Annotated in this window: 51 protein-coding genes and 2 tRNA genes (1 of these 53 running past the window's edge); 18 read left to right on the forward strand and 35 right to left on the reverse strand. The window is 61.3% G+C overall.

Going from position 1 to position 57,671, the window contains the following annotated elements:
- Positions 1 to 163: 163 nt before the first annotated feature.
- The 9 genes from msrQ to mrcB all read right to left on the reverse strand — a co-directional run bounded on the left by msrQ (position 164) and on the right by mrcB (position 10,022).
- Entirely contained in the window at positions 164 to 775 is a 612-nt protein-coding gene (gene msrQ / locus ACF8EA_RS11105; RefSeq protein WP_392522032.1) for a protein-methionine-sulfoxide reductase heme-binding subunit MsrQ, read from the reverse strand.
- Positions 775 to 1,788, reverse strand: coding sequence for a protein-methionine-sulfoxide reductase catalytic subunit MsrP (gene msrP, locus ACF8EA_RS11110; RefSeq protein WP_392522034.1), 1,014 nt, complete (start codon positions 1,786 to 1,788; stop codon positions 775 to 777). Before msrP ends, msrQ begins: the two co-directional genes overlap by 1 nt.
- Before the next feature lie 79 nt (positions 1,789 to 1,867).
- Positions 1,868 to 2,719 carry a CDP-diacylglycerol--serine O-phosphatidyltransferase gene (gene pssA / locus ACF8EA_RS11115; RefSeq protein WP_021784770.1) on the reverse strand — a complete coding sequence of 284 codons (852 nt, stop codon included), beginning with the start codon at positions 2,717 to 2,719 and terminating at the stop codon, positions 1,868 to 1,870.
- A 150-nt stretch (positions 2,720 to 2,869) separates the two neighbouring features.
- Complete coding sequence (ilvC, locus tag ACF8EA_RS11120; RefSeq protein ID WP_021784771.1) at positions 2,870 to 3,886, reverse strand: ketol-acid reductoisomerase; 1,017 nt, start codon at positions 3,884 to 3,886, stop codon at positions 2,870 to 2,872.
- A 55-nt stretch (positions 3,887 to 3,941) separates the two neighbouring features.
- The gene (ilvN, locus tag ACF8EA_RS11125; protein WP_003250040.1) at positions 3,942 to 4,433 is read right to left on the reverse strand and encodes an acetolactate synthase small subunit; all 492 of its coding nucleotides are present in this window, start codon (positions 4,431 to 4,433) and stop codon (positions 3,942 to 3,944) included.
- A gap of 1 nt (position 4,434) precedes the next feature.
- Positions 4,435 to 6,159 carry an acetolactate synthase 3 large subunit gene (locus tag ACF8EA_RS11130; RefSeq protein ID WP_028697593.1) on the reverse strand — a complete coding sequence of 575 codons (1,725 nt, stop codon included), beginning with the start codon at positions 6,157 to 6,159 and terminating at the stop codon, positions 4,435 to 4,437.
- A 408-nt stretch (positions 6,160 to 6,567) separates the two neighbouring features.
- Positions 6,568 to 6,900 (reverse strand): YqcC family protein, encoded by a 333-nt coding sequence (locus ACF8EA_RS11135; RefSeq protein WP_021784773.1) that lies wholly within the window; start codon positions 6,898 to 6,900, stop codon positions 6,568 to 6,570.
- Positions 6,900 to 7,685 carry a M48 family metallopeptidase gene (locus ACF8EA_RS11140; RefSeq protein ID WP_021784774.1) on the reverse strand — a complete coding sequence of 262 codons (786 nt, stop codon included), beginning with the start codon at positions 7,683 to 7,685 and terminating at the stop codon, positions 6,900 to 6,902. The genes ACF8EA_RS11135 and ACF8EA_RS11140 overlap by 1 nt, the downstream gene beginning before the upstream one ends.
- A 15-nt stretch (positions 7,686 to 7,700) precedes the next feature.
- A complete protein-coding gene (gene mrcB / locus ACF8EA_RS11145; protein WP_392522036.1) occupies positions 7,701 to 10,022 on the reverse strand; it encodes a penicillin-binding protein 1B in 2,322 nt (773 codons plus the stop codon).
- 115 nt (positions 10,023 to 10,137) lie between these two features.
- On the opposite strand from mrcB, the gene ACF8EA_RS11150 reads away from it, so the two are divergent.
- Both ACF8EA_RS11150 and ACF8EA_RS11155 read left to right on the forward strand, forming a co-directional pair.
- Positions 10,138 to 11,700, forward strand: coding sequence for an AAA family ATPase (locus tag ACF8EA_RS11150; RefSeq protein WP_392522038.1), 1,563 nt, complete (start codon positions 10,138 to 10,140; stop codon positions 11,698 to 11,700).
- Between the two features lie 158 nt (positions 11,701 to 11,858).
- Positions 11,859 to 12,161: a TfoX/Sxy family protein gene (locus ACF8EA_RS11155; protein WP_021784777.1), complete on the forward strand. Its 303-nt coding sequence runs from the start codon at positions 11,859 to 11,861 to the stop codon at positions 12,159 to 12,161.
- A gap of 155 nt (positions 12,162 to 12,316) precedes the next feature.
- Here the strand turns inward: ACF8EA_RS11155 and ACF8EA_RS11160 are convergent, their stop codons facing one another.
- From ACF8EA_RS11160 to ACF8EA_RS11175, 4 genes are all read right to left on the reverse strand, one after another.
- Positions 12,317 to 13,201, reverse strand: coding sequence for a ChaN family lipoprotein (locus ACF8EA_RS11160; protein WP_392522040.1), 885 nt, complete (start codon positions 13,199 to 13,201; stop codon positions 12,317 to 12,319).
- A gap of 104 nt (positions 13,202 to 13,305) precedes the next feature.
- Positions 13,306 to 14,073, reverse strand: a complete 768-nt coding sequence (locus tag ACF8EA_RS11165; protein WP_392522042.1) for a heme ABC transporter ATP-binding protein — start codon at positions 14,071 to 14,073, stop codon at positions 13,306 to 13,308.
- Positions 14,073 to 15,056 carry an iron ABC transporter permease gene (locus tag ACF8EA_RS11170; RefSeq protein ID WP_172402780.1) on the reverse strand — a complete coding sequence of 328 codons (984 nt, stop codon included), beginning with the start codon at positions 15,054 to 15,056 and terminating at the stop codon, positions 14,073 to 14,075. Before ACF8EA_RS11170 ends, ACF8EA_RS11165 begins: the two co-directional genes overlap by 1 nt.
- A 50-nt stretch (positions 15,057 to 15,106) precedes the next feature.
- Entirely contained in the window at positions 15,107 to 15,991 is an 885-nt protein-coding gene (locus ACF8EA_RS11175) for a hemin ABC transporter substrate-binding protein (protein WP_392522044.1), read from the reverse strand.
- A 147-nt stretch (positions 15,992 to 16,138) separates the two neighbouring features.
- Here ACF8EA_RS11175 and ACF8EA_RS11180 point away from each other — a divergent pair, with 147 nt between their 5' ends.
- Positions 16,139 to 16,456 carry a Rieske (2Fe-2S) protein gene (locus tag ACF8EA_RS11180; protein WP_028697598.1) on the forward strand — a complete coding sequence of 106 codons (318 nt, stop codon included), beginning with the start codon at positions 16,139 to 16,141 and terminating at the stop codon, positions 16,454 to 16,456.
- Here ACF8EA_RS11180 and sfsA read toward each other — a convergent pair.
- Positions 16,446 to 17,159, reverse strand: coding sequence for a DNA/RNA nuclease SfsA (gene sfsA / locus ACF8EA_RS11185; protein WP_392522045.1), 714 nt, complete (start codon positions 17,157 to 17,159; stop codon positions 16,446 to 16,448). The genes ACF8EA_RS11180 and sfsA overlap by 11 nt on opposite strands.
- A complete protein-coding gene (locus ACF8EA_RS11190; RefSeq protein ID WP_021784784.1) occupies positions 17,159 to 18,331 on the reverse strand; it encodes a pyridoxal phosphate-dependent aminotransferase in 1,173 nt (390 codons plus the stop codon). Before ACF8EA_RS11190 ends, sfsA begins: the two co-directional genes overlap by 1 nt.
- Positions 18,332 to 18,541: 210 nt before the next feature.
- Here ACF8EA_RS11190 and dksA point away from each other — a divergent pair, with 210 nt between their 5' ends.
- The 13 genes from dksA to ACF8EA_RS11255 all read left to right on the forward strand — a co-directional run bounded on the left by dksA (position 18,542) and on the right by ACF8EA_RS11255 (position 37,392).
- Positions 18,542 to 18,988 (forward strand): RNA polymerase-binding protein DksA, encoded by a 447-nt coding sequence (dksA, locus tag ACF8EA_RS11195; RefSeq protein ID WP_003250009.1) that lies wholly within the window; start codon positions 18,542 to 18,544, stop codon positions 18,986 to 18,988.
- Between the two features lie 63 nt (positions 18,989 to 19,051).
- Complete coding sequence (gene gluQRS, locus ACF8EA_RS11200; RefSeq protein ID WP_033730627.1) at positions 19,052 to 19,939, forward strand: tRNA glutamyl-Q(34) synthetase GluQRS; 888 nt, start codon at positions 19,052 to 19,054, stop codon at positions 19,937 to 19,939.
- A gap of 245 nt (positions 19,940 to 20,184) precedes the next feature.
- Positions 20,185 to 20,361: a hypothetical protein gene (locus ACF8EA_RS11205; RefSeq protein WP_003250005.1), complete on the forward strand. Its 177-nt coding sequence runs from the start codon at positions 20,185 to 20,187 to the stop codon at positions 20,359 to 20,361.
- Positions 20,345 to 23,320 (forward strand): sensor histidine kinase, encoded by a 2,976-nt coding sequence (locus ACF8EA_RS11210; protein WP_252460777.1) that lies wholly within the window; start codon positions 20,345 to 20,347, stop codon positions 23,318 to 23,320. Before ACF8EA_RS11205 ends, ACF8EA_RS11210 begins: the two co-directional genes overlap by 17 nt.
- A 4-nt stretch (positions 23,321 to 23,324) precedes the next feature.
- Positions 23,325 to 24,767: a sigma-54-dependent transcriptional regulator gene (locus ACF8EA_RS11215; RefSeq protein WP_392522047.1), complete on the forward strand. Its 1,443-nt coding sequence runs from the start codon at positions 23,325 to 23,327 to the stop codon at positions 24,765 to 24,767.
- A gap of 914 nt (positions 24,768 to 25,681) precedes the next feature.
- On the forward strand, positions 25,682 to 27,064 hold the full coding sequence (locus tag ACF8EA_RS11220; RefSeq protein ID WP_021784787.1) for a polynucleotide adenylyltransferase PcnB: 1,383 nt from the start codon (positions 25,682 to 25,684) through the stop codon (positions 27,062 to 27,064).
- A complete protein-coding gene (gene folK, locus ACF8EA_RS11225; protein WP_104887044.1) occupies positions 27,061 to 27,540 on the forward strand; it encodes a 2-amino-4-hydroxy-6-hydroxymethyldihydropteridine diphosphokinase in 480 nt (159 codons plus the stop codon). Before ACF8EA_RS11220 ends, folK begins: the two co-directional genes overlap by 4 nt.
- A gap of 262 nt (positions 27,541 to 27,802) precedes the next feature.
- Positions 27,803 to 28,603, forward strand: a complete 801-nt coding sequence (gene panB, locus ACF8EA_RS11230) for a 3-methyl-2-oxobutanoate hydroxymethyltransferase (RefSeq protein ID WP_003249992.1) — start codon at positions 27,803 to 27,805, stop codon at positions 28,601 to 28,603.
- Complete coding sequence (gene panC, locus ACF8EA_RS11235) at positions 28,600 to 29,463, forward strand: pantoate--beta-alanine ligase (RefSeq protein ID WP_021784790.1); 864 nt, start codon at positions 28,600 to 28,602, stop codon at positions 29,461 to 29,463. Before panB ends, panC begins: the two co-directional genes overlap by 4 nt.
- A 204-nt stretch (positions 29,464 to 29,667) precedes the next feature.
- Positions 29,668 to 31,332 (forward strand): glucose-6-phosphate isomerase, encoded by a 1,665-nt coding sequence (gene pgi, locus ACF8EA_RS11240; RefSeq protein WP_021784791.1) that lies wholly within the window; start codon positions 29,668 to 29,670, stop codon positions 31,330 to 31,332.
- 198 nt (positions 31,333 to 31,530) lie between these two features.
- Complete coding sequence (acs, locus tag ACF8EA_RS11245) at positions 31,531 to 33,465, forward strand: acetate--CoA ligase (protein ID WP_392522049.1); 1,935 nt, start codon at positions 31,531 to 31,533, stop codon at positions 33,463 to 33,465.
- Positions 33,466 to 33,507: 42 nt separating this feature from the next.
- A complete protein-coding gene (locus tag ACF8EA_RS11250; RefSeq protein WP_392522051.1) occupies positions 33,508 to 34,377 on the forward strand; it encodes an oxygenase MpaB family protein in 870 nt (289 codons plus the stop codon).
- Between the two features lie 78 nt (positions 34,378 to 34,455).
- Entirely contained in the window at positions 34,456 to 37,392 is a 2,937-nt protein-coding gene (locus tag ACF8EA_RS11255; protein WP_392522052.1) for a DUF748 domain-containing protein, read from the forward strand.
- 121 nt (positions 37,393 to 37,513) lie between these two features.
- Here ACF8EA_RS11255 and ACF8EA_RS11260 read toward each other — a convergent pair whose 3' ends face one another.
- Complete coding sequence (locus tag ACF8EA_RS11260) at positions 37,514 to 37,927, reverse strand: VOC family protein (RefSeq protein ID WP_010955354.1); 414 nt, start codon at positions 37,925 to 37,927, stop codon at positions 37,514 to 37,516.
- A gap of 60 nt (positions 37,928 to 37,987) precedes the next feature.
- Between ACF8EA_RS11260 and ACF8EA_RS11265 the strand changes: the two genes are divergently transcribed.
- Complete coding sequence (locus tag ACF8EA_RS11265; RefSeq protein WP_084850163.1) at positions 37,988 to 38,290, forward strand: putative quinol monooxygenase; 303 nt, start codon at positions 37,988 to 37,990, stop codon at positions 38,288 to 38,290.
- Positions 38,291 to 38,365: 75 nt separating this feature from the next.
- Here ACF8EA_RS11265 and ACF8EA_RS11270 read toward each other — a convergent pair whose 3' ends face one another.
- From ACF8EA_RS11270 to rlmE, 16 genes are all read right to left on the reverse strand, one after another.
- Positions 38,366 to 38,716, reverse strand: a complete 351-nt coding sequence (locus tag ACF8EA_RS11270; protein WP_021784324.1) for a BON domain-containing protein — start codon at positions 38,714 to 38,716, stop codon at positions 38,366 to 38,368.
- 260 nt (positions 38,717 to 38,976) lie between these two features.
- Positions 38,977 to 41,082, reverse strand: coding sequence for a polyribonucleotide nucleotidyltransferase (pnp, locus tag ACF8EA_RS11275; protein WP_004575780.1), 2,106 nt, complete (start codon positions 41,080 to 41,082; stop codon positions 38,977 to 38,979).
- A gap of 250 nt (positions 41,083 to 41,332) precedes the next feature.
- On the reverse strand, positions 41,333 to 41,602 hold the full coding sequence (rpsO, locus tag ACF8EA_RS11280; RefSeq protein ID WP_003249971.1) for a 30S ribosomal protein S15: 270 nt from the start codon (positions 41,600 to 41,602) through the stop codon (positions 41,333 to 41,335).
- Between the two features lie 147 nt (positions 41,603 to 41,749).
- The gene (gene truB / locus ACF8EA_RS11285; RefSeq protein WP_003249968.1) at positions 41,750 to 42,667 is read right to left on the reverse strand and encodes a tRNA pseudouridine(55) synthase TruB; all 918 of its coding nucleotides are present in this window, start codon (positions 42,665 to 42,667) and stop codon (positions 41,750 to 41,752) included.
- 3 nt (positions 42,668 to 42,670) lie between these two features.
- On the reverse strand, positions 42,671 to 43,069 hold the full coding sequence (gene rbfA / locus ACF8EA_RS11290) for a 30S ribosome-binding factor RbfA (RefSeq protein WP_252460792.1): 399 nt from the start codon (positions 43,067 to 43,069) through the stop codon (positions 42,671 to 42,673).
- A 116-nt stretch (positions 43,070 to 43,185) separates the two neighbouring features.
- On the reverse strand, positions 43,186 to 45,714 hold the full coding sequence (infB, locus tag ACF8EA_RS11295) for a translation initiation factor IF-2 (protein WP_021784326.1): 2,529 nt from the start codon (positions 45,712 to 45,714) through the stop codon (positions 43,186 to 43,188).
- Positions 45,715 to 45,741: 27 nt separating this feature from the next.
- Positions 45,742 to 47,223, reverse strand: coding sequence for a transcription termination factor NusA (nusA, locus tag ACF8EA_RS11300; protein ID WP_003249963.1), 1,482 nt, complete (start codon positions 47,221 to 47,223; stop codon positions 45,742 to 45,744).
- Between the two features lie 59 nt (positions 47,224 to 47,282).
- Positions 47,283 to 47,741, reverse strand: coding sequence for a ribosome maturation factor RimP (gene rimP, locus ACF8EA_RS11305; protein ID WP_003249960.1), 459 nt, complete (start codon positions 47,739 to 47,741; stop codon positions 47,283 to 47,285).
- 129 nt (positions 47,742 to 47,870) lie between these two features.
- Positions 47,871 to 47,947: transfer RNA gene (locus tag ACF8EA_RS11310), tRNA-Met, on the reverse strand.
- Between the two features lie 100 nt (positions 47,948 to 48,047).
- Positions 48,048 to 48,133 (reverse strand) — tRNA-Leu (locus ACF8EA_RS11315).
- A gap of 21 nt (positions 48,134 to 48,154) precedes the next feature.
- Positions 48,155 to 48,553 carry a preprotein translocase subunit SecG gene (secG, locus tag ACF8EA_RS11320; RefSeq protein WP_103463067.1) on the reverse strand — a complete coding sequence of 133 codons (399 nt, stop codon included), beginning with the start codon at positions 48,551 to 48,553 and terminating at the stop codon, positions 48,155 to 48,157.
- Between the two features lie 4 nt (positions 48,554 to 48,557).
- A complete protein-coding gene (gene tpiA / locus ACF8EA_RS11325; protein WP_367251148.1) occupies positions 48,558 to 49,313 on the reverse strand; it encodes a triose-phosphate isomerase in 756 nt (251 codons plus the stop codon).
- Positions 49,314 to 49,378: 65 nt separating this feature from the next.
- Positions 49,379 to 50,719, reverse strand: coding sequence for a phosphoglucosamine mutase (gene glmM / locus ACF8EA_RS11330; protein ID WP_021784328.1), 1,341 nt, complete (start codon positions 50,717 to 50,719; stop codon positions 49,379 to 49,381).
- A gap of 16 nt (positions 50,720 to 50,735) precedes the next feature.
- Entirely contained in the window at positions 50,736 to 51,587 is an 852-nt protein-coding gene (gene folP, locus ACF8EA_RS11335; protein WP_392522054.1) for a dihydropteroate synthase, read from the reverse strand.
- An 8-nt stretch (positions 51,588 to 51,595) separates the two neighbouring features.
- On the reverse strand, positions 51,596 to 53,500 hold the full coding sequence (gene ftsH, locus ACF8EA_RS11340) for an ATP-dependent zinc metalloprotease FtsH (RefSeq protein WP_021784330.1): 1,905 nt from the start codon (positions 53,498 to 53,500) through the stop codon (positions 51,596 to 51,598).
- A 206-nt stretch (positions 53,501 to 53,706) separates the two neighbouring features.
- Positions 53,707 to 54,330: a 23S rRNA (uridine(2552)-2'-O)-methyltransferase RlmE gene (gene rlmE / locus ACF8EA_RS11345; RefSeq protein WP_021784331.1), complete on the reverse strand. Its 624-nt coding sequence runs from the start codon at positions 54,328 to 54,330 to the stop codon at positions 53,707 to 53,709.
- A gap of 102 nt (positions 54,331 to 54,432) precedes the next feature.
- On the opposite strand from rlmE, the gene yhbY reads away from it, so the two are divergent.
- Positions 54,433 to 54,741, forward strand: a complete 309-nt coding sequence (gene yhbY, locus ACF8EA_RS11350) for a ribosome assembly RNA-binding protein YhbY (RefSeq protein ID WP_003249945.1) — start codon at positions 54,433 to 54,435, stop codon at positions 54,739 to 54,741.
- A gap of 12 nt (positions 54,742 to 54,753) precedes the next feature.
- On the opposite strand, the gene ACF8EA_RS11355 is transcribed toward yhbY, so the two are convergent.
- The 3 genes in view from ACF8EA_RS11355 to carB are tightly spaced (each overlapping or abutting the next) and all read right to left on the reverse strand, a layout consistent with a single transcriptional unit that may run on beyond the window.
- Positions 54,754 to 55,203, reverse strand: a complete 450-nt coding sequence (locus ACF8EA_RS11355; protein WP_028697604.1) for a hypothetical protein — start codon at positions 55,201 to 55,203, stop codon at positions 54,754 to 54,756.
- Positions 55,181 to 55,663, reverse strand: a complete 483-nt coding sequence (gene greA / locus ACF8EA_RS11360; protein ID WP_013974292.1) for a transcription elongation factor GreA — start codon at positions 55,661 to 55,663, stop codon at positions 55,181 to 55,183. Before greA ends, ACF8EA_RS11355 begins: the two co-directional genes overlap by 23 nt.
- Positions 55,660 to 57,671: the 3' portion of a carbamoyl-phosphate synthase large subunit gene (gene carB, locus ACF8EA_RS11365; RefSeq protein ID WP_028697606.1), read on the reverse strand. 1,210 nt of this gene lie beyond the right edge of the window; only the last 2,012 of its 3,222 coding nucleotides appear in the window; the start codon falls outside the window, past its right edge; its stop codon occupies positions 55,660 to 55,662. Before carB ends, greA begins: the two co-directional genes overlap by 4 nt.

Here is a 57,671-nt window from a genome sequence, read left to right on the forward strand (position 1 = left end):
CTATCACAGGCGTGACTGGCCCGAAACAAACGTAGGAGCGAGCGACAGCTCGCGATGCGCCGCGCGGGCGGCGCTCGATCTCACAGACACCAGAGAAACAAAGGCGGCCCCCTCCACAGCCATTGCTATCTCAAGACAGGCCCGTGGCAGCCCCACCCCGCTCTCAAACCGCCCTACCCTGCCTCCTGGCAACCCTGGGAAGAGCCCGCGCAACAGCAGGTATCCGCAACACCATCAACACAGCCCCAATAAACGCATAAATCGCCCATTCCCGAAGGTCGGAACGCACGATCCACAGGAAATGCAGCAAGCCCAACCCAAGCACCGCATACACCAACCTGTGCAGCTTCTTCCACCGCGCCCCCAGCCGCCGTTGGCTGTACCGGTTTGAGGTAACTGCCAACGCCAGCAAACCCAGAAACCCCAGCGCCCCCACAATAATGTAGGGCCGCTTGCTGAGTTCCACCGCCAACTGCCCCCAATCCAGCCCAAGAATGAAAAACAGGTAAGCCAGTATGTGCAGCACTATATAAGCGAACACCCACAACCCCAGCTGCCGACGAACCACGATCCAGCCAGACCAGCCCGTCAACTTCTGCAGAGGGGTCATGCTCAAGGTCACCAGCAAGAAGGTAAGCGCCCCGAGCCCAAGGCGGTCCATCATGATCTTCCCGGGGTCAGGCCCCAGCAGGTTCATCGCTGCTTCATATAGCCACCACATCGGAAACAGGCAGCCTACGACGAAGATGGCCAAACGAAACCAGGGGTAACGCATCAGTAGTTCTTCCGCAGATCGAGCCCGGCATACAGCGACGCCACTTCATCAGCATAGCCATTGAACATCTGGGTCTCCCGCACGTTGGGACTGAACAGTCCGCTGGGCAAGCGACGTTCGCGCGCCTGACTCCAGCGCGGATGGTCGACTGTCGGGTTCACATTGGCATAGAAGCCATATTCATCCGGCGCCAGCCCTTCCCAGGTAGTACCGGGCTGCTCCTCTACCAGGCTGATGCGCACAATCGACTTGATGCTCTTGAAGCCATACTTCCAAGGCACCACCAGACGCAACGGCGCGCCGTTCTGGTTGGGCAGCTCCCGGCCGTACATACCCACCGCGAGAATTGCCAACGGGTGCATCGCCTCATCCAGGCGCAACCCTTCTCTATAAGGCCAGTCGATCAAGGCGAATCCTGAACGCTGCCCGGGCATATGCTGCGGATCGTTCAGCGTTTCGAAACGCACATAACGCGCCCTGGAAGTCGGCTCGACCTGCTTGAGCACCTGAGCCAAAGGGAACCCCAGCCACGGAATGACCATCGACCACGCCTCAACACAGCGCAGCCGATAGATCCGCTCCTCAAGCTGATAGGGTTTTACGAAGTCCTCCAGTGCATAGCGTCCGGGTTTGCCAACCTCACCATCCACCACAACAGACCACGGTTCGGTCTTCAGGCTGTCGGCATTGGCCGCCGGGTCGCCCTTGTCGGGCCCGAACTCGTAGAAGTTGTTGTAGTGAGTGGCATCCTTGAATGGCGTGATCGCCTCGTCCTTCACCGTCACCGCCTGCCAGTGCGTGGCCGCGAGCTTGTCAGTGAACCAGGCTGGTGCGACCCCAGCCTGCACATCGGCATAACGGGACACTTGCGCCGCGCCCACCCCGCCCGGTAATGCGCCTAGCGCCAAGCCAGCCAATGAGCCGCCCAGCAGGGTACGACGGGAAAGGTAAATGCCTTCGGGGGTGATCTCCGACGCCTTGCACTCGGAAGACCTGGGAAGCTTGATAAGCATGAACGGCTCCATAGCACTGAGTAACGGATGTACCAGTAAGACTATGGAGCCGTGAGGTTATTCCAGCGTTAAGTGATTTTCACACTTTGCGACGGCGTGCCTTCAGCAGGAACTGGATCGGCCCCGATGCTGCATAGGCAAGGAAGATCAACAGAAGGATACGCGGAGGGTCGCTGAACACGACGGCAAACACCAGCACCACCGCCAGGATCGCCACGAACGGCACGCGCCCCTTGAGGTCCAGCTCCTTGAAGCTGTTGTACTTGATGTTGCTGACCATCAGCATGCCAGCAGCAGCCACCAACAGCGCCACCAGGAACGACAGCTTGGAGCCCTGAATGCCATAGTCGCTGAACGCCCATACGGTGCCCGCCACCACACCGGCGGCAGCCGGGCTGGCCAGACCGATGAAGTAGCGCTTGTCGGCGGTACCGACCTGGGTATTGAAACGCGCCAGGCGCAACGCGGCACCGGCCACATAGATGAATGCAACCATCCAGCCGACCTTGCCCATGTCACCCAGCGCCCAGCCGAAGGCCAGCAAAGCCGGGGCCACGCCGAAGGCGACCATATCCGATAGCGAGTCATACTCGGCACCGAAGGCACTCTGAGTGTTGGTCATGCGCGCAACGCGGCCGTCCAGACCGTCTAGCACCATGGCCACGAAAATGGCGATAGCGGCAAAAGCGAAGTACTTGCTCGCCTCGCGCGGGTCGCCGGCACTCAGGGCGCTCTGTGCGCTCATCGAGCTGATGATGGAATAGAAGCCGGCAAACAGGTTGGCGGTGGTAAACAGGTTGGGCAGCAGGTAGATGCCGCGGTGGCGCACCTTACGGCCTTCGGCGTCATGCCCTTCTTCAACGTGCTCATCGACAGGTAGCAGGCTTTCGGCGTCGGAGGGCTTGTTCGGCTCTTCGGGACGTTCGCTCATGGAGGGTACCTTGCAACAGGATGGAAAATGTTCGACACGGGCCCGCGAAACAGGTTCTGACAGCGAGCCACTGGTCTGCTTTATACCAGAAGCGGGATGCCAGAACGAAAAAACGCGGCCAAAGCCGCGTTTTTCATCTTTCGATAAGACTTAGTTCTTGGTCTTGTCGACGATTTTGTTAGCCGAGATCCACGGCATCATCGAGCGCAGCTGCTCACCGATGATTTCGATGCCGTGAGCGGCGTTGTTGCGACGCTTGGCGGTCATCGATGGGTAGTTGGTAGCACCTTCGGAGATGAACATCTTCGCGTACTCGCCGTCCTGGATGCGCTTCAGAGCATTGCGCATGGCCTTGCGGGATTCTTCGTTGATGACTTCCGGACCAGTCACGTACTCACCGTATTCGGCGTTGTTGGAGATCGAGTAGTTCATGTTGGCGATGCCGCCTTCGTACATGAGGTCTACGATCAACTTCAGCTCGTGCAGGCACTCGAAGTAGGCCATTTCCGGCGCGTAGCCAGCTTCGACCAGGGTTTCGAAACCGGCTTTGACCAGTTCGACAGTACCGCCACACAGAACAGCCTGCTCACCGAACAGGTCGGTTTCGGTTTCGTCCTTGAAGGTGGTTTCGATGATGCCGGTGCGGCCACCACCCACGCCCGAAGCGTAGGACAGTGCGACGTTCTTGGCGTTGCCGGAAGCGTCCTGGTAGATAGCGATCAGGTCAGGGATGCCGCCGCCTTTGACGAACTCGGAACGAACGGTGTGGCCCGGGGCTTTCGGCGCGATCATGATCACGTCGAGGTCGGCACGCGGAACAACCTGGTTGTAGTGGATCGAGAAACCGTGCGAGAAGGCCAGGGTAGCGCCCTTCTTGATGTTCGGCTCGATTTCGTTCTTGTACAGAGTGCCCTGGAATTCGTCCGGGGTCAGGATCATGACCAGGTCAGCCGCAGCGACAGCGGTAGCAACATCAGCAACTTTCAGGCCGTGAGCTTCAGCCTTGGCAACGGTAGCCGAACCTTTACGCAGACCGACGGTAACGTCTACACCGGAATCTTTCAGGTTGCACGCCTGAGCGTGGCCCTGGGAGCCGTAACCGATGATGGCGACTTTCTTACCCTGGATGATGGAAAGGTCGCAGTCTTTATCGTAGAAAACTTTCATGAAAATACCCCTGGTTATATCTCGGCCCCTGCGGAGCCATCGCTAATTTTTAAATTTAGATGCTGAGCACTTTGTCGCCACGGGCAATGCCGGTAACGCCGCTGCGCACGGTTTCCAGAATCGATGCAGTGCCAATCGCCTGGATGAAGCTGTCCAGTTTGTCGCTGGTACCGCTCAGCTGCACGGTGTACACGCTGGCGGTCACGTCGACGATCTGGCCGCGGAAGATATCCGTGGTGCGCTTGATCTCGGCGCGCTGGGCACCGGTGGCCTTGACCTTGACCAGCATCAGTTCACGCTCGATGTGAGCGCTTTCCGACAGGTCGACAAGCTTGACCACTTCGACCAGCTTGTTCAGGTTCTTGGTGATCTGTTCGATCACTTCGTCATGGCCAACGGTGGTCAGCGTCAGACGCGACAGGGTCGGGTCTTCGGTCGGCGCTACAGTCAGGCTTTCAATGTTGTAGTTGCGCTGGGAGAACAGGCCGACCACACGGGACAACGCACCTGGTTCGTTTTCCAGCAGCAGGGAAATGATGTGCCGCATATCAGGTACGCTCCGTCTTGCTCAGCCACATGTCACGCATCGAGCCATCCTTGATCTGCATCGGATAGACGTGCTCACTGCGGTCAACCGCGATGTCGATGAACACCAGACGGTCCTTCATCGCAAACGCTTCTTCCAGCTTCGGCTTGAGGTCTTTCAGGCTGGTAATGCGGATACCCACATGGCCATAGGCCTCGGCCAGCTTGATGAAGTCAGGCAGCGACTCGACGTATGAGTGCGAATGGCGACCGTTGTAGGCCATGTCCTGCCATTGGCGGACCATGCCCAACACACCGTTGTTCAGGTTGACGATCTTCACCGGCAGGCCGTATTGCATGCAGGTGGACAGCTCCTGGATGTTCATCTGGATACTGCCTTCGCCGGTCACACAGGCCACGTCCTGATCCGGGAAGTTGAGCTTGATGCCCATCGCCGCCGGGAAGCCGAAGCCCATGGTGCCCAGGCCACCGGAGTTGATCCAGCGGTTTGGCTTGTTGAAGCGGTAGTACTGCGCGGCAAACATCTGGTGCTGGCCCACGTCGGAAGTGACGAAGGCATCGCCATTGGTCACTTCGCACAGTGTCTCGATGACTTTTTGCGGTTTGATGACGTTGCCATCGCCCTTGTCGTAAGGGAACAACTCGCCATTGCCACGCCATTCGTCAATCTGCTTCCACCAGGCATCCAGCGCCGCCTTGTCAGGCTGCTCGCCGATTTCCTTGAGGATGCCGAGCATTTCGCTGAGCACGCTGTCGACCGGGCCGACGATCGGCACGTCGGCCTTGATCATCTTCGAGATCGACGCCGGGTCGATGTCGATGTGGATGATCTTGGCATTCGGGCAGAACTTGGCCGGGCCGTTTACAACGCGGTCGTCGAAACGCGCACCGACGGCAAAGATGACGTCGGCATTGTGCATGGCCATGTTGGCGGTGTAGCTGCCATGCATGCCAAGCATGCCGAGGAACTGGCGGTCGGTACCCGGGAAGCCACCCAGCCCCATCAGGGTATTGGTGACCGGCAGGTTCAGCGACTTGGCGATTTCAGTCAGGGCTTCGGAGCCACCGCCGAGGATCACACCGCCACCGGAGTAGACAACCGGGCGCTTGGCAGCCAGAAGCATCTCGGCAGCCTTGCGGATCTGCCCGGAGTGACCGCGGACCGCCGGGCTGTAGGAGCGCAGCTTGACCTTTTTCGGGTAGACGTATTCAAACTTTTCAGCCGGGTTGGTCATATCTTTTGGAATGTCGACCACGACTGGACCTGGGCGACCGGATTGCGCCAGGTAAAAAGCTTTTTTCAGAATTTCAGGGATCTCGGTCGGGTTCTTGATCATGAAGCTGTGCTTCACGATCGGCCGCGAGATACCGATCATGTCGGTTTCCTGGAAGGCATCGGTGCCCACCATGGTGCTAGGCACCTGGCCGGACAGGATGACCATCGGAATCGAGTCCATGTAAGCGGTGGCAATGCCGGTAATGGCATTGGTCGCGCCAGGACCGGAGGTAACCAGTACCACACCGGCCTTGCCGGTGGCACGAGCGTAGCCGTCCGCCATATGGGTTGCCGCCTGCTCATGACGAACCAGGATGTGTTCCACTTCCGGTTCTTTGAACAGTGCGTCGTAAACATGCAGGAGAGCACCACCAGGGTACCCGTAGATGTGCTTAACGCCTTCGTCACGCAAGAAGCGGACGACCATCTCAGCGCCAGATAAAAGCTCCACGTTGTTCACCTCTAAAACGCCAGAATACCGCCCTCACTGGACGGGTCTTAATAGGTTTACTGCCAAGCAGAGCATGAGCGAACGTCAGCACTGACTGAGCAAGTATTGGGAGATCCCCAGAGTGTTGCGGGGGTTTCCCACCCAGCGCGAGGTAACGCGTTGCGGGGTGTAACAGGTCGGTGCGGGTGTGCACCTCATGATCTGCTTAGCGGGTCTGCTTCTGGCAGTCCCTCTACAGCGGAAGTTGGATTCTTGTGATTCGGCGCCAACAAGTCAAGAAAAATTATTGCCAATTTTTCCCCAAGATGAATTCCTGCCACCACTAAAAATCGCTTCAGCAGCAGAATTAAGAAGATTTCCAATAAAAAGGGCCACAATCTGCGGCCCTAGAAGGAAAAACTGAAGAAATCAGGCGGAAGGAGCGATCAATTGATCAAAAGCTGCCAACAGGCGCCGTAGCTCACGACTTTGCTCCGGCCGGTCGGTAAACACGGTTTCGGCCATGACAAGGATGCTCGATGCATTGGGCAACGGGTGGCCCAGTTCGATGATGATTTTCATGCGGGGCAGGAAGATCCATTGCAGCCACTGCTCAAAATTGAGGGTATCCACGGCGAACGGCACCGTACTGGCCAGCGCCTCGTCGCTTGGCGGCTCGTCATCCCACCAGCCTTGCACCTGCAGTTCACGCTCGATCAATAGCAGGTGGTCGGCAATATCCAGAATGCGCTGCTCGATCATCACGAATTGACCCGCGCCTTTTGCCGGGCCAGCGCAGCGCCAGCGCTGTCACCCTGCTTTTCACGCGCCTGGGCGATCGTGTTCCATAGCTCTGCCTGCAGGCTTGGGCGGCCGTTGGCGTAGGTCAGAGCGCGACGCGCCAACTGCTCGGCCTGCGCTGCATCACCTTGCGAGAGGCGCACCTGGGCCAGGCGATACAGCACCTGCGGCTCACGCGGAGCAATACGCTGGGCACGCTCCAGGCTCGAGGCGGCACCGTTGAAGTCGCCACTGCCCTGCTGCGTCTGCGCAGTGGTCAGCAACGCCAGCACCGGGCCGTCCAGTTGCTCGTCGGCCGACAGACCACCGGCGGCAGCGCTGCGCGGAATACCGGTGGGCGCACTGGCGCTTTGCGGGGTGTTATTCATCGCGGCAATGTCGAAGGGTTCATCGGCAATCGGGTTGGGATTGGTGGTCATCGGTGCCGAACTGACAGGGCCTGGAGTGATGGGCCCTGGAGTGATCGGCGCTGCGCCATTGTTCGCCGGGAACGTCTGGATGCCCGAAGCACCTGCGCCCTGCGGGATCATCACGGTGACGCCGGAATCCTCCGGCAGCGTCTGCGCCTGGGCGGTGCCGGTGTTATAGCCACCCGCCGAGCGGTTGGCCGTCACGCGCTCGCTGTTGGACACGCGGGTGCTCGAATCGACCACCGGAATATTGCCACGCGGGACGCTGGAGCACCCCTGGAGCACAGCCAACGCCGTCACGGCAGGAAACAGCCACTTGTTCACGTCACACCTCATCAATGCAGCCTGTGCTTAATTCATCCAGCCCTTGACCCAGTCCATTACCGATTCGACTGGATCCTGCTCGCCGCCACAGGTTGCGCCGGCCGGCGGCTCACTCCCGCGAATATACGGCATCTGCACCGCTCCCGGACAGCTGGCATCAGACCCATGGCCAGTGTACGGGTCGATCCAGGCCTGCACCACGTTGTCCGGTTGCGGCATATCCAGCGGCAGCGGGTCGGCCTTCTTCATGAAGCTGGTCCACACCTGCAAGGCTCCGGTGGCGCCGGTAAACGGTGTCTTGCCGTTATCGTCACGGCCCATCCACACCACGGCCAGCAGATCCTGACTGAAGCCGGAGAACCAGCTGTCACGCGAGTCGTTACTGGTACCGGTCTTGCCCGCCAAGGTCAGCGAGCGTGGCAAGGTGTTGTACACCGAGCGCCCGGTACCTTCGCGCATTACGCGCTGCATGGCGTTCTGCACCAGGTAGATGGCACCCGGGTCGAAGGTTTGCTGGATCTGGAACGGGTAGCGCTTGAGCGGCTCGCCCTCGGCGGTGAGCACGCTGCGGATACCGCGCATCGGCGTGTTGAAGCCGCCGTTGGCGATGGTCTGATACATGGTTGCCACCTGCATCGGCGACATGCCACCAGCGCCCAGCAACATGGCCGGGAACGCTGGCCAGTCGACATTCACCCCCAACCGACCAATGGTCTTGATCACGTTCGGCACGCCCACTTCCAGGCCGAGCTTGGCGGTCGACAGGTTGTACGAGTTGGCCAGCCCCTGGTACAGGTAGATAGTGCCGTGCGGGCGACGATCATAGTTTTGCGGGCGCCAGACTTGGCCGTCAGCCCCCTTGACCGAAAATGGCTCGTCCTGCACCCAACTGGTCAGGGTGTATTTGCTCGGCTGCTCCAGCGCAGTCAGGTATACCGACGGCTTGACCAGCGAGCCGATCGGCCGCACGGCATCGATGGCCCGGTTGAAGCCGGCGAAGCCTGCCTGACGGCTACCGATCAGCGCCTGTACTTCACCGGTCTCAGGGTTGGTCACGACCATTGCCGCTTCCACCTCGTCAGCCCCCTTGCGGCCCGACAGGCGCTTGAAGGTCTCTCTCATCGAGGTTTCGGCCTTCATCTGCAGGATCGGGTCGAAGCTGGTAAAGATGCGCAGGCCTTCTTCGGTCAAGTCTTCGTCGCGGTAGTCCTGACGTAGCTGTCGCTTGACCAGGTCGAGGAAGGCCGGGAACGAGCTGTCGGCCAGGCTGCCACGCTTGGTTACGCCCAGCGGCATTTTCTTCGCCGCATCGACTTCTGCCTGGCTGGCCACGCCCTGCTCGGCCACCAGGTCGAGCACCAGGTTGCGGCGCGCCAGGGCGCGCTCGGGGTGACGCCGCGGGTTGTAATAGGACGGCCCTTTGACCATGCCCACCAGCAGGGCGATCTGATGCAGTTTCAGCTCGGACAACGGCTGGCTGAAGAAGAACTGGCTAGCCAGGCCAAAGCCGTGCACGGCGCGTTGACCGTCCTGGCCGACGAACACCTCGTTGAGGTAGGCCTCAAGGATTTCGCGCTTGTCGTAGTGCAGTTCGAGCAGTATCGCCATCATCGCCTCGGTCAGCTTACGGCTGAGGCTGCGCTCGCTGCTGAGGTAGAAGTTTTTCACCAACTGCTGGGTCAAGGTACTGCCACCCTGGCGCATAGAGCCGGACGAAGTATTGACCCACATGGCCCGGGCGATGGACTTGGGCGACACGCCGTAGTGGCTGTAGAAGTCGCGGTCTTCCGTGGCCACCAGGGTTTCAAGCAGATACTTGGGGACCTGATCGATCTTGATCAGGATGCGGTCCTCGAGATTTTTCGGGTAGATGCCGCCGATCATCAGCGGCTCCAGGCGCACCACGTCAAGCGACTTGCCGTTGGCACCGGAAAGGCCCGCAACGTAGTCGCCAGAGAAGCGCACGCGGACGAACTGCGCCGGCTCCATGCCCTCGTAGAACTGGAAGCCACGGGTATTGAGGTCGACGGTATTGCCGTTGACGGACGCAGCGCCGGGGCCGTTGGCCGCGCTTTCGCGACGGTAGCCAAGCGCATCGAGCTCGGTGAGGAAGTCGTTCTTGCTCAACTTCTGGCCGGTGAACAGCTCCAGCGGCCGGGCATACACTTTGGCCGGGATGGTCCAGCGCTTGCCGGAGAACTTTTCCTGGACGACGGCATCGAGGTAAACCGCGAAGCCGGCGACTATCACCAGGCCTACCAGGCTGAGCTTCAAAGCCCAGCCCAGCCAGGCGCGGGAGCGGCCGGTCGGGCGTTTCTGAGGGGTACGGGAATTTCGGGTTCGGGTCATGGCGGCGGATTATACGCACTTTATAAAGGCTGGGCAGACGGCCCGGCGGTAGGCAGGGACGGCACCATTGACCATAATGGCGCATTCGAATTCCCTTGCCCCGGAAGGATTTGCCGTGAGCCAAGCTCTTATTACTGCGTTGCAGAACCCTGCCCTGTACCCTCACCCCGTGGATGGGTTTCAGCTCATCGAGACGCATATCTCCTGGGTCCTGCTCACTGGCGAGTACGCCTACAAGGTCAAGAAACCGATGAATTTCGGTTTCCTGGACTTCACCGGGCTGGACCAGCGCCAGCATTTCTGTAACGAAGAGTTGCGCCTGAACCAACGCCTGACCGAAGGCCTGTACCTGGACGTGTTGCCGATCACCGGTAGCGTCGACGCACCGCAGATCGGTGGCGAAGGCGAAGCCATCGAGTACGTGCTGAAAATGCGCCAGTTCCCCCAGGGACAGATGCTCAACACACTGCAGGCCAATGGCGAGCTGAACGCCACGCACATCGACCAGATGGCCCGGCAGATTGCCGAGTTTCACCTGCAGGCCCCACGTGTGCCGATGGAGCACCCGCTGGGTACGCCAGACAGCGTGATGGCCCCGGTGGAGCAGAACTTCGAGCAAATCCGCCCATTCCTCAGCGACAAAGCCGATCTGCAGCAACTCGACGCCCTGCAGGCCTGGGCCCGCAGCAGCTTCGAGCGCCTGCACGGCCTGCTGGAAAAGCGCAAGGCCAATGGCTTCATCCGTGAGTGCCACGGTGACATCCACCTGGGCAACGCCACCTTGATCGATGGCAAGGTAGTGATCTTCGATTGCATCGAGTTCAACGAGCCTTTCCGACTGACCGACGTCTACGCCGACACCGCCTTCCTGGCCATGGACCTGGAAGACCGAGGCCTGAAATGCCTGGCCCGGCGCTTCATCAGCCAGTACCTGGAACTGACGGGGGACTATGAAGGCCTGGAACTGCTCAACTTCTACAAGGCCTACCGTGCGCTGGTGCGGGCCAAGGTCGCACTGTTCAGCATGCCGGCCGATGCTGATGGCGTGCAACGTGCCACCACCCTGCGCACCTACCGCAATTACGCCAACCTGGCCGAAAGCTACAGTGCCATCCCGTCGCGGCTGCTGGCCATCACCCATGGCGTTTCGGCGGTGGGCAAAAGTCACGTGGCCATGCGCCTGGTCGAGGCCTTGGGTGCTGTGCGCGTGCGTTCGGACGTGGAGCGCAAGCGCCTGTTCGGCGAACAACAACAGGCCGACGCCGGCCAACTGAGCACGGGCATCTATGACCAGGACGCCAGCGCTGCGACCTACCTGCGCCTGCACGAGATAGCTGCGACCGTGCTGCGCGCCGGCTTCCCGGTGGTGCTGGACGCCACCTACCTCAAGCATGAGCAGCGCCAGGCTGCGGCAGACGTTGCCAGCCAGACCGGAGTGCCGTTCCTCATCCTTGACTGCCACGCGCCGGAGGCGGTCATCGCCAGTTGGCTGGAGCAGCGCCAGGCCGAAAACAGCGACCCGTCGGATGCCACGCTGGAGGTGATCAAGGCCCAGCAGGCAGGCCGTGAGGCGCTGGATGCGCAGGAGCTGGTGCACAGCACACGCGTCGATACCCAAACTGCCGGCAGCATGGACCAGGTGATCGAGCAGATTCGCCAGCGATTGCCTGGCCTGTAAGTTCGCCATCTTCCTGTGCCTGCCGGCAAAAGGGCAGGCACAGGCCGCTCATCATCCGATGGCAAAAAGCCGCGTATTCCCGAACCCCCGCTACACTCCTCTCTGACCCTGCTCGCGATTTATCCCCCATTCCCGTTCAGCCATCGCAAGGAGGCTCGATGAACGATGAATTGCAGCATCTGAAGAACCTTGGCAAGACTTCTGCGCAGTGGCTGCATGCAGCCGGCATCCACAGTGCATCGGATTTGCGCCGCCTGGGCGCGGTGGGTGCGTACCAGGCCGTGAAAACACGAGGGTTCCGTGCATCGAAGGTGCTGTTGTATGCCATTGAAGGCGCCCTGCTGGACATGCACTGGAACGATTTGCCGCTCGAACGCAAGGAAGCACTCAACCAACAATTGGACGCGAAAAAACCTACGCAGAAAAACCAAAATAATCAGGGTAAAGGGATTGACGGCTAAATGAGAATTGTTATGATTATCGCAACTGGTCGCGAGACTGGTTGGATAAGCTAAGAGACCTTGGTTCGGACTCTCAGATTATCTCCTCATCAGGCTAATCACGGTTATTGACCCGGCAATTTGCCGGGTCTTTTTTTGCCTGTGCTTTTCAAGGATCAACGCCGCAACTGCGCACAATAATCCTGCTCCGGCATCGCTGCCGTGTACCACACATAATCAGCCTCGCCAGGCTCGATTCGCTCGCCTACCTCAGCCAGCAGCAATACCTTGCTCTCCCCCGATGCCTCTAGGTCAGCCAGATGCAAGGGTATGCCCAAGTCCTTGCGCACGTGGTAAGCCCCGGCAAACAACAGTGCCGGTTGCGTCGCCGCCTGCAAACGCTCGGCCATGCGCCGGTCGCGCTGCTGCTGAACGGCCAGCATCGCCGGTAACTGGCTTTCCGGCAGCATCCCGCAATGCCCGGCGCGCACCTGTTCCAGCAAGGCAGCCTTTACCGCGGGTGCATTGGACTTTTCGCCCTGCACCGGAGCCGGTTGTCGATAGGCCTGACGCATCTCGGCGGGCGAAAGGTTGGCTGCCAGCAACGTCACCCGATGCTGCAAGGCGTCGGTGACAATCGGCCCGTACAACTGCCAATCCCAGCCCTCCTGCCAGGCCAGCGCCTTGGGCAAGTCTTCCGGCAAAGGCTGCCCAACCAGCTTGTCCACCCGTGACTGCTGTTCGGGCTGCAGCATTTCCAGCAACAGGCTGCCCTGAGTACGCTGGCTTTGAAGAGCGCGCAGCAGCCATAGCTGCAGCGCGTGATGGTCAGGGTTGTCGTGCTTCTCGCCGACAAGCACGCGGGGGGCGACAGCCAGGCGATGCACCAGCTTTTCGGGGCTTATGACCTGCTCATTGGACAGATCGACAATCTTACCCAGCTCGGCGTGGGTGCGACCTTCGCTACTCTGCCAGGCGGGCAACGGCGGCAGGCTGGCCTGACAACCGCCCAGCGCCAGTACCAGGCACAGCGAGAAACCAGACAGCAGCGGGTGTCGCATCGGCAGTTACTCCATGTCATCCACAATTTGAATGGCCTTCCCCGGGGGGGCGGATCTGTCGCGAGACAAGGCCGCTTCAACACAGGCCGTGCATGGCTTGAGAATCAACGGGTGATGATCAGCGGATGCCCGCGCTCGGGGTGCGCTTGCACCAGTACGTCGATACCGTACACCGCCTTCAGTGCCGCTGGGGTCAGTACCGCTTCGGGTGTGGCAAACGCGTGGCAACGCCCCTGCTCCAGCAACAGGATACGATCACAGTAACGCGCCGCCAGGTTCAGGTCATGCAGGATCACCAACACTGCAGCACCGCAGTCGGCGAAGCGACGTACGGCTTCCAGGGTGGTGTGCTGATGCAGCGGGTCGAGCATCGAGGTCGGTTCGTCGAGCAGCAACGTGGCCCCCTCCTCGCCCGGCCATAGCTGCGCCAGCACGCGGGCCAGGTGCACCCGTTGCCGCTCGCCACCGGAAAGCGCCAGGTAACTGCGCTCCACCAGGTGCCAGGCATCTGCCGCCTGCAACGCCGCCTCGACAATTTCCGCATCACGCCGCTGCCCGGTGCCATGAGGCATGCGCCCCATACCCACCACTTCCTCCACCCGAAACGAGAAACCCAGGCTGGACACCTGTGGCAACACTGCCAGGCGCCTTGCCCGTTCCTGCCCAGCCCAATCGGCCAGGGGGTAGCCCTGCAGCGTCACCCGCCCGCGGTCGGGCGCCAGTTCACCACACAGCACACTCAGCAAGCTGCTCTTGCCGGCGCCGTTGGGGCCGAGCACACCCACTACCTGCCCCGGAGGCAACTGCAGGTGAATGTCGTGCAGCACCTCATTGCTACCCCTGCGTAGATACAGGCCCTCTACTTGCAACATCAGCCGCGTCCTCGCATCAGCAGGAACAGGAAGAACGGCGCACCAATGAAGGCCGTGACGATACCAATCGGCAGCTCGGCAGGCGCCAACAGCAGCCGCGCCGCAAGGTCGGCGAACAACATCAGCACACCGCCGGCCAGCAGCGAGGCTGGCAGCACCACACGGTGATCGGGGCCGGCCAGCAGGCGTACCAGGTGCGGCACTACCAGGCCGATGAAGCCGATCAACCCGGCTGCAGCCACTGCCGCCCCAACCCCCAGTGCCGTGCAGAACACCAACTCACGCTTGAGCCGCTCCACGTCAACGCCCAGGTGACGCGCCTCAGACTCACCCAACAACAGGGCATTCAGCGCCTTGGCCCGGCGCGGCAACCACACCGCAACCCCTGTCGCCACCAGCAACAATGGCCACAGTCGCTCATAGCTGGCGCCATTGAGGCTGCCAAGGTTCCAGAATGTCAGCGTGCGCAAGGTGGCATCATCGGCCAGGTAAGAGAACAGCCCCACGGCCGCGCCACCCAGCGCGGTCATGGCCACGCCAGCCAGCAGCATCGTGGCAACGTTGGTCTGGCCATCGCGGCGCCCCAGGCGGTAGACCAGCGCAGTTACCCCAAGCCCGCCGACAAAAGCGCAGAACGACAGCAGATAAGGCGCGAAAGCATCCGGCATGCCGCCAAGCCAGGCGCCGCCAACAATGGCAACCGCAGCCCCCACTGCGGCACCGGCGGCAACACCTACCAGCCCGGGGTCGGCCAGCGGGTTGCGGAACAGCCCCTGCATGGCCACCCCGGACAGAGCCAGCACCGCGCCCACCGCCAAGCCCAACAGAGTGCGCGGCAGGCGGATCTGGCCAAGGATCATCTCGGCCTGCTGCAGGCCATCTTCGGAAACAGGCAGCCCCAGCAGACGCAGGCCAGCGCGCAGCGTATCGAACATCGGCAGGCTGACTGGCCCCAACGCCAGTGACAGCCAGATCGCCAACAGGCACAACAGGCTCAGGCTAATGAACAACGTACGTGGCTGGACCCGCTGTTTCATTGCGCGAAGCTGGCCTGAGCAAGGGGGTAGAAGGTGGCTGCCAGCGACTGCAAGGTCGCCGGTAGCCGAGGCCCAAGCCCGCCGACCAACAGCGTCGGGTCCAGTGAGACCAGGCGTTTCTCACGCACGGCCCGCGAGGCCGCCAGTGCGGGGTTTTCTTTCAACAGCGCCTGCAACGCCTGCCCATCGGCCAGCGCCCGGTCGGAAAACACGATCACATCCGGGTCAAGCGCCGCCAAGGCTTCGTTGGAGAAGTTCTTGTAACCTTGGTGCGCGGCCAGGTTACGCCCACCCGCCTGGCTCAGCAGCCAGTCACCGGCAGTGCCTTGCCCGGCGATCAGCGGCTTGGCCCCGGCATGGCCGACCAGCAGCAACACCCCAGGAGCCTGCTGCCCGGCCTGGGCCAGCTTGACGTTGGCATGCAACGCATCGAGCCGCTGGCGGTAGTCCGCTGCAAGCGTGGACGCTTGCTGCTCTGCGCCGAGCAACTTCCCCAGGTGCCTGAGGTTTTCATCTACCGCCGGCAGCTCGGCCTTGCTGGAGAACAACTCAACCCGCACGCCGGCCTTGCGGATTTGCGCCAGTACCGGTGGCGGGCCCATTTCCTCGGTGCCCACCAGCACATCCGGGCGCAGGCTGAGAATACCTTCGGCCGACAGCTGTCGCTGATAACCCACACTGGGCAACGATTTCAACGAGGCAGGGTGCTGGCTGGTAGTGTCCACACCGACCAGGCGCGCTTCACCCCCCAATGCGGTTATCCACTCGCTCAAGGCGCCACCCGCGCTGACCCAGCGTTGCGGCAGCTCGGCTGCCAAGGCTTGGGTAGAGAGCACAAGGCTTGCACACAAAGCGAGGAAAGCAGTTGGACGGCGCATCATCGGGTTCCTTCTGAAGACGGCTACACGCCTTGTGGCGAGCGGCGGAACTGCGCACCATAGACAGCCAGGCGCAGCGAACGCGATCAATTTGATAATTATTCGCATTGAAGCGTCAAGCCAACATATGTTCCACGAGCCATCCTTGCCATGCACTTCCTTTGTACATCCCTCGGCCTGGCCGAGGGCCAAAGCCGCGCCTTCAGCGTAGACGGCCTCGAATTGTTCGGCGTACGCCGCCAAGGCCAGGTGTACCTGTACCGCAACCGCTGCCCGCACCGGGACATCCCGCTGAACTGGGCAGAGGACGCGTTTCTGGATGACAGCGCCAGCCTTATCCACTGCGCCCATCACGGTGCGCTGTTCCTGATAGAAAGCGGCGAATGCGTGGCGGGGCCCTGCGAGGGTGAGCAGCTGCAGCCCCTGGGCTGCCACGAAGACAGCCTGGGCATCTGGTTCAAGGGGTAAGCAACACCGGCAAGCGGCGATCGATAACGATACCCTCGGCGTCCAGGCGGGTGCCATAGGCCAGCACCTCCACCCCGTCCGCTACTGCAGCGCGCAGCGCCTGGGCGTAGGCCATATCGATTTCCTCGGCCGGGCGCACAGCGTCGATACCGGTCAGGTTCACGCAATACAGCTGCACGGCCCGCACGCCCTTCCGGGCCAGCGTTGCCAGCTCGCGCAGGTGTTTCGCACCGCGCTGAGTCACCGCATCAGGGAAGGCCGCAACTGCGGTGTCGGGGTAGCCCAGCGTCACACTCTTGACCTCGACATAGGCCGGAGCACCCTCGAACTCCAGCCGAAAGTCGATACGGCTGCCTTCCTCGCCATAGGCCACTTCGCGCTTGAGTGCAGTGAAACCAGCCAGTTCAGTGATAGTGCCGGCGCGCAGGGCCTCTTCGACCAATGCATTGGCCCGCCCGGTATTCACGCAGGCCAACCGCCCCTGGGGGGTTTCGCTGATTTCCCAGGTCCCTGGCAGCTTGCGCCTGGGGTCGTTGGAGCGGCTGAACCACACCTGCCCACCTTCACGCATGCAGTTGAGCATGGAGCCGGTATTCGGGCAGTGGATAGTCATCTGCTCGCCGCTGGCCAGTTCGATATCGGCCAGAAAGCGCTTGTAGCGACGCAGCAGGCGGCCCTGCTCGAGTGACGGAGAGAAACGCATCAGCCTTGCCAGCTCCGCAGGCCACGGGCAATACGCTGCACCGCTTCTTCCAGGCGCGGCAGGCTCTGGGTATAAGCGAAGCGCACATGGTGCCCGGCCAGGTGGCGACCAAAGTCCAGGCCCGGCGTGAACGCCACGTGCTCGGTTTCCAGGAAGTGTCGGCAGAATGCGAATGCGTCACCGCCAAAAGCGCTGATATCGGCATACAGGTAGAACGCGCCTTGCGGCTCGACGGCAATGCGGAAACCCAGTTCACGCAGGGCAGGCAGCAGGTAGTCGCGACGGCGGGCGAACTCGGCGCGGCGCTCTTCGAAAATGGCCAGCGCCTCGGGCTGGAAACAGGCCAGCGCGGCATGCTGGGCCATGCTCGGCGCGCTGATGTACAGGTTCTGCGCCAGTTTCTCCAGGTCGGCCACCGCACCGGGCGGGGCCACCAGCCAGCCAAGGCGCCAACCGGTCATGCCGAAATACTTGGAAAAACTATTCAGGACAAAGGCCGAGTCGTCGACTTCCAGCACGCTTGGCGCGTCCATACCGTAGGTGAGGCCGTGGTAGATCTCGTCCACCACCAGATGACCATGCCGCTCATGGGTGGATTTGGCCAGGCAGGCCAACGCTTCGCGCCCCAGCACGGTTCCAGTCGGGTTAGCCGGCGAAGCGACCAGAGCGCCGACGGTGTCCTTGTCCCAGTAGCGCTCAACCAGTTCGGCAGTCAGTTGGTAGTTAACGTCCGGGCCCACCGGTACCAATTGGGCCCCGCCCTCGACCAGGCGCAGGAAGTGACGATTGCACGGGTAACCCGGATCGGCCAGCAGCCAGTGCTTGCCCGGGTCCACCAGCAGGCTGCTGGCCAGCAGCAGCGCGCCGGAGCCACCCGGGGTAACAAGGATGCGCTGCGGGTCGATATTCAGGCCATAGCGCTGCCCATAAAAGCCGGCAATTGCCTCACGCAGTGCCGGCAGACCGCGTGCGGCGGTGTAGCGAGTGTGCCCGGCGGCCAGCGCGGCCTGGCCGGCAGCGACGATGGGTGCAGCCGTGGTGAAGTCCGGCTCGCCGATTTCCAGGTGGATCACGTCGTGCCCGGCCGCCTGCAGCTCGTTGGCCCGGGCCAGCAGCGCCATGACGTGGAAAGGTTCGATGGCGCGGCTGCGCGCACTGTAGGGTTGGGCCATGACCTTCTCTCAATTGGGTCTAAACTGGAGATTCTACCTCTGCACACCACCGAACGTACCGCTCAGGCCAGTGTCAATTAGCAGGATCGGGCGGGGTAGCGCACCCCCGATCTATCTGGTAAGTTCGGCGGCTCGCAGTCGCAGGGCCGGCGGTCGCCGGAGATGGAGCATCCTGCGCATTGGATCAGATGAGTGAGAGGCGGTCTATTCATGTCCACCCTAGAAAAGCAAAAAGCCAACCAGAATCTTTATGGGGTTGCACCCTATCAGGAGACCAAGGGTGAGGAGTACATGGGTGAGCCCATGCGCAAGCACTTCACCAAGATCCTCACTGGCTGGAAGCAAGAGCTGATGGTCGGCGTCGACAAGACCGTTGACCATATGAAAGAAGAGGCAGCCAACTTCGCAGATCCCGCAGACCGGGCATCCCAGGAAGAGGAATTCGCCCTCGAACTGCGCAACCGCGACCGCGAGCGCAAGCTGATCAAGAAAATCGATAAAACCCTGCAGAAGATTCAGGACGAAGAGTACGGCTGGTGCGAGTCGTGCGGCATCGAGATCGGCTTGCGCCGCCTGGAAGCCCGCCCAACCGCCGACCTGTGCTTCGACTGCAAGGAAATTGCCGAGAAAAAGGAAAAAACGGTCGGCAAAGGCTGATCTTTCTTCCACCTGAACGGGGCGCATCATGCGCCCCGTTTCATTTATATGCCCAGCCTGACCATGACCGACTCCAGCTACATCGGGCGCTTCGCCCCCACCCCCAGCGGCTTCCTGCACTTCGGCTCGCTGGTCGCCGCCCTCGCCTCCTGGCTCGATGCCCGCGCCGTCAACGGCCGCTGGCTGCTGCGCATGGAAGACACCGATCCGCCCCGGGAAATGCCCGGCGCCCGCGATGCCATCCTCCAGACGCTGGAACGTTACGGCCTGCACTGGGATGGCGAGGTGGTATTCCAGAGCCAGCGCCACGATGCCTATGCTGCCGTGGTAGACCGCCTGTTCAACATGGGCCTGGCGTACGCTTGCACCTGCTCGCGCAAGCAACTGGAAAGCTACAACGGCATTTACCCGGGCTTTTGCCGTAACGCCGGGCATGCCCGTGAAGGGGCGGCCATCCGCCTGCGGGTGCCGGAGCTGATCTACCGTTTTACCGATCGTGTGCAGGGTGAATACCAGCAACACCTGGGGCGTGAGGTGGGCGATTTCGTCATCCAGCGTCGTGACGGGTTGTACGCCTACCAGTTGGCCGTGGTGCTGGACGATGCCTGGCAGGGTGTTACCGACATCGTGCGTGGCGCCGACCTGCTCGACAATACCCCGCGCCAGCTGTACCTGCAGGAACTGCTGGGCTTCTCACAGCCGCGTTACCTGCATATTCCGCTGATCGTGCAGCCAGATGGGCACAAGCTGGGCAAGTCGTATCGTTCCCCGCCACTGCAGGCGGAGCATGCTACTCCCCTGCTACTGCGGGCACTGCGGGCGCTGGGGCAGGAGACGGATCCGGAACTGCTGTTGGCGACGCCAGCAGAGGTGCTGGCAGTCGCGCGCACGCAGTGGCGGCCGGAAGCGATCGCGCAGCGGACCACGGTGCCGGAGGCTGATTTGCGCTGAACCTTTACCAGCCTCTTCGCGGGCGCGCCCGCTCCCACAGTGTCCTCAATAAACCTAGAGGCAACGCTTTACCTGTAGGAGCGGGTTCACCCGCGAAGAGGCCGGCACATTCATTCCTCCTCTCAAAAACAAAAGCCCAGTAAATTCAAACCCTTGGCTAACGCTGTGGATTCCCGCTAGCATCCCCCCTGCCATTTGCGCCAATAATAAGTTCAAGCCCGCAGCGCCCAACCATCGAGGCCAGCATGTACATCTATCGTTTGGTCCTGCTTCTGGTCGTGGGGATCTATCTGTTCTCCCCGGCCATCATGGACTGGTGGATCGAACCGACCGGAGCCTGGTACCGCCCCTACCTGCTCTGGCTGATCCTGATCGTCGTCACCTTCATCCTGCAGAGCCAACGAGATGCCGATGAGCTTTAGCCTGACCCAGATGATCCTGATCAGCGCCGGGTACCTCATGGTGCTGTTCGGCGTGGCCTGGATCAGCGAGCGCGGGCTGATCCCGCGTTCGATCATTCGCCACCCACTTACCTACACCCTTTCGCTGGGCGTTTATGCCAGTGCCTGGGCCTTCTATGGCTCGGTTGGCCTGGCCTACCAGTATGGCTACGGCTTCCTTGCCTGTTACCTGGGGGTGTCTGGCGCATTCCTGCTGGCGCCGGTGCTGCTCTACCCGATCCTCAAGATCACCCGCACCTATCAGCTGTCATCGCTGGCCGACCTGCTGGCCTTCCGCTTCCGCAGCACGTGGGCCGGGGCCTTGACCACCATCATCATGCTGATTGGCGTGCTGCCGTTGCTGGCCCTGCAGATCCAGGCGGTGGCCGACTCGATCAGCATCCTTACCGGTGAGCCGGTCAAGGCCCGGGTGGCCTTTGCCTTTTGCACGCTGATCATTCTGTTCACCATCTTCTTCGGCTCGCGGCACATCGCCACGCGCGAAAAGCATGAGGGGTTGGTTTTCGCCATCGCCTTCGAGTCGGTGATCAAGCTGCTGGCCCTGGGCGGTATTGGCCTGTATGCCTTGTATGGCGTATTCGGCGGCCCGCACGAACTGGAAGTCTGGCTGTTGCAGAACCAGACCGCCCTCGCCGCCCTGCACACCCCCCTGCAGGAAGGCCCATGGCGCACCCTGCTGCTGGTGTTCTTTGCATCGGCCATCGTCATGCCGCACATGTACCACATGGCCTTTACCGAAAACCTCAACCCGCGCTCGCTGGTCAGCGCCAGCTGGGGCCTGCCGCTGTTCCTGCTGCTGATGAGCCTTGCCGTGCCGCTGGTGCTGTGGGCCGGCCTGCGCCTGGGCGCCAGCACCAACCCCGAGTACTTCACCCTGGGCCTGGGCATCGCCGCCAACAACCAGGCATTGGCACTGCTGGCCTACATTGGCGGCCTGTCGGCAGCCAGCGGCCTGATCATCGTCACCACCCTGGCGCTGTCGGGCATGGCCCTGAACCACCTGGTGCTGCCGCTTTACCAGCCCCCGGCCGAAGGCAACATCTACCGGTGGCTGAAGTGGACCCGCCGTGCACTGATCGTCGCCATCATCACCGCCGGGTTCATGTTCTACCTGAGCCAGAACTACCACCAGAGCCTTGCAAACCTGGGCATCGTCGCGTTCGTCGCCACCTTGCAGTTCCTGCCTGGGGTGCTGTCGGTGCTCTACTGGCCAACCGCCAACCGCCGCGGTTTCATCGCCGGGCTGCTGGCCGGCACCCTGGTGTGGATGGTGACCATGCTGCTGCCGCTTCTCGGCAATTTGCAGGGCTTCTACATCCCGCTGCTGGACATGATCTATGTGCTGGACGACACCAGCTGGCACATGGCAGCCATCGCCTCGCTGGCGGCCAACGTGCTGCTGTTCACCCTGATCTCGCTGTTCACCAACGCCAGCAACGAAGAGGTCAGCGCGGCCGAAGCCTGTGCCGTGGATAACGTGCGCCGCCCACAGCGCCGCGAGCTGCACGCCGCCTCGCCGCAGGAATTCGCCACCCAGCTGGCCAAGCCGCTGGGCGCCAAGGCCGCGCAAAAGGAAGTGGAGCAAGCACTGCGCGACCTCTACCTGCCGTTCGACGAACGCCGCCCCTATGCCCTGCGCCGCCTGCGCGACCGCATCGAAGCCAACCTGTCCGGCCTGATGGGGCCGAGCGTGGCTCAGGACATGGTCGAGACTTTCCTGCCGTACAAGTCCGGTAACGAAAACTACGTGACCGAAGACATTCACTTCATCGAAAGCCGCCTGGAGGACTACCACTCGCGCCTGACCGGGCTGGCCGCCGAACTCGATGCCTTGCGCCGCTACCATCGCCAGACCCTGCAGGAGTTGCCCATGGGCGTCTGCTCACTGGCCAAGGACCAGGAAATCCTGATGTGGAACAAGGCCATGGAAGAGCTCACCGGCATTGCCGCCAAGCATGTGGTCGGCTCGCGCCTGGTCACCATTGATGAGCCTTGGCGCGGCCTGCTGCAAGGCTTCATCAACGTGCCCGACGAGCATCTGCACAAGCAGCGCCTGGCACTGGATGGCCAGCCGCGCTGGCTGAACCTGCACAAGGCAGCCATCGACGAGCCACTGGCCCCCGGTAACAGCGGGTTGGTACTGCTGGTGGAAGACCTTACCGAAACCCAGGCACTGGAAGACAAGCTGGTGCACTCCGAGCGCCTGGCCAGCATCGGCCGCCTGGCCGCCGGCGTGGCCCACGAGATCGGTAACCCGATCACCGGCATCGCCTGCCTGGCGCAAAACCTGCGCGAGGAACGCGAAGACGATGGCGAAATCATCGAGTTGTCCAGCCAGATCCTTGACCAGACCAAGCGCGTATCGCGCATCGTCCAGTCGCTGATGAGCTTTGCCCATGCCGGCGGCAGCCACCAGAACAGCGAGGAGCCCGTGTGCCTGGCCGAAGTGGCACAAGATGCCATCGGTCTGCTGGCGTTGAACCGGCGCAATTTCGAAGTACAGTTCTTCAACCTTTGCGACCCGGACCATTGGGCTGAAGGCGACCCGCAGCGCCTGGCCCAGGTGCTGATCAACCTGCTCTCCAACGCCCGCGACGCCTCGCCGCCCGGCAGCGCCGTACGCGTGCGCAGCGAGGTTAGCGAGCACACCGTCGACCTGATCGTCGAAGACGAAGGCAGCGGGATTCCGAAGAACATCATGGACCGCCTGTTCGAGCCCTTCTTCACCACCAAGGACCCGGGCGAAGGAACCGGACTGGGGCTCGCTCTGGTCTATTCCATCGTGGAAGAGCATTATGGGCAAATCACCATCGACAGCCCGGCCGATATCGAACGGCAACGAGGCACCCGGATCCGCGTGACCCTGCCCCGGCATGTCGTAGCGACGTCCCCTGAAATTCGAGACCGTCGAGAGAATTGAATCAATGCCGCACATTCTGATCGTCGAAGACGAAACCATCATCCGCTCGGCCCTGCGTCGTCTACTTGAGCGGAACCAGTACCAGGTCAGCGAGGCCGGCTCGGTGCAGGAAGCCCAGGAACGCTTCAGCATTGCCACTTTCGACCTCATCGTCAGCGACCTGCGCCTGCCAGGTGCGCCCGGCACCGAGCTGATCAAGCTCGGCCAGGGCACCCCGGTGCTGATCATGACCAGTTACGCCAGCCTGCGCTCAGCGGTGGACTCGATGAAAATGGGCGCGGTGGACTACATCGCCAAGCCCTTCGACCATGACGAGATGCTGCAGGCAGTGGCGCGTATTCTGCGTGACCGGCAGAACGCCCCGGCTGCTGCACCGCCTGCCGAGCCACGCGCCAGCAATGGCAAGGTTGCAGCCTCCGACAAAGGCAGCGCGGCAACGGCCAATGGCGAAATCGGCATCATCGGCTCGTGCCAGCCCATGCAGGACATGTACAGCAAGATCCGCAAAGTCGCCCCTACCGACTCCAATGTGCTGATCCAGGGCGAGTCGGGCACCGGTAAAGAGCTGGTGGCCCGCGCCCTGCACAACCTGTCTCGCCGGGCCAAGGCACCGATGATCTCGGTGAACTGCGCGGCCATCCCCGAAACACTGATCGAATCCGAACTGTTCGGCCACGAAAAAGGCGCTTTCACTGGCGCCAGCGCCGGGCGCGCCGGCTTGGTGGAAGCCGCCGATGGCGGTACGCTGTTCCTCGATGAAATTGGCGAACTGCCGCTCGAAGCCCAGGCACGCCTGCTACGTGTGCTGCAGGAAGGCGAAATTCGCCGGGTAGGTTCGGTGCAGTCGCAAAAGGTCGATGTGCGCCTGATTGCCGCGACCCACCGCGACCTGAAAAACCTGGCCAAGGCCGGCCAGTTCCGTGAAGACTTGTATTACCGCCTGCACGTGATCGCCCTGAAGCTGCCAGCACTGCGCGAGCGTGGCAGCGACGTCAACGAGATCGCCAGCGTCTTCCTCGCCCGCCAGAGCGCTCGCATCGGCCGCGACGACTTGCACTTCTCGGCCGAGGCCGAGCAAGCCATTCGTCACTACAGTTGGCCCGGTAACGTGCGTGAACTGGAAAACGCCGTGGAGCGCGCGGTGATCCTCAGCGAGAGCGCAGAAATTTCCGCCGAGCTGCTGGGCATCGACATCGAACTGAGCGATCTGGAAGAGGACGAACTCCTCGACAATGCCCTGGTGGTGGCCGGCGCGGCCAACGCGAGCCACGAGCCGACCGAGGACCTGTCGCTGGAAGACTACTTCCAGCACTTCGTGCTTGAGCACCAGGACCACATGACCGAGACCGAACTGGCACGCAAGCTCGGCGTCAGCCGCAAGTGCCTGTGGGAACGCCGCCAACGCCTGGGCATACCACGACGCAAGAGCAACGCTACCAGCGAGTAATTCAACCTGCCCAGTGTTCACCGCAGCAAGTGCGGCGCCTGTGAGATCGAGCGCCGCCCACGCGGCGCATCGCGAGCGAAGCTCGCTCCTACATCTGTTTCGGGCCAATCAATCCTGAGCCATTGGCGCGCGGCCCCTTGTGTGTCCCCTTCAATATCCTGTCGTGCACCGAGGGGGATGCGCGCCAATGGCACAGGCGCTGAACGGGGTGTGGCGAACACATCTGGCCTGGGAACACCCCAGGTAACACATCACCTCCCGTAAAAATCTGTTACCCACGCTTTCCGCCGTAACAGCCCCCGAGGCGTACGGTAACGAAATTCCGACATTTTCGACCTTCCGAAAATTGCGAAACCTGCTCAAACCCTTGATTTTATTGGGTTTTGAAAAGTTGGCACGGCACCTGCTATATGTTTGGTACAAGAACAATAACAAGCACTGCAACTCAGAATAAGAACAAGACGAAACGGCTCACGCACAATAAAAACAAGACGGCGGAGGCGCAGCTAACTGATTCTTTTGGAGAGGATGCGTGTTTGGGGCTTGCCCCACAACCAGGCAGAGAACAACAAAAACTGCACTAAAAAGCAGCGCCTGAACTGGTTGGATCGACAGATCAACGTGTCATCAGCGGCCAAAGCAATCCGTTTGCTCTTTACCCCCGGTTTGGGGGTCGTCCACAAGCTTCGAGATTTGTGGACAGGGCACTCAACAAAAACAAGAAGCCCAGCAAAAAAACAATAAGAGCACGCAATGACTTCTTGGGGAGCTTAGGCTCCCCTTGTCATTTCTACCCTTCTGGCAGGCATCCTGCTACCCGCCTACACCATTCCCCGAGTAAATGCTAGAATCCCCGCCCATCATGCGGCCATTCTCCTATTCTTGGCCGAACATTCCTTCACACAGTGCATCCCATGCTGAAGAAGCTGTTCCAGTCTTTCCGCCCGCCCGTACCGGGCCCGCACCACAGGCGCACCACGCCCGAGGTGATCAACAAGAGCCAGCATTCGCTGCAGCGCCACCAGTTCAGCCGTCATGCGGTCAACATCGTGGAGCGCCTGCAAAGCGCCGGCTACCAGGCTTACCTGGTCGGTGGCTGTGTCCGCGACCTGATGCTGGGCATTACGCCGAAGGACTTCGACGTGGCCACCAGCGCCACCCCCGAACAGGTCCGTGCCGAGTTCCGCAACGCCCGCATCATTGGTCGCCGCTTCAAATTGGTCCATGTGCATTTCGGCCGTGAGATCATTGAAGTCGCCACCTTCCGCGCCCACCACTCCGAGGGCGATCAGGGCGATGCCCACCGTTCGTCGCATAACGCCAGTGGTCGCATTCTGCGAGACAACGTGTACGGCACCCTGGAAGAGGACGCGCAACGCCGCGACTTCACCATCAACGCCCTGTACTACGATCCGGTCAGCGAACGCATTCTCGATTACGCCAACGGTGTGCACGACGTGCGCAATCGCCTGCTGCGGCTGATCGGAGACCCGACCCACCGCTACCAGGAAGACCCGGTGCGCATGCTGCGCGCGGTGCGTTTTGCTGCCAAGCTCGACTTTGGCATCGAAAAGCACACCTTCCTGCCGATTCGCGGTCTGGCCCCGATGCTGCGCGAGATTCCACCCGCACGCCTGTTCGAGGAATGCCTCAAGCTGTTCCTCAGCGGCCAAGGTGCCATGGCCTTCGAAATGCTGGTCGATCTGGAGTTGTTCGAACCGCTGTTCCCGGCCAGTGCCCACGCGCTGGACGAGCGGCCGACCTACACCCACACGCTGATCAGCCAGGCGCTGAACAACACCGACCTGCGCGTGAAGCAGGGCAAGCCGGTGACGCCAGCCTTCCTGTTTGCGGCTCTGCTCTGGCCAGCTCTGCCGGCCCGTGTGCTGCACCTGCAGAACCAGGGCGTACCGCCGATCCCGGCCATGAACGGTGCGGCCCACGACCTGATCGCCGAGCAGTGCGCGCGCATTGCCATCCCCAAGCGTTTCACCCTGCCGATCCGCGAAATCTGGGACATGCAGGAGCGCCTGCCGCGCCGCAGCGGCAAACGCGCCGACATGCTGCTGGACAACCCGCGTTTCCGCGCCGGTTACGACTTCCTGCTGCTGCGTGAAAGCGCCGGGGAAGAAACCGACGACCTGGGCCAGTGGTGGACCGATTACCAGGACGCAAACGACAGCGAGCGCCGCGAGATGATCCGTGAGCTTGGCAGCCGCGACGAAAGCGCCGGCCCGCGCAAACGCAAGCGCAGCGGCAGCAAACGCAAGCGCAGTGGCGACGAGGCGTTCGAGTGACCATTCGCGCCTACGTAGGTCTGGGCAGCAACCTGGACGCACCTGCCGAGCAGCTGCGTAGCGCCTTTCAGGCGCTGGACCAGGTCGAAGCCACGCGCCTGGTAGCCGCCTCGGCCCTGTATACCAGCGATTCGCTGCTGCCCGGCCAACCGCGCTACACCAATGCTGTCGCCGCCTTGGACACCGCCCTGGCACCACTGGCATTGCTCGATGCGCTGCAGGCCATCGAAAACGACCAGGGCCGCGTGCGCAAAGAGCGCTGGGGCCCGCGCACGCTGGATTTGGACATCCTGCTGTTCGGTGACCAGGTGCTCGACCAGCCACGCCTGAAAGTGCCGCATTACCACATGCATGCCCGCCCCTTCGTGCTGTATCCGTTGGCCGAACTGGTACCGGGCGATTTCCGCCTGGCCGATGGCCGCGCCCTCGCGCAACTGCTCGACGAATGCCCGTTCGTCGGCCTGGAACGCCTGTAAACCGGGCGTTCCAGCCTGCATTGCCACCTCGGTAACGCCAGTAACACCCTGATCGTAACAATGCGGTAACAGGGTGATTGACTTCCCACACCTCGCTCACGACTATAGGCGTCCCGTGTGGCACCAAAGTGCCGCATACCCGTATTTAGGCCCGGACGGACCTGTGCCCGAACATCACGCGCGATGATGTGCCGCTCCGGAAGATGACTACACGCGTTGAATGCAGTCGTTTTTTACAGCGCCTGAACGAGGAATTTCCTACATGCCTGAAGTAACCCTTACCACCCTTAACGGCCTCAAGGCCAAGGGTGAAAAAATCACCATGCTGACCTGCTACGACGCGACCTTCGCCAAGGCTGCCAGCCAGGCCGGCGTTGAAGTGTTGCTGGTGGGCGACTCACTGGGGATGGTCCTGCAGGGCCACGACAGCACCTTGCCGGTCACCACGGCGGAAATGGCCTACCACACCGCCAGCGTCAAACGCGGCAACGACGGCGCGCTGATCCTCACCGACCTGCCGTTCATGGCCCACGCCACGCCGGAGCAGGCCTTTGCCAACAGCGCCACACTGATGCAGGCCGGCGCCCACATGGTCAAGATCGAAGGCGCAGCCTGGCTGGCCGAAACCATCCGCTTGCTGGCCGAACGTGGTGTGCCAGTGTGCGCGCACATGGGCCTGACCCCGCAAACCGTCAACGTGCTGGGCGGCTACAAAGTGCAGGGCCGCCAGGAAGCCCAGGCCCGGCAGATGCGCGCCGACGCCATTGCCCTGGAACAGGCCGGTGCGGCCATGCTGCTGCTCGAATGCGTCCCCAGCGAACTGGCGGCGGAAATCACCAACGCCGTAGGCATCCCGGTAATCGGCATTGGCGCCGGCAGCGCCACCGATGGCCAGGTACTGGTACTGCACGACATGCTCGGCCTGTCGCTGAGCGGCCGGGTACCGAAGTTCGTGAAGAACTTCATGCAGGGCCAACCGGATATCCACAGTGCCCTCGTCGCTTACGTCGAGGCAGTCAAGCAAGTCAGTTTCCCAGGCAGCGAACACGGGTTCAGTGCATGAATACAGTCAAGACCGTCCGCGAACTGCGCGCGGCAGTGGCCCGCGCTCGCGGTGAAGGCAAACGCATCGGTTTCGTGCCGACCATGGGCAACCTGCACAGCGGCCACGCAGCCTTGGTATCCAAGGCTGCGCAGCGCGCCGATTTCGTGGTCGCCAGCATCTTCGTCAACCCGCTGCAATTTGGCGCCAACGAAGACCTCGACAAATATCCACGCACCCTGGCAGCCGACCAGGAGCGCCTGGTGCAGGCCGGCTGCAACCTGCTGTTCGCGCCCACCGTGGAAGAGATGTACCCCGACGGCATGAGCGTGCAAACCCGTGTCAGCGTGCCCCAGCTTTCCGAAGGCCTGTGCGGCGCCAGCCGGCCTGGGCACTTCGAGGGTGTGGCCACCGTAGTGAACAAGCTGTTCAACATGGTCCAGCCAGACCTCGCCGTGTTCGGCGAAAAGGACTATCAGCAGCTGGCGGTGATCCGTGCCATGGTGCGCGACCTGAACATGCCGATCCAGATCATCGGCGAACCCACTGTGCGTGCCGAGGATGGCCTTGCGCTGTCATCGCGCAATGGTTACCTCACGCCAGAGCAGCGTGCTGCTGCGCCAGCGCTGTACCGCACGCTGCAACACATCGCAGTGGGCATCGGCCGTGGCCAGCGGGATTTTGCCGCGCTGGTCGCTGAAGGCCAGGCACAACTGAGCGCAGCGGGTTTCCGCCCGGATTACCTGGAAGTACGCCATGCCGTAAGCCTGCGCCCGGCAGTGATCGATGATCGAGACCTGGTGGTGATTGCGGCGGCTTACCTGGGTAACACGCGGTTGATCGACAACCTCTACCTGCATGTGGAAGAGAAGACCGCATAATGGCCTTGGGCTGCCTGCAGCCCATTCGCGGGCAAGCCCGCTCCTATATTCACCTGCAGGAGCGGATTTGCTTACAAAGTCCCCCAAAATCCCCCTGCCATACCCATTCCCAGCGCGTGGCCTTTGCCTATAATGATGCCAGCCTGAACCCGGCAATGACTGCCGTGTCCAAGCCCTCACCACGCACCAAGGGACCCCCGCGCAATGGCGTATTACCGTACACCCCACGATGTGACGGCCCTGCCCGCCTGGCAGGCGCTTCAGAAACACCGCGACGCCATGCAAAGCTTCAGCATGCGCGAAGCCTTCGCCGCCGATGCCAAGCGCTTCGACCAGTTTTCCCTTAGCGCTTGCGGCCTGTTCCTCGACTACTCGAAAAACCTGATCACCGAGCAAAGCCGCGATCTGCTGGTCAACCTGGCCAATGAAGTGGGCCTGCAGGACGCCATCAAGTCGATGTTCGGTGGTGAGATCATCAATGCCTCCGAAGGCCGCCCGGTGCTGCACACCGCCTTGCGCCGGCCTGTAGGTGACAAACTCAGTGTCAACGGCGTGAACGTCATGCCGGAAGTGCACAAGGTGCTCAACCAGATTACCGAACTGGTCGGCCGCATTCACGATGGCCTGTGGCGCGGCTACAGCGAAAAGCCGATCACCGACGTGGTCAACATTGGTATTGGCGGTTCGTTCCTTGGCCCCGAGCTGGTGTCCGAAGCGCTGCTACCCTACGCCCAGCGCGGCGTACGCTGCCATTACCTGGCCAACATCGACGGCAGTGAGTTCCACGAACTGTCGGCCAACCTGCGCGCCGAAACCACCTTGTTCATCGTCTCGTCGAAGTCGTTCAATACGCTCGAGACGCTGAAAAACGCCATGGCCGCGCGGACCTGGTACCTGGCCCAAGGCGGCTCGGAAGCCGAGCTGTACCGCCACTTCATTGCAGTTTCCAGCAACAAGGCCGCTGCTGTAGCGTTCGGTATCCGCGAAGAAAACATCTTCCCGATGTGGGACTGGGTGGGCGGGCGCTACTCGCTGTGGTCGGCCATCGGCCTGCCGATCGCCCTGGCCATCGGCACTGCCAACTTCAAGGAACTGCTGTCCGGTGCCTACACCATGGACCAGCACTTCCAGACCGCACCGTTCGACAAGAACATGCCGGTGCTACTGGCTCTGCTGGGCGTGTGGTATGGCAACTTCTGGGACGCGAACAGCCACGCGATCCTGCCGTACGACCACTACCTGCGCAACATCACCAAGCACCTGCAGCAGTTGGACATGGAATCCAACGGCAAGAGCGTGCTGCAAGACGGTACCCCGGTGAAGACCGACACCGGGCCGGTAATCTGGGGCGGCGTGGGTTGCAACGGCCAGCACGCCTACCACCAGTTGCTGCACCAGGGCACCCAGCTGATTCCGGCCGACTTCATCGTGCCGGTGGTGAGCTTCAACCCGGTGGCCGACCACCACCAGTGGCTGTACGCCAACTGCCTGTCGCAGAGCCAGGCGCTGATGCTGGGCAAAACCCGCGAGGAAGCCGAAGCCGAATTGCGCGGCAAAGGCCTCAACGAAGCGGACATCGAAAAGCTGGCCCCGCACAAGGTGATCCCGGGTAACCGCCCGAGCAACACGTTGGTGGTCGAGCGCATCAGCCCGCGCCGCCTGGGCGCGCTGGTGGCCATGTACGAGCACAAGGTGTTCGTCCAGAGCGTTATCTGGGGTATCAACGCCTTCGACCAGTGGGGCGTCGAGCTGGGCAAGGAACTGGGCAAGGGCGTCTACCAGCGCTTGGTCGGTAGCCTGGAAGACAGCGCCGAAGACGGTTCTACCCAGGGCCTGATCAACTACTTCCGCGGCCGTCACCGCGGGTGATTTGATACCTTCGCCGGCCTCTTCGCGGGCTTGCCCGCTCCCACAGGTACAACACAGCCCTCGACGACTGTGCAGTACCTATGGGAGCGGCCAAGCCCGCGAAGAGGCCTGCCCAGGTTGAACACCGCTCCCAGCTACACTGTCTTATCGAATAGCCGTTGCAGTCCATCGCCCCTTACAAGAGCAGGACCACCCGCCATGTTCGATATCCGCAAATACCCCCAGGCCCTGGCCGTCAGCCAGTCCGCCGCCCTCACCCCCGAAGACTACCGCCGCCTCTACAGCCAGTCGGTCGAAGACCCTGACACGTTCTGGGCCGAACAAGCCAAACGCCTGGACTGGATCAAGCCCTGGTCGAGCGTGCAGCAATGCGATCTCAAGACCGGCAAGGCCCGCTGGTTCGACGGTGCGCAACTCAACGTCAGCTACAACTGCATCGACCGTCATCTGGCCCAGCGCGGCGAGCAAACGGCCTTGCTGTGGGAGGGCGACGACCCCAAGGACTCCAAGGCCATCACCTACCGCGAACTGCACCGTCAGGTCTGCCGCCTGGCCAATGCAATGAAAGCGCGTGGTGTGAAGAAAGGCGATCGGGTGTGCATCTACATGCCAATGATCCCCGAGGCCGCCTTCGCCATGCTTGCCTGCACCCGCATCGGCGCCATCCACTCGGTGGTGTTCGGCGGTTTCTCCCCCGATGCCCTGCGTGACCGAATTCTCGATGCCGACTGCCGCACCGTGATCACTGCCGATGAAGGTGTGCGTGGCGGTAAGCGCATCCCGCTGAAACAGAATGTCGACAAGGCCCTGGCCAACTGCCCAGCGGTCAGTAGTGTATTGGTGGTGCGCCGCACTGGCGGCGATGTGGCCTGGGCCGAGGGCCGCGACCTCTGGTACCACGAAGCGACGGAGGCCGCCGGCGACGACTGCCCTCCTGAGCCGATGGAAGCCGAAGACCCGCTGTTCATCCTCTACACCTCCGGCAGTACCGGCAAACCCAAAGGGGTGCTGCATACCACCGCCGGCTACCTGCTGCAGGCAACGATGACCTTCAAGGTGGTGTTCGATTATCGTGACGGCGAGGTGTTCTGGTGCACCGCCGATGTCGGCTGGGTGACCGGCCACAGCTACATCGTCTACGGCCCGCTGGCCAATGGCGCAATCTCGCTGATGTTCGAAGGCGTGCCCAACTACCCGGACACCTCGCGCTTCTGGCAGGTGGTGGACAAGCACCAGGTGAACATCTTCTACACCGCCCCGACTGCCCTGCGCGCACTGATGCGCGAGGGCTCTGCGCCGCTGCAGAGCACCTCGCGCAAAAGCCTGCGCCTGCTGGGCAGCGTCGGTGAGCCGATCAACCCGGAAGCCTGGGAATGGTATTTCGAGGAGGTCGGGCAGAAGCGCTGCCCGATTGTGGATACCTGGTGGCAGACCGAAACCGGCGGCATCATGCTCACCCCACTGCCCGGCACGCAGTCGCTCAAACCCGGCTGCGCCACCCAGCCAATGTTCGGCGTGCAACCGGTGCTACTGGATGAAAAAGGCAAACTGATCGAAGGCCCCGGCGCCGGCCTGCTGGCAATCAAGGCCAGCTGGCCCGGGCAGATCCGCAGTGTCTACGGCGACCACCAGCGGATGGTCGACACCTACTTCAAGCCTTTGCCCGGCTACTACTTCACCGGCGACGGTGCCCGCCGCGACGCCGATGGCGACTACTGGATCACCGGGCGCATCGACGATGTGATCAACGTTTCCGGGCACCGCATCGGCACCGCGGAAGTAGAAAGCGCACTGGTGCTGCATGACAGCGTGGCGGAAGCCGCAGTGGTCGGCTACCCCCACGACCTCAAGGGCCAGGGCGTCTACGCCTTCGTCACGACCATGAATGGCGTGTCGCCGGATGACGCACTCAAGGCCGAGCTGTTTGCCCTGGTCAGCAAGGAAATCGGCAGTTTCGCCAAGCCTGAGCTGATTCAGTGGGCGCCAGCGCTACCCAAGACGCGCTCAGGCAAGATCATGCGGCGTATACTGCGCAAAATCGCCTGCAACGAGCTGGAAAACCTGGGCGATACCTCGACCCTGGCCGACCCAAGCGTGGTACAGGGCCTGATCGACAAACGCCTCAACCAGTAACCGGCGGCCGCCAACCATGGCCGCCCTGCACAACAGGTCGCCATGGAAGCCCTTCGTCGCCGCATCGAAACCCAGGTCATGAGCCTCACTGGGCTGGCCCTCGGCCAGCTCGACCTGGAGTCGCCCAAGGGCGACCCCGGCCTGTTCGGCCCACACAGCATCAGCTGGCGGGTACATGGCGACTTCCCTAGCATGCTGGTCGGTGGCATCAGCGCGCTAATGCTGCAGTTGTTGCATCCTCTGGCCCTGGCCGGTGTATGGGACCACTCCAATTTTCGTGAAGACCTGCTCGGCCGCTTGCGCCGCACCAGCCAGTTCATTTCCGGCACCACCTTCGGCGCCACCGGCGATGCCGAGTGGCTGATCGACAAAGTGCGCACCATTCACCTGCAGGTCACCGGCACGGCACCAGATGGCCGCCCCTATGCGGCCAGCGACCCGGATCTGTTGACCTGGGTGCATGTAGCGGAGGTCAGCAGTTTCCTCGCCGCCCACCTGCGTTACCGCAACCCACACCTGCCACGCGCCGAGCAGAATGCCTATTACAACGAAATCGCCCTGATCGCCGAGCGCCTTGGTGCCCGTGACGTACCGCGCTCCTGCCAGCAAGTTGAAGACTATCTGCAACACATGCGCCCACATCTGCACTGTGATGTGCGCAGCCATGAGGTCATACAGATCCTGCTCGACGCCCCGGCCCCCAGCCGCCTGGCACAGCCGGTTGGCAAACTGATGCTGCACGCGGGTATCGACTTGCTGCCCGGCTGGGCCCAGGCCATGCTCGGGCTGCAGCATGGGCCCCTGCAGCAGCGCCTGATCCGCCTGGGCCTGCGCGGCACCGCGCCGGTCCTGCGCTGGGCAATGCGCGACGGCTCGGCACACCGGGCCAAACGGCGCATGGGCATTGATTGAGCGCAAAAGGTCGCCCCAGCGGAACTGATTTAACGTGCCATACTCCAAGCACTCCGGCTTAGACAGACGAAGCGACACATGTACAAAGGATTGACTCGCGCCGCTGGCGCAATCGTGGCCCTGGTAGCCCTGTATAGCCTGCTCGGCTTTCTCATTCTTCCAGGTATTGCACTGCGCATCGCCAACCAGCAGTTGGCCCAGTACGCCACCGTGCCGGCCCACCTCGAGCGGATCGAGCTCAACCCCTTCAGCCTCGAGCTGACGCTGTGGGGCCTGCAGATCGGCGAGCCGGGCAAGGAGCAGGTCGGTTTCGAGCGTCTTTACGCTAACGCCTCGCTCGACAGCCTGTGGACCAAAGCCCTGCATCTGGAAGCGGTGGAGCTCGACAAACCGCGCAACGAAGTGCTGTTCGCCAAAGACGGCACCCTCAACCTGACCGGGTTGTTCAAACTACCGGCCAGCGAAGCCAAACCCGAAGAGCCGCCCAGCGACCCGTTCCCGCTGCGTATTGGCAGCATCAAGCTCGTCGAAGGCTACCTGCACTTCGAGGACCTGCGCCCCAGCGAGCCGATCGAGTTCCTCTACGACAACATGAGTCTGGAGCTGAAAAACCTCAGCACCCTGCCCAACGACAGCGCCGACATGACCTTGGTGGCCAGCGGCCCCAACGGCGGACGCGTGGACTGGAAGGGTACACTGAGCCTGTCGCCGATCGCCTCCGAAGGCACACTGAAGGTCACTGACGGCAAGATGAAGCTGTTCTGGCCCTACGTGCGCGATGCCGTGCCACTGGTGCTGGAAGACGGCGTGCTCAACCTCGATACGCATTACACGCTCAACCTCGCCAAACAGACCGAGCTGCTGCTGGATAACGCTTCCGTACACATCGCGCCATTTGCCATCAAGGCGCCGGATGGCCGACCGCTGGCACGCCTGGCCAGCCTGGCGGTTAGCGAAACTTCCATAGATCTGGTCAAACAACAGGTCATCGTGGGCAAGGTCCGCAGCGAAAAACTCGAAACCTGGGCGGCGCTGGAAAAAGACGGCCAGCTCGACTGGCAGAAGCTGTTCGCCAGCCAACCCGCCAAGGCCACGCCGAAGGAAAAGGCCGAGCCGGCTGCCGCAGAACCTACGCCTGAAGAGAAAGCTGCCAAGGAGCCAAGCAAACCCTGGCAAGTGCTGCTCAAGGACGTGCAGTTGCGCAACTACCTGGTGCACCTGGCAGATCGCAGCCAGAAGGAACCGGTAGCGTTGGACATTGGCCCTCTCAATGCCGACCTGCAAGGTTTCGACAGCCTCAACCAGTCGCCCTTCACCGTCAAACTCGACACTGGTGTGGGCAAGCAAGGCAAGCTGCAGGCCGCAGGCCAGGTCAACCTGGCACCGATATGGGCAAAGCTGGATGTGAGCACCCGCGACATCGACCTGCGGGTGGCCCAGGCCTATATCAGCCCGTTCATCCTGCTGGAGCTGCGCAGTGGCATGCTCTCCAGCGACCTCAAGGTCGACCTGAAGAACACCGCACCGCTGGCCTTCAGTGTTACCGGCAAGGCGCAGGTCAGCCAGTTGCATACCCTCGACACCATCAAGAGCCGCGACTTCGTCAAATGGCAACAGGTGAACGTGGACGGCTTGTCCTACGTGCACGGCGATGCCCTGTCGATCGACAAGGTGACCCTGCTGCAGCCCTATGCACGCTTCATCATCAACGAAGACCGTACTACCAACGTCAATGACCTGCTGATCCCGCAACCGGCCGGCGCCCCGACGAGCAGCCAGGCCAAGCCGACCACGGCCAGCAACAGCAAGCCGCTCGGCATCCACATCGGCCAGATCGACATCAAGGACGGCTCGGCCAACTTTGCCGACCTGTCGCTTACCCCCAACTTCGCCACGGCCATCCAGCAACTCAACGGCCAGATCGGCACCATCGACAACCGCAAGCCGCTGCCGGCCAAGGTCGAAGTCAAGGGCAAGGTAGACCGCTACGCTCCGGTTACCATCAAGGGCGCACTCAACCCGTTCAACCCACTGGCCAGCCTGGACATTGCCACCAGCTTCAAGCGCGTCGAACTGACCACGTTGACGCCCTACTCCGGCAAGTTCGCCGGTTTCCGCATCCGCAAGGGCCGGCTGAACCTGGACCTGCACTACTTGATCACCAACGGCCAGCTCAAGGCCGAGAACAAGGTGGTAGTGGAACAACTGCAGCTGGGCGAGAAAGTCGACAGCCCGGATGCGGTCGACCTGCCAATCCGCCTGGCGGTAGCATTGCTGAAGGATACCGAGGGCAAGATCTCGATCGAGCTGCCGGTGTCTGGCGACCTCAACAACCCACAATTCAGCGTGATGCCGATCGTTTGGCAAACCCTGCGCAACCTGGTGCTGCGCGCGGCGCAGGCGCCATTCAAATTCATTGGCGGGCTGATCAGCGGCGGCAGTTCGGAAGACCTTGGCAACGTGGCGTTCGCCCCGGGCTCCAGCGAACTCAGCGGCGATGCCCAGGCGTCCCTGGACAAGCTGGCATCCGCACTGAAAGAGCGCCCGGGACTGCGCCTGGAAATCGAAGGCACCAGCGCCCAGGCCAGCGACGGCCCGCTGATCGCCCAACAGCGTCTGGAGCGTGAGTACCAGGCCACCTGGTACAAAATCCTGCAGCGACGGGGTGACAAGGTGCCGGCCAATGCCTCGATGCTGGTGGTCGACGACAGCGACAAGCCCGCGATGCTCGAAGGCATTTACCGCAGCCGCCTGAAAAAGCAGCCGCCAGCAGAATGGGAGCAACTGAGCCGTGACGAGCGTACCGCCAAGCTGCGCGAGGCGGTGATCAAGTCATGGGCTGAGAGTACCGCCTTGCTGCGTACACTGGGCCAGGAGCGGGCCAGCAGCATCAAGGATTACCTGGTTGACAAGGGCAAGCTGGAAGACGATCGGGTGTACTTCATCGATACCAGCCTGGGCCAGCCTGAGAGCGATGGGCGGGTGATTACGCCGATGCACCTGGATGCCGAGTAATCCCCTCTGGCAGGCCTGGCCTCTTCGCGGGCACGCCCGCTCCCACAGAGATGGCGCACAACCTCGGACCTGCGCAATACCTGTGGGAGCGGGCGTGCCCGCGAAGAGGCCAGTACGGGCTTCAAACCAACCGCTGCCCCGACACCGCCGGGTGATACAGCGGTTGAACCTTGTTCCCAGCCGGGTCCAGCAGGTGGAAGCTACGCGCGCCGTCACCATGATTGAACGGCCGGTCGAGCAAGGTCACACCATGAGCCTTGAAGTACTGGTACCAGGCTTCCAGCTCCTCCACGCTGTCGACGATGAATCCGTAGTGATCCAGGGTCTGTAACCCGTTGGCCGCCCCTGCCCCACGCCCAAGCGACAGGTTGTCGTTACCGCAGGTGAGATACACCAGGTCCTCATTGGCGCGATTCAGCACTTCCATGCCCAGCACATCGACGTAGAAGCGTTCACATTCCTCCAGGTTGGGCACCAGCAGGGCGATGTGGCGCAGGCCATTCAGGCGGCCAGGGCGTGCAGGCAATTCGGACATTGGCGAAGCTCCATTTTTGTATACAATTCATTATTGAATTTAAAACAAAAGGAGCCATTTGTGTATAGCCTGTTCATCAAGACCCGAGTGAAGCCTGGATGCGCCGACGCTTTTCTGAGTGCAATCAAGGTCAATGCTGCAGCTTCCGTGGCGAGTGAGCCAGGCTGCCTGGTGTTCGATGTGTCACAGGACCGAGTCGATCCGGAGGTGATCTACCTGTACGAAATCTACCGCGATGATGCTGCGTATGAAGCACATACCCAGACCGCGCATTTTCGCGACAGCCGCCCATTGGTAGAGCCTCTGATCCTTGAGCAGGAATGCTTCGAAAGCGATGTCATCGCACGCAACCCGGCGTATTGAGCGCAAGACAAAGCCCTGGCACGGGCCAGGGCTTTGATGAAAGTGGCCAAATCCATTTGGCCGACGGGACATTCCTTATTCGGCTTTCAGGCCGTCAGACATTACGCTCTTGACGCCTTTGATGTTCTTGGTGATGCGTACCGCTTCTTCTTTCTGCGATTCGGTAACCTTCACATCAGAAGACAGGGACACAACACCTTGGCTGGTCTCGACTTTGATGTCGCTGCCTGGGATGCCTTTTTCAGTCAGCAGGTCAGCTTTCACCTTGGTAGTGATCCAAGTGTCGGAGCCTTCTTGCTTGGCGTTGTCGACGGTGTTGGCCGCCAACATGACTGGAGCCTGGGTTGGCTCAGCGGCGAATGCACCGTTAGCCATGGTCAGGGTCAGAGCGGTAGCAGTAGCGGCAGCAATGGCGAACTTCTTCATGTGGGTCACTCCTGTTTTTCGAAAGGTCTGCGCCGTATGTCCTGGCGGCAGGTATGAAGGTAGTTGCACGGGCTGTGCCAGCTTTGCCGCTTCTATTATTTCTTTATAAATCAACACCTTAGAAAAACACCCCCACTTCCGCAGTCGTGCATTTTGCAATCAGCGCGGTAAACCTGCATGCAAGATGCAAGTCCGCAAAAGGTTCCCGTCGCCCATGAAAAAAGGGCCCCGAGGGGCCCTTTCTCTGTAGCGTGTGTCGCTTAGACGCCCGAGGCCTTGGCCGCAGCAACGTCTTTGATCGACAGCTTGATACGGCCGCGGTTGTCCACGTCCAGTACCAACACTTCGACTTCCTGGCCTTCTTTCAGGATGTCGGTGACTTTCTCGACGCGAGCATCGCTCAGCATGGAGATGTGCACCAGGCCGTCCTTGCCAGGCAGGATGTTGACGAAGGCGCCGAAGTCGACAATGCGCTCAACCTTGCCGACGTAGATCTTGCCGATCTCGGCCTCAGCGGTGATACCCAGGATGCGCTGCTTGGCAGCATCTGCCGCTTCCTTGGTTTCGCCGAAGATCTTGATGGAGCCGTCGTCTTCGATGTCGATCGAAGCCTTGGTTTCTTCGCAGATGGCGCGAATGGTGGCGCCGCCTTTACCGATGACGTCGCGGATCTTGTCGGTGTCGATCTTCATCGCGATCATGGTCGGGGCGTTGGCCGACAGTTCGGTACGCGACTGGCCAATGACCTGGTTCATCTGGCCGAGGATGTTCAGGCGCGCTTCCAGGGCCTGGCCCAGGGCGATTTCCATGATCTCTTCGGTGATGCCGTTGATCTTGATGTCCATCTGCAGCGCGGTGACGCCTTTGGCGGTACCGGCTACCTTGAAGTCCATGTCGCCCAGGTGGTCTTCGTCACCCAGGATGTCAGTCAGGACCGCGAACTTGTCGCCTTCCTTGACCAGCCCCATGGCGATACCGGCAACCGGCGCCTTCATCGGCACACCGGCGTCCATCAGGGCCAGGGAAGCACCGCAGACCGAAGCCATGGAGCTGGAGCCGTTGGATTCGGTGATTTCCGAAACCACACGGATGGTGTACGGGAACACGTCAGCAGCAGGCAGCATGGCCTGAACCGAACGGCGGGCCAGACGGCCGTGGCCGATTTCGCGACGGCCAGCACCGCCCATGCGGCCACACTCACCTACCGAGAACGGTGGGAAGTTGTAGTGCAGCATGAAGGGGTCTTTCTTCTCGCCTTCGAGGGTGTCCAGCAGTTGGGCATCACGGGCAGTACCCAGGGTCGCAACGACCAGGGCCTGGGTTTCGCCACGGGTGAACAGTGCCGAACCGTGAGTTTTCGGCAGCACACCTACTTCGATGTTCAGCGGGCGTACAGTCTTGGTGTCGCGGCCGTCGATACGTGGCTTGCCGTTGACGATGTTTTCGCGAACGGTGCGGTATTCGATTTCGCCGAAGATGTCTTTGACTTCGGAAGCCGAAGGCTGGCCTTCTTCACCGGAGAACTTGGCAACCGCCTGGTCGCGCAGCTCACCCAGACGCGCGTAGCGGTCGGCTTTGACGGTGATGGTGTAGCCCTGCGAAACCGCTTCGCCGAACTCGGCGCGGATAGCATTGAACAGCTCGGTGTTGGCAACGGCAGGTTTCCAGTCCCAAGTCGGCTTGCCAGCTTCGGCAGCCAGCTCTTTGACAGCCTGGATAACAGCCTGGAACTCGTCGTGGGCGAACAGTACGGCACCCAGCATCTGGTCTTCGGTCAGCTCTTGAGCTTCCGACTCAACCATCAGTACAGCATCGGAGGTACCGGCAACGACCATGTCCAGGCTCGAGGCAGCCAGTTGCTCGTAGGTCGGGTTCAGCAGGTAGCCAGTGCTTTCGTGGAAGGCAACGCGGGCAGCGCCGATCGGGCCTTCGAACGGAATACCGGAAATGGCCAGGGCAGCCGAGGTACCGATCATCGCAGCGATGTCCGGATCGGTCTTCTTGCTGGTGGAAACCACGGTGCAGACGACCTGCACTTCGTTCATGAAGCCTTCCGGGAACAGCGGACGGATCGGACGGTCGATCAGGCGCGAGGTCAGCGTCTCTTTCTCGGAAGGACGGCCTTCACGCTTGAAGAAGCCACCTGGGATCTTGCCAGCGGCGTAGGTCTTTTCCTGGTAGTGAACCGACAGCGGGAAGAAACCCTTGCCTGGATCAGCCTGTTTGGCGCCTACCACAGTCACCAGCACGGTGACGTCGTTGTCGACGGTAACCAGCACGGCGCCGGTTGCCTGACGGGCAATACGGCCCGTTTCGAGAGTGACGGTCGATTGACCGAACTGGAAAGTCTTGATTACCGGGTTCACGGTTTCCTACCTTTTTCAGTGGCTCTTGGGGGAACTGGTTTCTTGCGAATTCTTGGGCAGAACGGGGAATCGGCCCCATTGACCGTCCAGATACAACACGAGGCTGGGAGCCTGGCACCAAACGGAAAAACCGCTCAGCATTGCCAGGCTGCCAACCTCGGAGATACGCGTGGCATGTCCAACGGCAGCGCTGCAAAACAGCCCTGCCGAAGCCTGCGACACCCCACGCACACCACTGACCAGGCCGCTATTAGCGACGCAGGCCCAGGCGACCGATCAGGGCGCTGTAACGAGTGGTGTCTTTGCCCTTCAGGTAATCCAGCAGCTTACGACGCTGGTTGACCATACGGATCAGACCACGACGGGAGTGGTGGTCTTTATCGTTGGCCTTGAAGTGGCCTTGCAGCTTGTTGATGTTGGCGGTCAGCAGAGCAACCTGCACTTCCGGGCTACCGGTATCGCCGGCGGCTTGCTGATATTCGGCAACGATCTGAGCTTTTTCTTCAACGCTGAGGGCCATTTGGCTTCTCCTGATAACGGATCCCGCATGCGGGATCCAATAGGCCAGGGACAAATCCCTGTATTAATAAAAAAGGTGTGACCGTGCCTACTGACAGCCACCCTTGATGCCGTGGGGCTCGGCAACTGCCTGGCCCCGCGGTTTCGGTCATTCCGACCGAATCAGCCGACGCGGCGCAATGCGCCCGTCTTCGCTCACTTCACCTATACCGATGAAGCGCGCATTGTGATCCTGTACCCGGACCATGCCAAATTGTGGCGCGTCCGGCGCGCGTACAGCCTGCCCATGCAGCCAGTAGAACGCACTGTGTTCCGACAGGCTGACCAACGGCCAGTCCTGTAGCCCGCTGTCCGATGGCATCAGGAAGCGGTCGAGCGCTTCGTTGCCACCTTCGGCATGGGCCTGTTCGAGTTCCTCGAGGGTGACCGTCTGTGCCAGCGCAAAGGGCCCAGCCTGGGTCCTGCGCAGCTCGGCGACATAGGCGCCGCAACCAAGGGCTTCACCGATATCCTCCACCAACGTGCGGATATAGGTGCCTTTGCTGCATCCTACGCTCAGCCGTGCACGGGTGCCTTCGCACTCGAGCAACTCCAAGCGGTTAATAGTAACAGAACGCGCCTCGCGCTCCACTACCTCTCCTGCACGTGCCAGTTTGTACAACGGCTGGCCGTCACGCTTGAGCGCCGAGTACATAGGCGGTATCTGGCTGATCGGGCCGCGAAAACGTGGCAGCAGCGCCTCGATGTCGGCGCGACCAACGGTCACGTCGCGGGTCTGCAGCACCTCACCCTCGGCATCGCCGGTGTTGGTAGTCTGCCCCATCTGCATGACGGTTTCGTAGCCCTTGTCGGAATCGAGCAAGTACTGCGAAAACTTGGTCGCTTCACCGAAGCACAGCGGCAACACGCCGGTTGCCAGCGGGTCGAGGCTACCGGTGTGGCCGGCCTTTTCCGCGTTGAGCAGCCAACGCACCTTCTGCAAGGCGGCATTGGAAGTGAAGCCCAGCGGCTTGTCGAGCAGGATGATGCCGCTGACATTGCGGCGGATACGTTTGACCTGGGCCACCACTTACTCCTTGGTGTCCGACTCGTCGGCTTCCTTGTGCAGGCGGTCTTCGGCCACTGCACGTTCGATCAGCGCCGACAGGTGCACACCACGGCTGACACTTTCATCGAAATGGAAGTGCAGCTGCGGCACGCTGCGCAGTTGCATCGAACGCCCCAGGTGCAGCCGCAGGAAGCTGGCAGCACTGTTCAATGCCTTGAGCGACTGCTGCACGGCATCCGGGGTTTCCTCGCCCATGACGGTGATGAACACCTTGGCATGGCCCAGGTCACGGCTCACGTCCACGGCGGTGATGGTCACCAGACCGACACGCGGGTCCTTGACTTCGCGACGGATCAGCTCGGCCAGCTCGCGCTGCATCTGATCGCCAATACGTTGGGTACGGCTATATTCTTTGGCCATTCTTGCTACCTGTAACTTAAAGCGGCAAACGCCCGGACAGACGAATGCCTGACCGGGCGCTACCTGAAGAGGTACCGCAAGCCGCCCTGTAGCAGGCGCTTGCGGCTCGCTCGCCCTTAAAGGGTACGAGCCACCTGGACTTTCTCGAAGACTTCGATCTTGTCGCCGACCTTGACGTCGTTGTAGCTCTTGACGCCAATACCGCACTCCATGCCCGAACGGACTTCGGAGGCATCGTCCTTGAAGCGACGCAGCGATTCCAGCTCGCCTTCGAAGATCACAACGTCATCACGCAGTACGCGAATCGGACGGTTGCGGTACACGGTACCCTCGATGACCATACAGCCAGCGATGGCGCCGAACTTCGGCGAACGGAACACGTCACGTACTTCGGCGACACCCAGGATGTTCTCGCGAACATCGCTGCCGAGCATGCCGGTCAGGGCCTTCTTGACGTCTTCGATGATGTCGTAGATCACGTTGTAGTAACGCATATCCAGACCTTCCTGCTCGACGATCTTGCGCGCACCGGCATCGGCACGCACGTTGAAGCCGAACAGTACAGCATTCGAAGCCAGCGCCAGGTTGGCATCGCTCTCGGTGATACCACCGACGCCACCACCAATCACGCGCACTTGCACTTCGTCGTTGCCCAGGCCGCCGAGCGAACCCTGCAGCGCTTCCAGAGAACCACGCACATCGGTCTTGAGAACGATGTTGAGGGTTTTCTTCTCTTCCTGACCCATGGTCTCGAAGATGTTTTCCAGCTTGCCGGCGTGAGCACGGGCCAGCTTGACCTCGCGATACTTGCCTTGACGGAACAGGGCAACTTCACGGGCTTTCTTCTCGTCGGCAACCACGGACAGCTCGTCACCGGCTTCCGGAGTACCGTCCAGGCCGAGGATTTCGACCGGGATCGACGGGCCGGCTTCCTTCACAGGCTTGCCGTTCTCGTCGAGCATGGCGCGTACGCGGCCATAGTTGGAACCGCACAGGACCATGTCGCCCTGACGCAGGGTACCGTCCTGAACCAGGATGGTCGCCACCGGGCCACGGCCCTTGTCCAGGCGCGATTCGACGACCACGCCACGACCTGGGGCGGTCGGGGTAGCGGTCAGCTCGAGGATCTCGGCCTGCAGCAGAACGGCTTCGAGCAGCTCGTCGACACCGGTACCCATCTTCGCCGAAACCTTGACGAACGGCGTGTCACCACCCCAGTCCTCAGAGGTAACGCCTTCGACGGACAGCTCGTTACGGATGCGATCGAGGTCAGCACCTGGCTTGTCGATCTTGTTCACCGCAACGACCAGCGGAACACCGGCTGCCTTGGCATGCTGAACGGCTTCGCGGGTTTGTGGCATCACACCGTCGTCCGCCGCCACCACCAGGATGACGATGTCGGTCGCCTTGGCACCACGGGCACGCATCTGGGTAAACGCAGCGTGACCTGGGGTATCGAGGAAGGTGACCATGCCGCGGTCGGTTTCCACGTGGTAGGCACCGATGTGCTGGGTAATACCACCGGCTTCGCCAGCGGCAACCTTGGCACGACGGATGTAGTCGAGCAGCGAGGTCTTACCATGGTCAACGTGACCCATGACGGTAACCACCGGCGCACGCGACTCGGTCTGGCCTTCGAACTTCAGCGATTCGGCCAGGGAGTCTTCCAGGGCGGTATCGCTGACCAGCGTGACCTTGTGGCCCAGCTCTTCTGCGATCAGCTGAGCGGTTTCCTGGTCGAGCACCTGGTTGATGGTGACCGGGGTACCCATCTTGAACATGAACTTGACCACTTCAGCGCCCTTGACGGACATCTGGTTAGCCAGCTCGGAGACCGTGATGGTCTCGCCGATGGTCACGTCACGGATGACGGGGCCGGTCGGGTTCTGGAAGCCGTGCTGATTACGCTTTTTCAGCTTGCTCTTGCCACCGCGGCCACGACGAGCGCCATCGCTCTCTTCGTCGGTAGTGCGCGGAGCCGCACGTGGAGTCGGCGCTTTTTCCTTCTCCTTGACCTTGACCTTGATCGACACACGAGGTGCTTCGCCACGACGACGGTCGTCATCACGGGTACGGCTTTCGTTGCGACGGGTCTCGTCTTTCTTGCGCTCTGCAGCGCGGGCTGCGGCGTCTTCAGAGGCCGGGGCGTCTGCGACTACCGGGGCCGGAGCAGCGGCAGGCGCCGGCTCTGGCTTGGCGGCAGGTGCAGGAGCGGCGGCTGCGGAGCCGGCCGCCTGACGGCGAGCCTGCTCTTCGTTGCGCTGGCGAACTTCGGCCTCGACCTTGTCGCGAGCGGCATTTTCAGCCGCGCGGCGCTCATCTTGCTCACGCTTCTGCTCAGCCTGGATTTCTTCAGGGCTGCGCTGAACGAAAACTTTCTTCTTGCGTACTTCTACGCTGATGCTTTTGCTACCGGCGACACGCAGGGTGCTGGTGGTTTTGCGCTGCAAGGTAATCTTGCGCGGCTCTTCCGCCTTGCTCTTGTGGCTGCTTTTCAAATGAGTCAGCAGGGTCTGCTTCTCATTGTCGGTCACTACCTGACCGGCGTCGGTGTGCGGCAGACCTGCCTCACGCATCTGCTGCAGCAGGCGCTCTACCGGTGCCTCGACCTCTTGGGCCAGTTCTTTCACCGTGACTTGCGTCATGCACTTCTCTCCTCAGGCCGCGCCTAATTACTCGAACCAGTGGGCTCGGGCGGCCATGATCAACTTGCCGGCACGCTCTTCGTCGATGCCGTCGATGTCGAGCAGATCGTCGATCGACTGCTCGGCCAGGTCTTCGCGGTTAACCACGCCGCGCACCGCCAGTTCAGCCGCCAGGTCTTTGTCCATGCCCTCAAGGGAGAGCAGGTCTTCGGCCGGGTGGGCGTCTGCCAGTTTTTCTTCGGTAGCGATGGCCTTGGTCAACAAACGGTCCTTGGCTCGAGCGCGGAGCTCATTGACGATATCTTCGTCAAAGCCATCGATGTTGAGCATTTCTTCCAACGGTACGTAGGCAATTTCTTCAAGGCTGGTGAAGCCTTCGTCGACCAGCACTTGGGCCAGCTCCTCGTCGACTTCCAGTTCCTCGATGAAATTGCGCAGGATGTCACCGGTTTCGGCCTGTTGCTTGGCCTGGATGTCCTTTTCGGTCATCACGTTCAGGGTCCAGCCGGTCAACTGACTGGCCAGGCGAACGTTCTGACCGCCACGGCCAATGGCCTGGGCCAGGTTGTCCTCGGCGACGGCGATGTCCATGGCATGGGCATCTTCATCAACGATGATCGCCGCGACTTCAGCCGGCGACATGGCGTTGATGACGAACTGCGCCGGGTTATCGTCCCAAAGGACGATATCCACACGCTCACCACCCAACTCCCCGGATACGGCCTGGACGCGCGAACCACGCATGCCGATGCAGGCACCTTGCGGATCGATACGCTTGTCCTTGGAGCGGACGGCAATCTTGGCTCGCGAACCCGGATCACGGGAAGCAGCCATGACTTCAATGAGGCCCTCGGCAATTTCCGGCACTTCAATGCGGAAAAGCTCGATCAGCATCTGCGGCGCAGTGCGCGACAGGATCAGCTGTGGGCCACGGTTTTCAGTGCGAATTTCCTTGAGCAGCGCACGCAGGCGCACGCCAACACGGAAGGTTTCGCGCGGAATGATGTCTTCGCGGGCCAGCAAGGCCTCTGCGTTGTTGCCCAGGTCAACGATGACGTTGTCGCGGGTAACCTTTTTTACGGTACCGGAGATGATCTCGCCAACGCGCTCACGGTAGGCATCGACCACCTGGGCACGCTCGGCCTCACGGACCTTCTGCACGATGACCTGCTTGGCGGTCTGGGCGGCAATACGACCGAACTCGATGGACTCGATCTTCTCTTCGATCACGTCACCGACCTTGGCTTCAGGGTGGGTGTCCTTGATCTTGTCCAGCCAGGTCTCGATCGCCGGATCATCAAGATCGGCTTCGTCGACCACGGTCCAGCGACGGAAAGTCTCGTAGCTACCCGTGTGGCGGTTGATTTCCACACGTAGGTCGACTTCGTCTTCAAAACGTTTTTTGGTTGCAGTGGCCAGGGCCACTTCCAGCGCTTCGAAAATGACGCCGGGCGGTACACCTTTTTCGTTGGATACCGATTCAACAACCAGCAGTACTTCTTTGCTCATCGTACGCCTCGCCTTGCGCAAGCCATTGGGCCCGGATAGTCCGCCGGGCCCGGCACGTCTCAGTCAAAACTGGGAATAATATTGGCCTTGTCGATCGAGTCGATCGGTAACAGGAACTCCTGGTTGTCCACCTGGACCACCACATCCTGCTCCTCCACACCGCGGAGAAGGCCCTGGAAGTTACGACGACCCTCGAAGGGTGAGCGCAGCTTGATCTTCACTTGTTCGCCGGCATGCGAGGCAAACTGTTCCAGCGTGAACAGTGGGCGATCCATGCCTGGAGAAGACACCTCGAGGGTGTACTCACTGCTGATTGGATCTTCTACATCGAGGATTGCGCTGGCCTGACGGCTGACTGCTTCGCAGTCGTCCACCAGAATACCGCCTTCCTTGTCGATGTAGATGCGCAGTACCGAATGCTTACCCTGGGAAACGTATTCGATCCCCCAGCACTGATAGCCCAGACCCTCGACAACCGGGGCCAACAAGGCCTGCAACTGTTCTAGCTTGCTCGACACCTGAACCCCCTCGTGCATGCTGTGCAAATAAAAAATGGGCGAAGCGCCCATCCCTGAAAGCGCCGTAGGACAACGACGCCGAAACTGTTCGGTTAGCAAAAAGCCCCTGAAAAGGGGCTCCGCTGAAGCTGGTTGCGGGGGCTGGATTTGAACCAACGACCTTCGGGTTATGAGCCCGACGAGCTACCAAGCTGCTCCACCCCGCGACAAAGCTGGGGCAAAAGTATAAGACCGAACCCTGTTGAGGGTCAAATCCAAACATTCACCTACAAGAAAGCCCGCTAAAGCGGGCTCTCAAGCTTTAATTGGTACCGAGAAGGGGACTCGAACCCCTACACCCTATGGGCACAACCACCTCAAGGTTGCGTGTCTACCAATTCCACCACCTCGGCAATACTACTACTTGAAACCCGTTACTTCTGCTCTTGAGCCGGAGGAGGTACATCACCCGTATTATTGGTGGTTTCGCTCTTCTGCTGTTGGAGCACCGGTACATCATCATTAACTGCCGGTTTCTGCGGCTCTTTCACTTCTAGCACTGCTGGATCTGGAAGACCTGCTTGGCTAAGCTGGTGAGCTTGTTGCTTCGCGAAGTATCCTAACCCAAGTGCTGTCAAAAAGAAAGTGGCAGCGAGTACAGCAGTTAATTTACTTAGGAACGTTGCAGAGCCTTGGCTCCCGAACACGGTGTTTGAGGCACCCGCGCCGAAAGATGCACCTGCTTCAGCACCTTTACCCTGTTGCAACAGAACCAGCACTACAAGCGACAGCGCTGCCAACAGATGAAAAACAACGATGACTGTTTCCAGCATTTGTTCAGTTTCCTGCGGCGCGACAAATTGCACCGAATTCGTCTGCGTTCAGGGAAGCCCCACCAATGAGCCCCCCATCGATATCCGGCATGCCGAACAGTTCGGCCGCATTGGCCGCCTTCACGCTGCCGCCGTATAGCAACTGCACCTTCGCAGCCACTTCAGCATCTTCTGCCGCCAACTGGCTGCGGATGGCTGCGTGCACATCCTGAGCCTGCTGCGGCGTGGCCGTAAGGCCTGTACCGATGGCCCATACAGGCTCATAGGCAATTACTGCATCGGCAAAAGCCTTAACACCGAATGCTTCGATGATACTGCTTAGTTGACGCCCGACAACTTCGAGCGTTTTGCCAGCTTCGCGCTCTTCAAGGGTTTCCCCTATGCAAAGCACTGGTTTCAAGCCTTTGGCCTGGGCCGCTGCAAACTTGCGATTGAGCACTTCGTCGGTTTCACCAATGATCTGGCGACGTTCCGAATGACCAATCAACACCAACTTGCAACCTGCTTCAACCAGCTGCTCGGGAGCAACTTCCCCGGTCAGCGCACCCTGTTCGGGTTGTACAGCAGAATTCTGTGCGCCGACAGTAATTTCTTTGCCTGCCAGCCCATCGATCACTTGATTGATGAACAAGGCCGGTGGAAATACGGCGACTTCCACTCCGCTCGGCAAGGCGAGATTGCTCAAGCCTTTGGTCAGCTCAGCGACGCTAGCGCGGGTACCGTGCATCTTCCAGTTACCAGCTACCATAGGGCGACGCATGCTTTACCTCGTCGGTCAAAGTGGGCGCAGATCTTACCCAACCAGATCTGCGCTGGCAAGCGCCTTCAGACACAAACTTCGCTGACCAGTTTGGCCAGCGCTTCAGCATGGGCCCGCACCTGGCTTTCGTCTTCGCCCTCAACCATGACCCGCACCAACGGCTCGGTACCGGACTTGCGCAACAGCACACGACCACGCCCCGCCAGCGCCTCGGTAACCTTGGCACTGGCTTCCTTGACGGCGGGATGCTCCAGCGGGTCGACCTTGCTGGCGCCAAAGCGCACATTGATCAGCACCTGCGGACACTTGCGCAGTGCCTGACGGGCCTGAGCCAGGGTTTCGCCACGGCGCTTGAGCGCCATCAGCACCTGCAGCGCGGCAATGATCGCGTCGCCGGTGGTGGTGTGGTTGCAGCACACGACGTGACCGGAGTTTTCACCGCCGACCAGCCATTGACGCTCCAACAGCTCAGCCATGACGTAACGGTCGCCGACCTTGGCCCGCACAAACGGGATGTCCAGGTCCTTGAGCGCCAGCTCCAGGCCCAGGTTACTCATCAGCGTGCCGACCACCCCGCCTTGCAGCTTGCCATGCTCCTGCAGGTCGCGAGCAATGATGAACAGCAGCTCGTCACCGTCGACGATGGCACCCGTGTGGTCGACCATCAGCACGCGATCGCCGTCACCGTCAAAGGCAATGCCGAGATCGGCATGCCCGACCAGTACAGCGGCCTGCAGCGATTCGATGTGTGTCGAGCCGCAACCTTCGTTGATGTTCAGGCCGTCCGGTTGCGCATGCAGCACGGTCACGTCGGCACCCAGCTCACGGAATACGCTGGGCGCAACCTTGTAGGTAGCACCATGGGCGCAGTCGACCACCAGCTTGAGGCCATCGAAGCTGGTGCTGCTCGGCACGCTGCTCTTGCAGAATTCGATGTAGCGGCCGGCGGCATCGTTGATACGCGAAACCTTGCCCAGCTTGCCCGACTCGACAACGGTCATCGGTTGGTCGAGCAGCTCCTCGATCATCAGCTCGACCTCGTCCGGCAGCTTGGTGCCCTGGCCCGAGAAGAACTTGATGCCGTTGTCATCGTGTGGGTTGTGCGAGGCACTGATGACGATGCCGGCTTCTGCGTGGAAGGTGCGCGTGAGGTAAGCGATGGCCGGTGTCGGCATCGGCCCGAGCAGCAGCACATCGGCACCTGCTGCGGACAAGCCGGCTTCGAGTGCGGACTCGAACATGTAGCCGGAGATACGCGTGTCCTTGCCCACCAGCACGCGGCAATGGCCTTGCTTGCGGAAGGCCATGCCGGCCGCCCAGCCGAGCTTCAGCATGAATTCAGGCGTGATCGGGTATTCCCCGACGCGGCCACGAATGCCGTCGGTACCAAAGTATTTTCTGCTCATAGGGACTCCAATATTCTTATTCGGCGTTTTGCACTGCAGCGATCATGCGCACCACATCGACGGTTTCAGCCACGTCATGTACACGAAGGATGCTCGCCCCCTTGGTCATGGCCAACGCCGCCAGCGCAAGGCTGCCGTACAAGCGCTCGCCGACCGGACGTTCCAGCGTCAGGCCGATCATGCTCTTTCGTGAAACGCCCACCAGCAGTGGGCGCCCAAGGCGATAGAGCGCTTCCATGTGCTTGAACAGGCTCAGATTGTGCGCCAGTGTCTTGGCGAAACCGAAGCCCGGGTCAAGGATGATTCTGTCCGCGTCGATGCCCGCTGCTGCGCAGGCAGCCATCCGCTGTTCAAGATAACGCGTGACGTCAGCAGTCACGTCCTGGTAATGCGGATCATCCTGCATGTTACCTGGCTCGCCACGCATGTGCATGAGGCACACCGGCAGACCGGTGTCCGCTGCAGCGTCCAGGGCGCCATCGCGCTCCAGGGCCCGTACGTCGTTGATCAGCCCGGCACCAAGGCGTGCAGCCTCGCGCATGACGGCAGGTGTGGAGGTATCGACCGAAATGACCACATCGAGGCGACTGTTGACGGCCTCGACCATTGGCGCCACACGCTCCAGCTCCTCGGTGACCGACACTGCACGCGCACCTGGGCGCGTGGACTCGCCACCGATGTCGATCAGCGTTGCACCGGCGGCAAGCATGGCCTCGGCATGGCGCAGGGCCTCGTCGCGCTGACTGAAGCGACCGCCATCGGAGAAGGAATCGGGGGTGATATTGAGAATACCCATGACATGGGTATGCGACAAATCAAGAACCCGGTTGCCGCAAGGCAACCGGGTCGGGTACTGCACTGAGCTCATAGATGCCCTTAGTGTTCTGCCGCTGGGCCGCCGATTGGCGATTCCGGACGATCATCCTGGGCAGCAGGCGTGCCCGAGTGCTTGTCGTCGTCCCAATCACGCGGTTCACGTGGTGTGCGCCCAGCCATGATGTCGTCAATCTGATCGGCATCGATGGTTTCATACTTCATCAGCGCTTCGGTCATTGCCTCGAGCTTGTCGCGGTTGTCGATCAGCAACTGCTTGGCAGTGGCATAGCACTGATCGATGATGCTGCGCACCTCGGAGTCGATCAGTTTGGCAGTCTCGCCGGACACACTGGCATGCTGGCTGCCAGCACTACGGCCGAGGAACACCTCGCCCTCTTCCTCTGCATACATCAGCGGGCCGAGCTTCTCGGACAGGCCCCATTTGGTCACCATGTTACGAGCGAGCTGGCTGGCACGCATGATGTCGTTGGACGCGCCGGTGGTCACGCCATCGAAGCCCAAGGTCATCTCCTCGGCGATACGGCCGCCATACAGCGAGCAGATCTGGCTGATCAGCGCACGCTTGGACAGGCTGTAGCGGTCTTCTTCCGGGAGGAACATGGTCACACCCAAGGCACGACCACGCGGGATGATCGAAACCTTGTAGACCGGGTCGTGCTCAGGCACCAGGCGACCGACAATGGCGTGGCCGGCCTCGTGATAGGCGGTGTTTCTCTTTTCCTTTTCGGACATGACCATGGTCTTGCGCTCGGCGCCCATCATGATCTTGTCCTTGGCCAGCTCGAACTCCTTCATTTCGACCAGGCGCTTGTTGGAACGCGCGGCAAACAGCGAAGCCTCGTTGACGAGGTTGGCCAGGTCGGCGCCGGAGAAGCCTGGGGTACCACGTGCGATGACCGCCGGGTTGACGTTCTCGCCGATCGGCACCTTGCGCATGTGCACCTTGAGGATCTGCTCGCGGCCACGGATGTCCGGCAGGCCAACCACCACCTGGCGGTCGAAGCGGCCCGGGCGCAGCAGCGCCGGGTCGAGCACATCCGGACGGTTGGTAGCGGCGATGACGATGATGCCATCGTTCATCTCGAAGCCGTCCATCTCCACCAGCAACTGGTTGAGGGTTTGTTCACGCTCGTCGTGACCGCCGCCCATGCCGGCGCCACGATGGCGACCAACGGCGTCGATTTCGTCGATGAAGATGATGCACGGGGCATGCTTCTTGGCCTGCTCGAACATGTCGCGGACACGGCTGGCACCGACACCCACGAACATTTCCACGAAGTCCGAACCGGAAATGGTGAAGAACGGCACTTTCGCTTCGCCCGCAATGGCCTTGGCCAGCAGGGTCTTACCGGTACCGGGCGGGCCAACCATCAGCACACCGCGCGGGATACGGCCACCCAGACGCTGGAATTTGCCCGGATCGCGCAGAAACTCGACCAGCTCGCCAACCTCTTCCTTGGCCTCGTCGCAGCCGGCAACGTCAGCCAGGGTGGTCTTGACCTGGTCTTCGGACAGCAGGCGCGCCTTGCTCTTGCCGAAGCTCATCGGCCCGCCCTTGCCGCCCGCACCACCTTGCATCTGGCGCATGAAGAACATGAACACGGCAATGATCACCAGGATCGGGAAGCTCGCCACCAGCAACTGCGTCCAGATGCTCTGTTGCTCAGGCTGCTTGCCTTCGACGACCACGTGGTTGTCGACCAGATCGCCGATCAGGCCATTGTCGGTGATGGCCGGGCGCACAGTCTTGAAGTTGTCGCCATCGGTGCGCTTGCCAGTAATGATGTAGCCATCGACGGTCACACGCTCGACCTTGCCATCCTTGACCTGCTGGATGAAGTCGGAGTAGTTGAGGGTCTGCGGCTCGTTAGGGCTGGAGAAGTTGTTCATCACTGTCACCAGGACAGCTGCGATGATCAACCACAGGATCAGATTCTTTGCCATGTCGTTCAATTAGCTACCCTCTGAGGCCGGCGCACGACGCAGCCGTGCCTCGCATGATATTCATCGCCCTAACTTACTACATTACCTACGCAGCCGCAGGCACCGTCTGTAACCCTTTGTGAAAGCTAGACTACACGAAGTTCGGACGATCCTGACGCAGCGGCCGATTGGAATTAACTATCGACCACCCCGCTTCACACCTTTCATTACCCTTTGAAGCCCCTGCCCAACAGGTATTGCTCCCGGGAACGGTCCCGCGACGACGACGGCTTGCGCATTTGCACCTTGTCGAACTTGCTGCGCACGTCCTTCAGGTACACGTCAAAACCTTCGCCCTGGAAAATCTTGATCAGGAAGTCGCCCCCGGGCTTGAGTACACGGGTCGCCAGATCGAGGGCCAACTCGCAGAGGAACATGGCACGCGGAATGTCTACCGCGGGCGTACCACTCATATTGGGGGCCATGTCGGAAATCACAAGGTCTACATGCGAATCGCCGACCGCTTCGAGAATGCGCTGCAGCACTTCGTCCTGGGTGAAGTCCCCCTGAATGAAGGTCACGTCGGCGATCGCGTCCATTTCCAGAATGTCCGAAGCGATCAGCCGACCTTGGCCACCAATCAGACGACTGGTCACCTGGGACCAGCCACCAGGGGCCGCGCCGAGATCGATCACGCTCATGCCTGGGCGGATAAGGCGGTCCTTCTCCTGGATCTCCAGCAGTTTGTAGCTCGCACGCGAGCGATAGCCATCCTTCTGCGCCTGCTTCACAAAAGGGTCGTTGAAATGCTCTCGCAGCCAGTTTGCGCTGCTTTTGGAACGTTGTACCACGGGGCACCTCGATGATATGCGTCGTGATTGACTGGGCGGAGCCGGTGGCCCTCGGGTAAAATGCCGGTCAATTTTACAGAATCAGACGGAAAGGGTCAGATTATGCCGCTCAATAACGAGCAGAAGAAGCAATACAAGTCCATTGGTCATGACCTGAAGCCGGTCCTGATCGTTGCTGGCAACGGTTTGAATGAAGGCGTCATCGCCGAACTGGAGCGCGCGCTGGTCGACCATGAGCTGATCAAGGTCGAGATTCGCTCGGAAGACCGCGAGGAACGCGCCGAAACCATCGCCGAGCTGTGCAAGGCCGGCCGCGCCGAGCTGGTGCAGACCATCGGCAAGAAAGCCCTGATCTACCGCAAGAACCCACAGCCGAACAAGCAGCTGTCCAACATCCACCGTTACAAGTAACGGTAGCTCCGATCAGTGGCGCGGTGAACGCGCCCTGACCGGTACCGGCTGGGCCACCAGCACGATGCCGGAAAAACCCAGCACCAGGAAGCAGAACATCTGCCAGCGCTCACCCACGGAAATACCGTAGCGCAAGGTGTAATACCCCACGCAGGCACCGAAGCCGAGCAACAGCATCTGGCCGCGGAACTGCCGCCACCAGGCAGCCAGGCCGTCCACCCTCGCCAGCACCGCCAGCTGAGTCAACAAGCCAAGCATCGCCACGCCGATCAACCAGCGGTCGATCTGCCCGGCAACATCCTGCACCAGCAGCGGCGCCAGGCCACTGACCTTGAGCGCAGGCACCAGCCCCACATGGAACACCCACAGGCCACCGACCCAGAAAACCTGGGCCAGCTGCCAGAGGATCCCCTCAAGGGATGGCGCCCGCAGGCGCCGGTCAGATGTGCTTGACTTCGACAATCTCGTACTCGACCGTGCCGCTAGGCGTCTTGACGACGACAGTATCACCTTCTTCCTTGCCGATGATGGCACGGGCAATGGGTGCGCCGCTCGACAGCTTGCCCTGCTTCACGTCGGCTTCATCCTCGCCAACGATCTGGTAGGACACCTCTTCATCGGTTTCGGTGTTGGCCAGTACCACAGTGGTACCGAAAATCACCTTGCCGGTGTGAGGGATAGTGGTCACATCGATGACCACCGAGTTCTGCAGACGGCCTTCGATATCTCGGATACGCGCTTCGACCATGCCCTGCTCCTCACGGGCTGCATGATATTCAGCGTTTTCCTTGAGGTCACCCAGCTCACGTGCCTCACCAATGGCCTGACTCAGGCGCGGGCGCTCGGTCTTGCTCAGAAACAGGTGTTCCTCTTCCAGGGCGCGAGCGCCCTGGACGGTCATCGGGTATTTGGTAATGCTCATGCTTTCAGTCCTGCATGCAGATCTTGCAAGCGACGAACGGTCTTTTCCGGACCGAATTTCAGCGCTTCGCAGATGGCTTCACCAGCCGCAATGGTAGTGGTGCAGTAGATCTTGTGCTGCAACGCATTGCGACGAATCGAGTAGGAGTCGGCGATCGACTGGCGACCTTCGGTGGTATTGATGATCAGCGACACTTCGTCGTTCTTGATCATGTCGACCACGTGTGGGCGACCTTCGGTCACTTTGTTCACACGGCGCACTTTCAGGCCAGCCGCCTCGATAACCTTGGCGGTCCCGGCAGTGGCAACCACTTCGAAGCCCAGGGCGATCAGGTCGCGGGCAACGCCAGCCACTTGTGGCTTGTCGTCGTCACGCACGCTGATGAACGCAGTACCACCGGTCGGCAGCACTTCGCTTGCACCCATCTGGGCCTTGGCGAAGGCTTCACCGAAGCTGTCACCGACACCCATCACTTCACCGGTCGATTTCATCTCAGGGCCGAGGATCGGGTCAACCCCTGGGAACTTGGCGAACGGGAAGACGGCTTCCTTGACGCTGTAGAAGTTCGGGATGATTTCCTGGGTGAAGCCCAGCTCTTTCAAGGTTTTACCCGCCATGACACGGGCTGCGATCATCGCCAGGGACGTGCCGATGCACTTGGACACGAACGGTACGGTACGCGAGGCACGCGGGTTGACTTCGATCACGTAGATCTTGTCGCCCTGCAGGGCCAGCTGCACGTTCATCAGGCCGACCACGCCCAGCTCCAGGGCCATTTTCTTGACCTGAACGCGGACTTCGTCCTGCACTTCCTTGCTCAGCGAGTAAGGTGGCAGCGAGCACGCCGAGTCACCGGAGTGAACACCGGCCTGTTCGATGTGCTGCATGATTGCGCCGATGACCACGTCGGTGCCGTCGCACACCGCATCCACGTCCATCTCGATGGCGCAGTTGAGGAAGTGGTCGAGCAGTACCGGGCTGTCGTTCGACACTTGTACTGCTTCACGCAGGTAGCGCTTGAGCTCGTCCAGTTCGTAGACGATCTCCATGGCACGGCCGCCCAGTACGTAGGACGGACGCACGACCAGCGGATAGCCGATGCTGCCCGCAGCACGGATGGCTTCTTCTTCGCTGCGCACGGTAGCGTTTGGCGGCTGCAGCAGGCTCAGGCGCTGAACCATCTGCTGGAAGCGCTCACGGTCTTCGGCGCGGTCGATGGCGTCAGGGCTGGTACCGATGATCGGCACGCCAGCTTCTTCCAGAGCGCGGGCCAGCTTCAGCGGGGTCTGGCCGCCGTAGTGAACGATCACGCCCTTCGGCTTCTCGACGCGGCAGACTTCCAGCACGTCTTCCAGGGTCAGCGGCTCGAAGTACAGGCGGTCGGAAGTGTCGTAGTCGGTGGAGACGGTTTCCGGGTTGCAGTTGACCATGATGGTCTCGTAACCGTCTTCACGCAGCGCCAGGGCTGCGTGTACACAGCAGTAGTCGAACTCGATACCCTGGCCGATACGGTTAGGGCCGCCACCCAGGATCATGATCTTGTCGCGGGTCGACGGGTTGGCCTCGCACTCTTCCTCGTAGGTGGAGTACAGGTAGGCGGTGTCGGTGGCGAACTCGGCGGCGCAGGTGTCGACGCGCTTGTACACCGGGAACACTTCCAGCTTGTGGCGGTGGCGACGCAGGTTCTTGTCGGTGATACCCAGCAGTACTGCCAGACGCTGGTCCGAGAAGCCCTTGCGCTTGAGGCGCAGCATGTAGTCCTTGTCGATCGACGACAAAGCCAGGGTCTTGACCTTCTCCTCTTCCTTGATCAGGTCTTCCATCTGCACCAGGAACCACATGTCGATGCCGGTCAGATTGAAGATTTCTTCGCAGGTCATGCCCGAACGCATGGCGTCAGCCACGTACCAGATACGCTCGGCACCCGGCACGGTCAGTTCGCGCTTGAGGATGCTGGCGGCTTCCGGGCTGGCCAGGTCGACTTTCGGGTCGAGGCCGCAGGCGCCGA

Source organism: Pseudomonas sp. YQ_5, from assembly GCF_043103305.1.
GTDB lineage: Bacteria > Pseudomonadota > Gammaproteobacteria > Pseudomonadales > Pseudomonadaceae > Aquipseudomonas > Aquipseudomonas putida_Y.

What these genes read in the sequence shown, in the direction of transcription:
- msrQ (WP_392522032.1), bottom strand. Translation starts at nt 775, where the DNA reads ATGCGTTACCCCTGGTTTCGTTTGGCCATCTTCGTCGTAGGCTGCCTG.
- msrP (WP_392522034.1), bottom strand. Translation starts at nt 1,788, where the DNA reads ATGCTTATCAAGCTTCCCAGGTCTTCCGAGTGCAAGGCGTCGGAGATC.
- pssA (WP_021784770.1), bottom strand. Translation starts at nt 2,719, where the DNA reads ATGAGCGAACGTCCCGAAGAGCCGAACAAGCCCTCCGACGCCGAAAGC.
- ilvC (WP_021784771.1), bottom strand. Translation starts at nt 3,886, where the DNA reads ATGAAAGTTTTCTACGATAAAGACTGCGACCTTTCCATCATCCAGGGT.
- ilvN (WP_003250040.1), bottom strand. Translation starts at nt 4,433, where the DNA reads ATGCGGCACATCATTTCCCTGCTGCTGGAAAACGAACCAGGTGCGTTG.
- ACF8EA_RS11135 (WP_021784773.1), bottom strand. Translation starts at nt 6,900, where the DNA reads ATGATCGAGCAGCGCATTCTGGATATTGCCGACCACCTGCTATTGATC.
- ACF8EA_RS11140 (WP_021784774.1), bottom strand. Translation starts at nt 7,685, where the DNA reads ATGAGGTGTGACGTGAACAAGTGGCTGTTTCCTGCCGTGACGGCGTTG.
- mrcB (WP_392522036.1), bottom strand. Translation starts at nt 10,022, where the DNA reads ATGACCCGAACCCGAAATTCCCGTACCCCTCAGAAACGCCCGACCGGC.
- ACF8EA_RS11155 (WP_021784777.1), top strand. Translation starts at nt 11,859, where the DNA reads ATGAACGATGAATTGCAGCATCTGAAGAACCTTGGCAAGACTTCTGCG.
- ACF8EA_RS11160 (WP_392522040.1), bottom strand. Translation starts at nt 13,201, where the DNA reads ATGCGACACCCGCTGCTGTCTGGTTTCTCGCTGTGCCTGGTACTGGCG.
- ACF8EA_RS11165 (WP_392522042.1), bottom strand. Translation starts at nt 14,073, where the DNA reads ATGTTGCAAGTAGAGGGCCTGTATCTACGCAGGGGTAGCAATGAGGTG.
- ACF8EA_RS11175 (WP_392522044.1), bottom strand. Translation starts at nt 15,991, where the DNA reads ATGATGCGCCGTCCAACTGCTTTCCTCGCTTTGTGTGCAAGCCTTGTG.
- ACF8EA_RS11180 (WP_028697598.1), top strand. Translation starts at nt 16,139, where the DNA reads ATGCACTTCCTTTGTACATCCCTCGGCCTGGCCGAGGGCCAAAGCCGC.
- sfsA (WP_392522045.1), bottom strand. Translation starts at nt 17,159, where the DNA reads ATGCGTTTCTCTCCGTCACTCGAGCAGGGCCGCCTGCTGCGTCGCTAC.
- ACF8EA_RS11190 (WP_021784784.1), bottom strand. Translation starts at nt 18,331, where the DNA reads ATGGCCCAACCCTACAGTGCGCGCAGCCGCGCCATCGAACCTTTCCAC.
- dksA (WP_003250009.1), top strand. Translation starts at nt 18,542, where the DNA reads ATGTCCACCCTAGAAAAGCAAAAAGCCAACCAGAATCTTTATGGGGTT.
- gluQRS (WP_033730627.1), top strand. Translation starts at nt 19,052, where the DNA reads ATGACCGACTCCAGCTACATCGGGCGCTTCGCCCCCACCCCCAGCGGC.
- ACF8EA_RS11205 (WP_003250005.1), top strand. Translation starts at nt 20,185, where the DNA reads ATGTACATCTATCGTTTGGTCCTGCTTCTGGTCGTGGGGATCTATCTG.
- ACF8EA_RS11210 (WP_252460777.1), top strand. Translation starts at nt 20,345, where the DNA reads ATGCCGATGAGCTTTAGCCTGACCCAGATGATCCTGATCAGCGCCGGG.
- ACF8EA_RS11215 (WP_392522047.1), top strand. Translation starts at nt 23,325, where the DNA reads ATGCCGCACATTCTGATCGTCGAAGACGAAACCATCATCCGCTCGGCC.
- ACF8EA_RS11220 (WP_021784787.1), top strand. Translation starts at nt 25,682, where the DNA reads ATGCTGAAGAAGCTGTTCCAGTCTTTCCGCCCGCCCGTACCGGGCCCG.
- panB (WP_003249992.1), top strand. Translation starts at nt 27,803, where the DNA reads ATGCCTGAAGTAACCCTTACCACCCTTAACGGCCTCAAGGCCAAGGGT.
- panC (WP_021784790.1), top strand. Translation starts at nt 28,600, where the DNA reads ATGAATACAGTCAAGACCGTCCGCGAACTGCGCGCGGCAGTGGCCCGC.
- pgi (WP_021784791.1), top strand. Translation starts at nt 29,668, where the DNA reads ATGGCGTATTACCGTACACCCCACGATGTGACGGCCCTGCCCGCCTGG.
- acs (WP_392522049.1), top strand. Translation starts at nt 31,531, where the DNA reads ATGTTCGATATCCGCAAATACCCCCAGGCCCTGGCCGTCAGCCAGTCC.
- ACF8EA_RS11250 (WP_392522051.1), top strand. Translation starts at nt 33,508, where the DNA reads ATGGAAGCCCTTCGTCGCCGCATCGAAACCCAGGTCATGAGCCTCACT.
- ACF8EA_RS11255 (WP_392522052.1), top strand. Translation starts at nt 34,456, where the DNA reads ATGTACAAAGGATTGACTCGCGCCGCTGGCGCAATCGTGGCCCTGGTA.
- ACF8EA_RS11260 (WP_010955354.1), bottom strand. Translation starts at nt 37,927, where the DNA reads ATGTCCGAATTGCCTGCACGCCCTGGCCGCCTGAATGGCCTGCGCCAC.
- ACF8EA_RS11270 (WP_021784324.1), bottom strand. Translation starts at nt 38,716, where the DNA reads ATGAAGAAGTTCGCCATTGCTGCCGCTACTGCTACCGCTCTGACCCTG.
- rpsO (WP_003249971.1), bottom strand. Translation starts at nt 41,602, where the DNA reads ATGGCCCTCAGCGTTGAAGAAAAAGCTCAGATCGTTGCCGAATATCAG.
- rbfA (WP_252460792.1), bottom strand. Translation starts at nt 43,069, where the DNA reads ATGGCCAAAGAATATAGCCGTACCCAACGTATTGGCGATCAGATGCAG.
- infB (WP_021784326.1), bottom strand. Translation starts at nt 45,714, where the DNA reads ATGACGCAAGTCACGGTGAAAGAACTGGCCCAAGAGGTCGAGGCACCG.
- nusA (WP_003249963.1), bottom strand. Translation starts at nt 47,223, where the DNA reads ATGAGCAAAGAAGTACTGCTGGTTGTTGAATCGGTATCCAACGAAAAA.
- secG (WP_103463067.1), bottom strand. Translation starts at nt 48,553, where the DNA reads ATGCTGGAAACAGTCATCGTTGTTTTTCATCTGTTGGCAGCGCTGTCG.
- tpiA (WP_367251148.1), bottom strand. Translation starts at nt 49,313, where the DNA reads ATGCGTCGCCCTATGGTAGCTGGTAACTGGAAGATGCACGGTACCCGC.
- glmM (WP_021784328.1), bottom strand. Translation starts at nt 50,719, where the DNA reads ATGAGCAGAAAATACTTTGGTACCGACGGCATTCGTGGCCGCGTCGGG.
- folP (WP_392522054.1), bottom strand. Translation starts at nt 51,587, where the DNA reads ATGAGCTCAGTGCAGTACCCGACCCGGTTGCCTTGCGGCAACCGGGTT.
- ftsH (WP_021784330.1), bottom strand. Translation starts at nt 53,500, where the DNA reads ATGGCAAAGAATCTGATCCTGTGGTTGATCATCGCAGCTGTCCTGGTG.
- yhbY (WP_003249945.1), top strand. Translation starts at nt 54,433, where the DNA reads ATGCCGCTCAATAACGAGCAGAAGAAGCAATACAAGTCCATTGGTCAT.
- greA (WP_013974292.1), bottom strand. Translation starts at nt 55,663, where the DNA reads ATGAGCATTACCAAATACCCGATGACCGTCCAGGGCGCTCGCGCCCTG.